This window comes from Microbacterium barkeri (assembly GCF_027921765.1).
Lineage (GTDB): Bacteria > Actinomycetota > Actinomycetes > Actinomycetales > Microbacteriaceae > Microbacterium > Microbacterium barkeri.
Genome location: NZ_BSEJ01000003.1, coordinates 168,553 through 224,032 on the forward strand (window position 1 = coordinate 168,553; position 55,480 = coordinate 224,032).

Genomic DNA, 55,480 nt, shown 5'->3' on the forward strand with positions numbered 1-55,480 from the left:
TGGCTCCCAGACGCAGCAGCGCGTAGAACGCGACCACGTGCTGCGGGCAGTTCGGCAGGACGATCGCGACGCGGTCTCCGCGTCGCACGCCGAGACGGCGCAGGCCCTCGGCCGCGCGCTCGATCTGCTCGCCGAGCTCGCGGTAGCTCGTCTCGGCGCCGAAGAACTCGAGCGCGGTCCGGCGTCCGAAGGCGGCGACGCTCGCGTCCATCATGTCGACGAGGGTCTGGGTGACCTCGCCGATCTCGTGCGGCACCTCCGGCGGATACGCGGACAGCCAGGGCCGGGAGTCGTACGGAGACGTCATGACCCCACGCTAGCCGCGGCCCCTCTGCGCCACCCGGGTCTTGACAGGCGGCAGGGTCTTGACAGGCGGCCGGGTCTTGACACACGGCCGAGTCGCGTCAGTCGCGGGACGTCACCCAGCGCGCGAGCTGCGCGAAGAGCGCGCGGTGGCCATCCGATGCCCACGACCGCTCGTCGTGGCCGAGCGCGTCGACGGCGACCCGCGACGCGCCGTGCGCGCGCACCCACGCGGTCGGCTGGCTCTCGCCCTCCGTCTCGTGCCGCGCCACGACCATCCGCTCGCCGAAGGCCTGCAGACGTGTGTAGCGCTCGTCCTCGACGTCGAAGTCGTCGATCCGCGTGCCGTCGGGCAGCGCGTCGCCCGCGATGCGCACGCGGTCGAGGGGCGGATGCCACGAGATGCCCGGCACCCACATCCCGCCGATCGCGCCCGGCCAGTCGGGGTAGTCGCGCAGCGAGGAGAGCGCCGCGTGCACGGCGATGACGCCGATCCCGCGCTCGAGCGCGGCATGCAGGCCGTCGACGGAGGCCCCGGGGAGCGGCTCGGTCGTCTCGGATCGCCACGGGTCGCCCGCGTTCACGACGAGCAGGTCGACGCCCTCGAGCCGGGTCATCGCGCCGTCGACGTCCTCGTCGATCTCGACGTCGAAGCCCGCCTCGCGCAGGACATCCGCGATGAGCGGGCTGGTCTTCGTGTACGGATGCCAGGGGTCGGCGTAGCGGCCCGTTCCGGTGGCGATGAGCGCGCGCATGGGTCTCCTTCGTGTCCAGCCCGATGCTATCGGCCCGCCCACGTTGGAGCAGAGAGCTCACCGTGTCTCACTCGCCGCGGGAATGGCGGCGGGATTCCCGCGGCGAGTGAGACATGCAGAGGGGGCAGAAGACCCGGGGGTCAGAGGGTCAGAACACGATGGTGTGGTTGCCGTGGCGGATGACCCGGTCCTGGGCGTGCCAGAGCACGGCGCGCGAGAGGACCGCGCGCTCGACGTCGGCTCCGCGGCGGCGGAGGTCGTCGGCCGAATCGGCGTGCGTGACCCGCACGACGTCCTGCTCGATGATCGGACCCTCGTCGAGGTCCTCCGTGACGTAGTGGCTCGTCGCGCCGATGAGCTTGACGCCGCGCTCCTTCGCCTTGCGGTACGGGTTCGCCCCGATGAAGGCCGGCAGGAACGAGTGGTGGATGTTGATCACCGGCACGCCGACCTGCTCGAGGAAGTCGCTCGACAGGATCTGCATGTACCGGGCGAGCACGACGAAGTCGACGTTGCCCTTCAGCAGCCGGACGATCTCGGCCTCGGACTGCGACTTGTCCGGCCCCGCCTGCGACGGCACGTGGAAGAACGGCACGCCGAACGAGCGGACGTCCTCGGCGGTCGTCGTGTGGTTCGCGATGACCATCGGGATGCTCACCGGCAGCTCGCCGCGACGATGGCGCCAGAGCAGGTCGAGCAGGCAGTGGTCGTCCTTCGAGGCGAGGATGGCCATCCGCTTCGGGATCGACAGATCGTTGAGCGTCCAGTTCATGCCGAGCGGTGCGAGCGTCGCGGTGAGATCGGCCTCGATCTCGTCCTTCGCGACCGGGAAGTTGGGGCGGTGGAACACGACGCGCTGGAAGAACTTCCCGCCCTCGGGGTCGGTCGAGTGCTGATCGAGCGACACGATGTTGCCCTGGTTGCGCGCGATGAGCGCGGCGATCGCGGCCACCACTCCCGACTGGTCGGGGCCGTCGACGATGAGGCAGGCGTGGTCGATCAGTTCTTCCCTCTGGGGCGTCATGCCCTCCATTCTCTCAGCGCCTCTCCGGGCATCCGTGCAGCGGCGGCTCGCCGGATCCGCTACCGTGCCTTAGGTTAGCCAACCCTAAGTAACAGACGAGCATGGAGGATCACGCGAATGGCACGAGTTCTGCCGGAGACGAGCGGGAGCGCCGCGGGGGAGACAGCCGGTGCGACCGCGCTGCTGACGGATCGGACCGCGGACGAGTACGCGCGGCTCGTGCACGGCGTCGTCGACGCCGTCGCGGCGCGGTTCCGGACGACGACCGCCCCGTCCTCGGGCGCCGAGCGGCGGGAGCTCGAGGCGCTCGTCGATGCCGTCGCGCTCGACGACGACGGCATCGGCAGCGCGGCGGCCCTCCGCGAGGCCGACGAGCTCTACGCGCAGCACGCGGTCTGGTTCCACCACCCGGCCTACGCCGCGCACCTCAACTGCCCGGTCGTCCTCCCGGCCGTCGCCGCCGAGGCGATGCTCGCGGCGATCAACACCTCGGTCGACACGTACGACCAGTCGCTCGTCGCGACGCTCATGGAGCGGCGCCTCGTCGCCTGGACGGCGGAGCGGATCGGATTCGCCGACGGCGACGGGATCTTCACCTCCGGCGGCACGCAGTCGAACCTGCAGGCGCTCTTCCTCGCGCGGGAGAAGGCGCTGCGCGGGGTCGACGACCGCGGACGCGCGATGGCGCGGCTGCGCGTGCTCACGACCGCCGCGAGTCACTTCTCCGTCGCCCGGTCCGCGCACCTTCTCGGGCTCTCGGCCGACGCGGTCGTGCCGGTCGGGGTCGACGCGGACGGGCGGATGGATCCCGCGGCGCTCGCGCGGGCGCTCGCGGAGACGACGGGCGCGGGCGGGGTCGTCATGGCCGTCGTCGTCACCGCGGGCACGACCGACCGCGGCATCGTCGACCCCATCCGTCCGGCGGCCGGTCTCTGTGACGCATACGGCGTGTGGCTGCACGTCGACGCGGCATACGGCGGGGGCCTGCTCGTGTCGCCCACACGGCGCGGGCTGCTGGACGGGATCGAGCGTGCGAGCTCGGTCACGGTCGACTTCCACAAGACGTTCTTCCAGCCCGTGTCCTCGAGCGCGCTCATCGTGCGCGAGGCGACCGACCTCCTCGCCGCCGCATGGCACGCCGACTACCTGAACCCCGCCGAGGAGGCGCGGGCCGACGACGCCGACCCGAACCAGGTCGACCGCTCGCTGCAGACCACGCGGCGCTTCGACGCGCTCAAGCTGTGGACGACCCTGCGCGCGCTGGGCCCCGACCGGGTGGGGCGGATGTTCGACGACGTCTGCGCGCTCGCCCGCCGCGTGCGCGAGCGCCTCGACGCCGACCCCGAGCTGCGGCCCGTCGGCACGACCGATCTCAGCACGGTGCTGTTCCGCTACCAGCCGGATGGCGTCGACGACGCGACCGCCGACCGGCTCGTCCCGCTCGTGCGCCGCGTGCTCTTCCAGTCGGGCCGTGCCATGGTCGCCCGGACGGTCATCGACGGCGTCCCGTGTCTCAAGCTGACGCTTCTGAATCCCGACGCCACTCTGGCGGACATCGAGGCCGTGCTCGACCTCGTGCGCGCGACGGCGCACGGGCTCCTCGCCGGCGACGCGCTCGCGACGCGCGCCGATCCGCCGTGCCGCGACGTCCATCCGCGCCTCCCGCGCCTGACCGCCGAGGAGGACGGCCGATGAGCGCGGTCCGCGATCTCGTCGGGATCGGCATCGGCCCGTTCGGACTCGGGCTCGCCGCCCTCGCGCAGCCGCTGCCCGACGTCGATGCCGTCTTCCTCGACCGGGCCGACGGCTTCCGGTGGCATCCGGGCATGATGATCGACGGCGCAACCATCCAGGTGCCGTTCCTCGCGGACCTCGTGACGATGGCCGACCCGACCTCGCCCTACTCGTTCCTCGCGTTCCTGAAGGCGACGGGGCGGCTCTACCCGTTCTACATCCGCGAGTCCTTCTATCCGCTGCGCTCGGAGTACGACGCCTACTGCCGCTGGGTCGCGGCGCAGCTGCCGACGCTGCGCTGGCGCCGCCGTGTCGTCGCCGTGGAGGAGGCCGGAGACCTGCTCCGCGTCCGCGCCGAGGTGCGCGGGCCGGATGGCGGGGTGCGCGGCATCGAGGAGCATCTCGCGCGGCACGTCGTCCTGGCCGTCGGCACGCGGCCCGTGCTGCCGTCGGCTCTCCAGGGGCTGTCCGGCGCGGGCGCAGGCCCGGTCGTCCACTCCGCCGAGTACCTCCCGAACCGCGCAGCGCTCCTCGCGAGCGGCGCGGTGACGGTCGTCGGCAGCGGGCAGTCCGCCGCCGAGGTCTACCGAGACCTGCTCGAGGCGCGCGAGGGGCGGGTGGACTGGGTCACGCGCTCGCCGCGGTTCTTCCCGATGGAGTACACCAAGCTCACGCTCGAGATGACGTCGCCCGAGTACACCGACCACTACCGCTCCCTTCCCGAGGAGCTGCGCGAGCGTCTCGGCCGCGAGCAGCGCGGGCTCTACAAGGGCATCAGCGCGGACCTCGTCGACGAGATCTACGACACCCTCTACCGGCTGTCGAGCGCGGACGGCACGGTGCCGTCCACGCTGCTCACCGACACCGAGGTCGTCGACGCGCGCCATGATGTCGAGACGGGCGAGCACGTGCTCACCCTGCGCCACGCGCAGCTCGATCGGACGCACGAGCACCGCACGAGGGCCGTGGTCGCCGCAACCGGCTACCGCGCCGAGGTCCCCGACTTCCTCGACCCGGTCGCGCATCGCGTGCGCAGGGATCGCCGCGGCCGCCTCGACGTCGCGCGGACGTACGCCGTCGACGACGCCGAGCGCATCCACGTCGTCGGGGGCGAGGAGCACACGCACGGCGTGACGGCGCCCGACCTCGGGTTCGGGCCCTGGCGGGCGTCGGTCGTGCTCGCCGCCATCACGGGCCGTGAGCCGTACCCGATCGAGCGGAGGATCGCCTTCCAGACCTTCGGCGTCCCCGGTGACGGCGCGGCGACGGATGGCGCGGCGCGCGTGCTCGAGGAGGCGGCGCGATGAGCGCGACGGCCGTCTCCGCCCGGCTCGCCGTCGAGATCGAGCCGATCGACCCCGCGCGCGACGCAGCGCGCCTGCAGCGGTGGCTCGCGCATCCGCGCTCGCGCTTCTGGGAGATGGCGGACCTCGACGTCGCGCAGGTCCGCGCGTACCTCGAGACGATCGCGGATGACGCGAGGCGCGGGGGATGGCTCGGGCGCGTCGACGGGGAGGCCGCGTTCTACGTCGAGACCTACGAGCCCGACACGCTGCTCCCGCCGGACGTGTTCCGCGCCGAGCACGGCGACATCGGCATGCATCTCCTCATCGCGCCGCCTGCGGGCGACCCGACGACGGGCTTCACGTCGGCCGTCATGCGCGGGGTGATGCGCTTCTGCCTCGGCACGGCGCAGGAGGGCGGACTCGGCCGGAGCCGGGTCGTCGTCGAGCCCGACGTGCGCAACGAGCCGATCCTCGCGAAGAACGCCGCCGCCGGCTTCCGGGTGCTCGGGGAGGTCGACCTCCTCGCGGAGGGGCGGGTCAAGCGCGCCGCGCTCAGCGTCTGCACGCGCGACGACTTCGCGGCGAGTCCGCTGGGCGCCGGATGGGCGGGGGAGCGCTCGCCGCTGCCGCACCTCACCGCCGACCTGGCGGCGCACGCGCATCGGCACCTCGTCGTGAAGGCGCTCTCGGAGCTCTCCCACGAGCGGCTCATCGCGCCGACGCCGCTCGCGGACGGGCGGTGGGAGGTGGCCGAGGGCGACGTGCGCTACACCTTCCGCGCCCGCCTGCTCCCCCTCGAGCACTGGGCGATCGACCCCGCGAGCGTGCGGCGCGAGCGCGACGGCGCCGAGCTCGAGCTCGACGTGCTCGAGCTGATCCTCGAGCTCCAGCCGCGCCTGGGCATCCCCGATCAGCTCGTGTCGGTGTACCTCGAGGAGCTCTCGTCGACGCTCGCGAGCGCGGCCGGCAAGCGCCGGCGCGCTCTGGACGGCGCGGCGCCGACCGCCGAGGGCCTGCTCGAGGCGAGCTTCCCCGAGACGGAGGCGGCGATGACGGAGGGGCATCCGGGCTTCCTCGCCAACAACGGGCGCATCGGGTTCTCGCACGCGGACTGGAGCGCGTTCGCGCCCGAGAACGGCCGCCGCACGCGCCTCGTGTGGGTCGCGGCTGCCCGCGAGCACACGCACCTGTCGCTCGGGCGCGGTCTCGACGAGGTGACGCACCTCGAGCAGGCGCTCACGGCCGACGAGCGGCGCGCCTTCGCGGAGCGCCTCGCCGACGCGGGGCACGACCCCGCGGGCTTCCACCTCCTCCCGCTCCACCCCTGGCAGGCGGAGCACCGTCTCCCGGTCACCTTCGCCGCGGACGTCGCGCGCGGTCACCTCGTCCTCCTCGGGCGGAGCGCCGACGAGTACCAGGCGCAGCAGTCCATCCGGACGTTCCTCAACCTCACGCGACCCGGCGCTCCCTATGTCAAGGTGGCCCTGGCCATCCAGAACATGGGCTTCCTGCGCGGGCTCTCGCCCGCGTACATGCGCGACACCCCCGCGATCAACGACTGGGTCGCCGACACCGTCGCGTCGGACGCGACCTTCGCGGAGTCCGGCTTCGCCGTGCTGCGCGAGCGTGCGGCGATCGGGTACACGGGCGACGTCTACCACCGCACGCCGACCCCGAGCCCCCACCGGAAGATGCTCGCGGCGCTGTGGCGGGAGAGCCCCGTGCCGCTCATCGGCCCGGGGGAGCGGCTCGTCACGATGGCCGCCCTGCTCCACCGCGATCACGAGGGCTCCGCCTACGCGACGACTCTCATCCGGGCGTCGGGTCGATCGCCCGAGGAGTGGCTGCGGGCCTACCTCCACGCGTACCTGCGGCCGCTCGTGCACGGCGTGCTCGGCCACGATCTCGCGTTCATGCCGCACGGCGAGAACCTCATCCTCGTGCTGCGCGAGCACACCGTCGCGCGCGCGTTCATGAAGGACATCGGCGAGGAGGTCGCCGTGCTCGGTCCGCGCGGCCTGCCGCCGGAGGTCGAGCGCATCCGCGCTGAGGCGCCGGGGAGCGAGAAGGCCCTCGCGATCTTCACCGACGTGTTCGACGGCGTCCTGCGACACCTCGCGGCGATCCTCGATGCGGACGGGCTCCTTCCTGCGCAGGCGTTCTGGCGGCTCGTGGCCGAGTGCCTCGACCGCTACGAGGGCGACCACCCCGACCTCGCGCGCGGGCTCGCGGGCGACGTCGACCTGAGGGCCGGGTCCTTCGCGCACTCGTGCCTCAACCGCCTCCAACTGCGCAACACGCTCCAGATGGTCGACCTCGCCAACCAGGCGGAGTCGCTGCTGTACGCGGGCGAGATGCCGAACCCGGTCGCGCGCGTCTGATCGCCGCGCGAGGGAGGGGAGCGCCCGAGCCCCTCCCTCGCGTGACGGGCCGTTCCCAGGGGCGGGTTCCCTAGACTGGACGTGTCCCTTCGCACGCACGAGGTCCCATCACCATGCCCGCACGTCAGCCGTTCGCCCCGAGCACGCGCCACGTCCAGCTGCTGCGCGCGCTCATCGCGGCGCTGGCGGCCCTCATGGTGACCTTCTCGCCCGATCACTCGGCCGCGGTCGGGCTCTCGGTCTTCAGCGGGTGGGCGATCGCGACCGCCGTCGTGCTGGGGCTCGGCACCTGGATGGTCACGCCCGCGGGGCAGCGCGTCCTGCCTGCCCTGCTGGCCTTCGCGCACCTCTTCGCCGGCATGGCCGCGGGCATCACGAGCCTGCGCGGCCCCGCTCTCTACTTCGTCGTCATCCCCGTGTGGGCGTTCGTCGCAGGAGCGCTCGAGACCGGCCTCGGCGTCGCCCAGCGCCGCCGAGGGGAGAGGGTCGTCGCGCGCGACACCCTCACGATCGGCGTGCTGACCCTCGTCATCGGCGCGGCGACGCTGCTCGTGCCCTCGGGATACGCGCTCGACTACTTCATCGAGGACGCCGGACGCACCTTCACCCTCACCGGCGAGATCATCGCGGTCGGCCTCTTCGGCGGCTACGCGGCGATCGTCGCGGTGTTCCTCGCGATCGCCGGGTTCTCGCCCGCGTCGCCGTCCGCCGCGTCGGCGGAGACCGCAGCACCCATCAGCGGGGGCGACCCCCGCACCTCGGAGGACCGTCCGTGACCGACAAGCCCACCCGACGCGCGCTCATGCGCCCTGTCCAGCTGCTCGCGATCGCCTTCGGGTCGGCCGTGTTCGCGCTGCTCGTGGGCGCCATGTCGATGGGGGCGTTCACGCAGCAGCCCATCGAGGTCATCTCCCAGGCGTGGACGGTCGCCTCGATCATCGCGGGCATCGTCTTCATCGTCGTGCTGCTCGTCGTCGCGATGCTGCTCCTCGTGGTCGACCCGGCCGATGTGACGAAGACGATCGACCGCCCCGTGCTCCTCCCCGACGAGGACGAGCCGGAGGCGAAGTAGCCCCCCGCCCCGCGCCACCGCCTCGCCGCGCCCCGCGCCCTGCCGCGCCCCGCGCCACCGCCGAGCGCAGGAGAATCGCGCGGCAGCAGGACGTCGTCGCCGAATCCATCCTGCTGTGGGTGGATTCTCCTGCTCTGGCGCGCGGTCCGCGTGCTCAGAACCGGGACGAGCTGCCGGAGCCTGAGAAGCTCCCGCCGCTCGAGCCGTACCCGGTCGTGCTGCCTCCGCTCGAGAACGAGGACGACGACGCGGCGCTGCGGTCGCTCTCGACCTGCGTGACGCCGGCCGAGTAGCCGGCGCTGAAGGCCACGGGGCTCCAGTACTGCCCCGGCGTCGACACCGTGTCGAGGATCGAGCCCGTGCGGGCGCGGTTCGTCTGGCGCTCGCGCTCGAGCTCGGCCTCCATCGCCTCGCGCTCGGAGTCGGCCTGCGCGAACGCCGCGATGAGGGCGCGCGAGTGATCGGCGAGCAGGTCCGAGAGCCGCGCGCGCAGCGCCTCCAGCGCCGCGAGCGCATCGCCCGGTTCGAGGGAGCCTGCGCGCAGTCCGGCGCCGAGCCGCTCGAGCTCGGCCTCGGCCTCCGCCCGGAAGGCCGTGAGCGCGTGGGCGGTCGCGAGCTCAGCCGCCGCGGGGTCCTCCACGAGCGCCGTGATCCCCGCGAGGTCCTCGCGCACCGGATCGACCTGCGCAGCCCACGCGCGCTCCCACGTGTGCGACTTCGTGAGGAGCGCCGCGGCGTGCACGATCGCGTCGTCGACGAAGTCCATCTCGGCCGTGTCGTCGGCGAACCGGCGCGCGGCCTCCACGGCGTCGGCGCGCGAGCGCTCCTTCTTCGTGAGCGCCTCGATGCGGCGCTGCTCCTCGAGGGCACGGTGGTAGCGGGCCCAGAAGTCGTGGAAGCGCTGGTCGAGCCGCTGCGCGTACGGCGAGTCCGACGGCAGCGTGCGCGCCGCGAGCTCGGTCGTGTCGAGGTCCATCGTCACGCGGGTGAGATGCTCGCCGCCGCGCGTGAGCGCCGCCGCGACCTTCTCACGGCGGCTCGCGCGGACGCCGAGGGCGATGAGCCACGCGCCCACAGCCGCGCCCCCGCCCACCCAGCCTGTGACGATGACGGCGGGCGAGGCGTACCAGGGGCGCTCGATGATCCCTGCGGCGGCCTCGACGCCGTCGATCACCCCGCCCGTCCAGTCGCCCGCGCGGAACGCGTCCTTCGTCGCGTCCTGGATGGCCGCCTGGTCGTCGAGCGACACGGCGCGGTCCTCGCCGAAGTACGTCCCGACCTGTCGGCCCTCGGGGTCCAGAGCGAGGAGGAACAGCCCGTCGGCCCACTTCTGGCCGTCGTCGGTGATCCACTCGGGATGGGTCTCGCGCGCGTACGCGAGGACGCGCTCGTTCATCTCATCGGAGGCCTCGCCCTCGTAGGTGTAGATCGCGACGGTGGTGGGCGCGTAGAAGTCGATCTCGTCGAGCGCGTCCTCGAGCTGCGGCAGGTAGAGGCGGCCGGCGGTGTCCTCGACGACGAGGTCGCCGTCATCGACCGAGACGGCCTGCGCGGCGGTCGCGCCGCCGAGCGCGGTCAGGGCGAGGATGGCGGTCGCGACCGCCGCGCGCATCCATCGGGACATGGGACCTCCCCGGTCGTCGTCGTGACCACCCTAGGCGCGCGCCCCGGCCGCGCGGATCCGCCGCACGACGGAGGTCAGCACCCCTGCGCGAGATCCTCCGGGGCCGTCACCGCGACGTCCTCGCCCCATCCCGCGAACGAGAAGCGGCCGTCGCCGGAGCCGTCTCCCGCGAGGAACTCGAGAGGGAGCGGCGCGCCCACGGCCGCGACGGTCAGGTGCCCGGTCGGGCTCTCGCTGCCGCCCATCACGAGCTCGGCCGTCTCGGCGTCGGCCGCGGGCGGCATGACGGCGACCTCCTCGGCGCTGCGCAGGAGCTGCTCGACGAGCAGCGACGGATCCAGCAGCGGCTGCCAGTCGTCGAGCGCGCTCGCGGAGGCGAGGCACACGAAGCCGTCCCGCGCCGCCGCGAGCCCGCTCCGCTGCGCGAACGCGTCGTTGCCGCGGACGTACGCGGCGCCCTCGGCGACGACGACGTCGAGCGCGAGGTCGCCGGCCGCGAGACTCGCCTCGTACGACTCGGGGTCGCCCGCGAACGTCACCGACACCGTGCGCCCGGGCGAGGGCGGCGTCTCGGGATCGTCGTGCACGACGAGCTCGGTGTACGACCCCTCGTAGCGCACGTCGCCCGCGGCGCGCACCGCCTCCGCGATCTCCGCGATCGCCTGCTCTCCGGGGATGAGCCAGAGTCCGTTCCCCGGGTGCGCGGGGTCGTAGGCGCCGAGGTCCACGCCCTCGAGCGGCTCCGCCTCGACCCCCGCGGCGCCCGAGCATCCGGCGAGCGCGAGCGCAGTCGCCGTGAGCACGAGGGCGGCGGAGGGCCGTCTCATCGCTTCGCCTGCGCCACGCACACGCTCTGCGCGCCCTCACGGGCGAGGGCCGCCGCGTCGAGCGCGACGGGCTGGTCGGCGAAGGCCGCTGCGCGCACGACGAAGCACGTGTCGCTCTCGAACGCGCCCGTCGACTGCGGCAGCCAGACCTCGGTGCTCTCGATCACGAACTGGCTGAGGTCGGTCGCCGTGCCGTCGCCGTGCACGGCGTAGACCGAGTACGCCGCGTCGGGGCCCTCCCAGTCGAGGTGGGCGTTGCCATCCTGCACGGTGAGCGCGATGTCCGAGACGACGACGTCGCTCGAGAGCATCGCGCTGACGACCATCCACGCGGCCATCCCGAGCATCGCGAGGATCGTGAGGATGGCCGAGACGAGGAAAGCGGGGTGCCGCCACCACCGCTTGGGGCGCTGCTGGCGCGCGGTCAGCTCGGGGAGCGGCCATCCGCCGCGTCCGAGAGGCGGCTTCGGGCCGTCGGCGCGCAGGCGGGTCTGCCCGGCGTCGGTTCCGATCGCGGGCGGCGGGGCTGCGGATGGCGCGTTCATGGGATCCCGTCGATTCTCGCGCACGACCGGATGGGCGGAGGTGGGGAGTACTGCCCCCAACGACACCGGGCAGCCCGACCTAGCATGGGAAGCCGCCGCGTCCGCGCGCGGCGAGGCGACGGAGAGGAGCGACGCATGCGCCGCAGCCTCGCCGTCCTCGCCCTCGCCGCGGCCTCTGCCGCGAGCCTCGTCGCGCCGGCCGCCGCCTACAGCGGGCCGAACGCGATCGCCATCCCGTATCTCGATGAGAAGGCGGTGAACACGCCGGAGGGCTGGACCGTGACGGACTGCGCGCCCGTGCTGGCCGCGTCCGACCTCGTCGTCGCGTGCGCGGCGGACGGGTTCCTCCTGCGCGCGGAGGAGTACGACCCCGACTACGGCAGCGACATCGTGCCGGTGCCCATGACGAACGGGCGCACGACGACGACCATGGAGTACGTCGTGTCTCTCGAGGCGCCCGAGGCTCCGTCGGTCCCGTCGGCCGCCTACCCGCATCCGGTCGCGGCCGGCGGCACCCTGCTCCTCCCCGTGAGCGACCTCGGGGCGACGTGCCTCGTCTGCGGGGGAGGCGGTCGCCTGGAGGTCTTCTCCGTCTCGCCGTCCGATGTCGCCGAGGTCACGGCCACGGAGACGCACCTCGTGATCCGCCCGAAGGCCTCGTTCGACGGCCCGCTCGAGGTCACGGTGCGGATGGCCGACCAGTACGGCACCTGGTCGGAGCCCGCGACCATCACGGTGCCGGTGTACCGCGCCGAGCGGCCGCCCGTGGCGCAGTCCGTGCATGCGCCGCTCACGCCCGGGGAGGTCTCCGAGTTCGATCTCGCGGGGCTCGTGGCGACCGACCCCGGTGCACGTCTGTCTCTCGTCTCGTGCGGCGACGCCGTGCACGGGACGGTGGTGTGCGGCGCCGACGGCATCGCGCGCTATCTGCCCCGCGACGGCGCGCGCGCCGATCAGTTCAGCTTCCACATCGCGCAGGGCGGCGCGCAGGCGACCGGCTCCGTGACGCTCTCGCTCCCCGACGGCGACCTGCCCACGGAGGGCCTCGTGTCCGCCCAGCCGGTCGAGCCCGCCGAGCGGGTGCCGCGCGCCGAGCTCGAGGCCGCGCAGCAGGCGCAGCGCGACAAGGAGGTCGAGGCCGCGGAGGCGCGCGGCGAGGAGCCGCCGGCAGAGGACGAGGACGTCGAGCTCGTCGGCCTGCGCGTGCCCCTGCGTCTCGCGCCGGCGACGCCCGTGGAATCGGAGCGCTCGGCGGGCGTCTTCCGACCGCTCGGCGCGCTGCTCGACCGGGTGGGCGCCCGATGACCCCGAAGACCCCGAACGACCGAGAGGACGCGAGCCGATGAGCGTGCGCCTGACCCTGCAGACGACGCCCGCGCAGGCCGATTCCTGGCTGCTCGACGTCGACGAGGCGACGACGGTCGGCGAGGTCGCCGAGTCGCTCGGCGTGAGCCCGCAGCTGCTCGCGGGCGGCGCAGACCCGGCGACGCCGCTCGCCGGGGCCGGTCTGCTCTCCGGCGCGGTCATCCCCGACCGGGCTGCGCCCGAGCCCGACCCGCGCACCGTGCGCCTGGAGATCGTCGGCGGCCCGTTCGCGGGCCAGATCGTCCCCGTCGAGCGCGGGCAGGCGCTCACCGTCGGCTCGGGCGAGGGCGACGACGTGCGCGTCGCCGACCCGGCGATCGCACCCGCCCATCTGACGATCCAGATCGCCCTCGGCGGGCCATCCGACCCCCTTCTCGCGACGATCACCCCGGCCGCCGGGGCGAACACGCTCGTCAACGATGTCGCGATCACCGCGCCCGAGCGCATCGTGCCGGCCGACCTCGTCCAGATCGGCAGCCTCGTGCTCCGCATCGGCATGGCGCCGCACGCCGACGCCGACCTCACCGACACGATCGGGGGCCGGGGATTCAACCGCCCGTCGCGCGTCCCCGCGCGCGCGGTGCAGCCGTCCATCCAGCTCCCGGGCGACAAGCCGGACGACCCCGATCAGTCGCCTCTGCCGTGGCTGTCGGCCGTCATCCCCGTCGTGCTCGGCGTGACCATGGCCATCCTCTTCCAGCGGCCCGTCATGCTGCTCATGGCCGCGGCGAGCCCGATCATGGTGATCGGCTCGTTCCTCACGCAGCGCAAGCTCGCCCAGAAGAAGGGACTGAAGACCGAGCAGCAGTGGATCGACGAGGTCCGCGTCGCGGGCGAGCGCATCCGCGATCTCGTCAAGCGCCAGCGCCTGGCCGCCTGGTACCGGCTGCCCGATCCCGTGGTCGTGCGCGACATCGTCCTGCGCCCGCTCTCGCGTCTGTGGGAGCGGCGCAAGGCCGACGACGACGCCATGGCGCTGCGCGTGGGCGTGACCGAGATCGACCTCGACGTGCGCTTCGAGGGCGGCGGCCGCGACCGCGGCGCCGAGCAGCGCGTCGGCGTCGGGCCCGCGCCCGTGGCCGTCGACTGCCGCGCGGGCGTCGTGGGCGTGGCGGGGCCGGCCGACGCCGTGCGGTCGCTCGCGCGCTCGATGGTGCTGTCGTTCGCGGCGCTGCGCAGCCCCCGCGACGCCGAGGTCATCGTGCTGTGCGACGACGGCGCGGAGGCCGAGTGGGGGTGGACGAGCTGGCTCCCGCACGCGCACACCGCCGAGCACGTGCCCGCCCTCATCGGCAACGACGACGACACGCGCCGCGAGCGGCTGCGGGAGATCGCCGTCGCCCTCGACGTGCGCATGCGGATGGCCGGCCAGCGCGGCTACGAGGCGCCCACCGACGTGCTCGTCGTCGTCGACGGGGCGCGCCGCTTCCGCATGCTGCCCGGCATGGTGCCGCTGCTCGAGCACGGAGCGCAGCACGGCATCCACGTCCTCGCGCTCGACAGCGACCGATCGCGCCTGCCCGAGGAGGCGACGAGCGTCGTGGTCGTCGACCCGTCGGATCCGTCGATGGCGTCGCTCGAGCGGCCGGGCGGCTACTTCCCGTCGGTGCTGCTCGACGGCGTCTCGGTGCCGCAGTGCGAGCGGATGGCCAGAGCGCTGTGCTCGCTCGAGCACGTCTCGGGGGTGGGCGACGAGGCGATGCTGCCGACGAGCGTGCGGATGGTCGACCTCCTCGGGATCGACCTCGAGGATCCGTCGCCGCTCGTGCGCCGCTGGAACGCGCAGCCGCGCAACACCTACGTCGTGGTCGGCGCGAACGCCGACGGGGAGTTCGCCCTCGACATCTCGCGCGACGGCCCGCACGCCCTCGTGGCGGGAACGACCGGATCGGGCAAGTCGGAGTTCCTGCAGGCGCTCGTCGTGGGCCTCGCGATGGCCAACCGGCCGGACGCGCTCAACTTCGTGCTCATCGACTACAAGGGCGGGTCGGCGTTCGCCGACTGCGAGCGCCTGCCGCACACCGTCGGCATGGTCACGAACCTCGACGCGCGCGAGACCGAGCGCGCGCTCGCGTCGCTCGACGCCGAGCTCAAGCGGCGCGAGCAGGTGCTCCGCGAGATGGGCGCGAAGGACGTGGACGCCGCGTGGGCGAAGGATGCCGAGACGGCAGCCCGGCGCGGCCTCGCGCGCCTCATGCTCGTGATCGACGAGTTCGCCGAGCTCCGCACCGAGCTGCCGGAGTTCATCGACGGCCTCGTGCGGATCGCCCGCGTCGGCCGCTCGCTCGGCGTCAACCTCGTGCTGGCGACCCAGCGGCCATCCGGCGTCGTCACGCCCGAGATGCAGTCGAACATCAACCTCCGCGTCGCCCTGCGCGTGACCGATCGCAACGACTCGTCCGACGTGCTCGGCTCGGGCGAGGCCGCGCTCATCAGCCCGTCGACCCCCGGGCGCGGCTTCGTGCGCCTGGGGCCGTCGGCGGCGCCGATGGGCTTCCAGACGGCGCGCGTCGCGGGCATCCGCCCCGGCGCCGTGCGCGCGACGAAGGTGCTGCCGCCCAAGGCGCCGATCACGTGGGATGCGCTCGGCTTCCCCGTGAAGTACCCGCCCGCTGCCGCGCACGCCGAGAACCACGACCACGACGACACGGATCTGCGCGCGCTCGTGAACCTCATCACGGCCGCGTCGGACCAGCTCGGCATCGCGAAGAATCCGAGCCCGTGGCTCGTCCCGCTGCCGGTGACGCTTCCGGTCGAGCGGTTCGAGGGGGAGGCGCTGCGGGAGACCGAGATCGTCCTCGGCCTGGAGGACGTGCCGAAGGCGCAGGCGCAGCGCACGCTCACGTGGGACATCGCGACCGGCTCGCACCTGCTCTTCGCGGGCGGGGCCCTGTCGGGTCGCACGACGGCGCTGCGCACGGTGCTCGCGCAGGTGGTCGAGCGGGTCGACCCGGGCGACGTGCACCTCTACATCGCCGACTTCGGCAACGGCGCCCTCCTGCCGCTCGCGGACGCCCCGCACTGCGGCGCGGTCGTCACCCAGCTCGACAGCGACCGGCTGCCGCGCCTCATGCAGCGCCTCCTCGAGGACCTCCAGCGCCGCCAGACGGTGCTCTCCAGCGCGGGCGTCGGGCACATCTCCGAGCAGCGGCGGAACGCGCCGGAGGCCGCGCTGCCCTTCGCGATCGTCGCGGTCGACGGCTGGGAGCGCCTGCTCTCGTCGATGGGTCCCGACCAGCTCCTCGCCTTCCGCGAGCAGTTCATCCGACTCCTGCGAGAGGGCCCCGCCGTGGGTGTGCGCGTCGTGATGACGGGCGACCGCGGCGTCTTCGGCGACAAGGTCACGAACTTCGTCGACACGCAGTACGTGCTGCCGGTGCGCGACATCGCGGACTATCGCGCGGCGGGCATCCACGCGAAGGATGTCCCGACCGATCTCCCGCAGGGACGCGTGCTCTTCGGCGCCGAGGCAGCGGAGGCGCAGCTGGCCGTGCTCGGGCGCGACACGAGCGGCGAGGCCCAGACGACCGCGCTGCGGCGCATCGTCGAGCGCGTGCGCGACGCGTTCGACGAGCGCGGGGGAGCGACCGGCCCCGAGCCGTTCCGCGTCGACCCGCTGCCGAAGTACATCGCGCTGTCGGCCGTGCGCGACCTCCCCGTGGCGGAGGGCGACGACCCCGATGGCATCGTCGTCGCCGTCGGCGGCGACCGACTCGCGCGCTGCACGCTCACGTGGCCGGGCGACGGCGGCTTCGTCGTCTCGGGCACGCGGCGCTCGGGGCGCTCGTCGACGCTCGCCGTCGTCCTGCGCCAGCTCGCCGAGCGCGGCGACCACGCGGTCGTCGTCGCGCCCCGGCCCTCGCCGCTCAGCGAGCTCGCGCGCGACATGGGTGTGCCGGTCATCGAGAACACGGCACTCACCCCGCTCGAGCTCGACGAGGTGCTCGCGCCCTTCCCCGGGGTCGTGACGTTCGTGGTCGACGACGTCGAGCAGCTCAAGAACGCCCCGCTCGACCACGCCCTCACGGGCGTGCGGCACCGTGCCGTCTTCATCGTGGCCGTCGACGCCGAGTCGACGTCGACCCTCTTCGGCGGTCCGTTCGTCGACGCCAAGCGCTCGCGGCGCGCGATCGTGCTCCGCCCGGAGGCCGCGCTGTACGGCACCCAGGCCGCGGGCGCGGCCATCCCGAAGTTCATGCTCGGGCAGGTGCCGATCGGCGGCGGGGTGCTCTCCACACCCCGCGGCTGGCTGCCCGTCCGCGTTCCCGACATCCGCCAGTGAGGAGCTGACATGGCATCGGCACGCTGCGCGTACTGCGCTGCGACACTCGAACCCAGCAGCATGTACTGCCTCGCCTGCGGGCAGCTCGTCCTCACCACGCGGGCCGACCGCGCCGCCGACGACGGGTGGGAGCCGACGGAGCGCTCGGCGGCGCCGGCACCCGTGCCGCCCGCGGAGCCGGCCGCGGATTCGAGGGCCGGCACCGCGCCATCCGCCCCCTCCTGGACGCCGCCCGACATCGCACCCCCCGCGACCCGTGCCGCGGCCCGGGCGCGCGAGGCCTGGGGCGAGCGGGTCCGACTCGTCTTCTCGACAGGGGAGGACGTCATCGTCTCGGGCAGCGCGGTCATCGGGCGGCGACCCGAGCAGACCGCGGCGACCCTCGGGGCACAGGCCGTGGAGGTCGCCGACACGACCCGGTCGATGTCGCGCGTGCACCTGTACCTCGAGCTCGAGCGGGGCACCCTGCGGGCCGGCGACGCCGGTTCCGGAAACGGCTCATCGCTGCGCCGCGGCGACCGGACCATCCCGCTCCCCGTGGGCGAGGAGCGGGTCGAGGTGCGCCCGGGCGACGCCCTCCGCGTCGGCGACGTCGAGATCGCGCTGTCGCCGGCCTGAGCCGGAGGCGGTGCGGGTGGCGGCGGCTGCCGGTGGTGGGGGCGGCTGTTGGGGTCGGCGCAGGTGGTGGGGGGCGGTTGTTGGGGTCGGCGCCGGTGGTGGCGCGGCGCCGGTGGCGGGGCGGTGCGGCTGTTGGGGTCGCAGTTTGCGGCCGTGTTCGGCCGTTTGAGGCCGGGAAGTGCGACCGGGGTGGTGGCGCAGCTGCCGGGGTCGCACTTTGCGGCTGTATTCGGCCGTTTGGGGCCGGGAAGTGCGACCGGGATCAGGCGCGACGGCCGCCGAGCGCGTGACGCACGCGTCGGACGAGCTCGCGCGGATTCGCCAGCAGCGGTGCGGTGACCTCGACGACCGTCCATCCCGCTGCGCGCAGTGACGCGATGCGCTCCGCGTCGCGGGCCCACGAGGCGCCGTGCAGCATCCCGAGGTACTCGATCGCCACGCGCTCGCGGCGGTAGAGCATGTCGACGCAGGCGAGGAATCGTCCGGAATCGTCGAACACGTCGCCGTTGAGCTCCGGCTCCGGCAGTCCGCCGCAGACGAGCTCGAACCGGACGCGCGATTCCTTGGGCGACCAGGCATCGGGACGGATCCATCCGACCGCCTCGCGCAGCCTGACGATTCCCTGCCACCGGCCGGTCGCGAGCGCGGCCTCGAGCTGCGCGACGGTGGCGAGCGGAGGCCGTCCGGGCGTCGGCCGGCCGACGCCTTCGCGCCAGACTCGGCAGAAGAAGTCGCCGAGGGCGATGAGATCCGGCAGCGGAAGCGTTCCGAGGCCGGCCCAGGTCGTCGCCGGCGAGGTCACGAGCAGGCCGGCGTGCTCGCGGAGCGACGTCATCTTCGCCTGCGCGCGGTGCCGGATGACGCCTCGAGCGCGAGGAAGCGCCGTCGGTCCGATCACACCCACGTGGACGCCGAGGTGCGTCTCGTCCGCGACAGCTCCGCCCGGCGTGAACACGAGGGGCAGCGGAGCGCCCCAGACCGACGCTGCCGTCTCGCGGCAGAAGAAGTGGCCCGGGTGCAGGCGATGCGCGTACGCCCTGGCGAGTCGGAGCCGCTGCTGCCGCTGCCGTTCGTAAGGGTCCTCGACCTCGCACGGAGCCAGGTCGACCGTGCGGATGCCGCGAAACGGGCGCCCGAGATCGGCCGCGCGCAGGCGCTTCTCACCGACGCCCAGCGCGCGTGCGTCGCGCACGGCGAAGGTGTCGCCGAGATCCTGCGGGAGGTTCATCCGGTGCCGGCCCATCTCCTCACCGTCGCACCAGCGCGCAGAGGCGCGTCCGCGCTCTCCACAGCCACCGCGACCTCTGGCTCGCGGTCCACGAACGTTCCGGTCGCAGTTCGCGGCCCCCATCGTCGATTTGGGGCCGCAAACTGCGACCTGGGCGGTGGTGGCGGTCGTCCCGGGGGCGGATCCCGGCGGGGCCCGCCGGATCCCGGGCGGGTGCCGGCGCGTCGACGGCGGCGCTGTGCAGAGGGCGTCGAGGGGCGTCCGGGAGACGCCCTTCGCGTCGGCGCCGGCGACATCCCTGCCGCGTTCCCGTCGGCTGCGCTTGGGCACTCCTCCCCACAGACGGATTTCGGGCCCGCGGCTAGCGTGGAGGCGACCCCGATCATCTGGGGTCAGGGGGCACGACTTCACCGCGCAGCGCGGTCACACCACGGAGGAAGAAATGGCAGAGATCAAGGTCACATCCGAGTCGCTCGCCAGCGTCGCGGGACAGCTCTCGAGCGGATCGCAGTCGATCGAGTCGCAGCTGTCGAACCTCAAGTCCCTCGTCGAGGGCCTCATCGCGGGCGACTGGAACGGCCAGGCGTCGCAGAGCTTCAACGAGCTCTACTCGCAGTGGGACCAGGCGGGCATCCAGCTCAAGGAGTCGCTGCAGGGGATCAGCGACCTCCTCAACCAGGCCGCGCTCTCGTACGAGGACAGCGAGTCGGCGATCGCCGCGACGTTCAACGGCTGATCCGTCGCGGTCGTCGGCGTCCGCGCCGACGACCGCGCCTGCGTAGGGGGCTTCCATGGTGCAGTTCAGGGTGCGGGCCGAGTCGCTCGCCGAGGTCGCGGGCCTTCTCGGCTCGGTGATCGCGACGTTCGACGGCAACATCTCGTCGGTCGACTCGCAGGTCCAGAACGCGCTTCAGAACTGGAAGGGCGACGATGCCGAGTCGTTCCGGCAGAACTGGTCGCGGTTCGTCGCCCTCTCCGAGCAGGTGCGCCTGTCGCTGACCGGGCTGCAGAACGGCCTCATCTCCGCCGGCGTGAGCTACGACACGACCGAGAGCGGGCTCCGCCAGGGGATGGCGCAGACGGTGCCGAGCGTGCAGGGCCTGCGCAAGCACGCCGTGCAGTTCGAGGAGGGCGTCGCCCGAGGCGAGGCCCGCGCCGAGGACATGGCCGAGTTCTTCGGCCGCGACTACGCCGGCGACGACGAGGTCGAGCGCTTCGGGGGAGGCGCTCTCGGTGGCTCGAAGGGCCGCTACACGGGTGGCGGCTCGGGCGACACCGACGGCGACGGCGACGACGACTCGATCGGCACGACGCCGTTCCTGTCGGACGAGTCGGTCGAGGAGCTGCACGGCGACGACAGCGAGCTCGAGGCGGGCTTCGTCGAGACCGAGGACGGCGTCGTGCAGAAGCCCGAGGAGGCCGTCGACGCCGACGCCCGCGACGGTGCCTCGGACGGCGGCGCGCCAGCGGATGGCGGCGCGGGCGCGCGCGAAGGCGCCGCCGGGCTCGACGCCCAGGGGCAGCCGGCTCCCGCCGATCTGCCGCCGGCTGCGGACTCGTCGATCCACGGCGACGCCGTGCCCGCCGAGTTCGAGCGGCCCGCGCCGGAGCAGCGCGCCGAGGCGCCATCGCTCGATGCGCCGTCCTTCGAGGCCTTCGTCGGCGAGCAGCGGGTCGAGGCCCCGTCGCTGCAGGCCGAGTCGCTCCGGGCCGAGATGGGCGCCGTGAGCTTCGAGAGCCCGTCGCTGCAGGCCGAGTCGCTGCAGGCCGACGTCGAGCTCTCGTTCGATGACACGCAGGGGGAGCGATGACCGATCAGCAGGCCGATCCCGCCGAGCTCAAGGCGCTCGAGCAGGCGATGACCGAGCTCGTGGGCTACTGCGACGCGCTCCGGAGCGGGGCGTCCGGGTTCGCGTACATGCTCCCGAACGAGTGGCAGGGGCCCGCCATGCAGGCGTTCCTCGGCGCGTTCAACTCCTGGGCGCTCGGCGCCGAGGCCATGCGCCTGAGTGCGGAGGGCCTGCAGAAGCAGGTGCACGCCGCTCAGGTCGCGTACGAGACCTCGGCCGACGCCATGGAGGACTACTGGTCGACCCTCGCGGCGGCTCTGGGATAGGCACGATGTCGAAAGAAGTGAAGATCACCGCGGCCACGATCGAGGCCGACGCCGCCACATATCGGAACGCCGCGCAGCAGCTCGAGTCGGCCGTCTCGGTCGCGAAGGGGTCGCTGAGCGGCGTCGCGGGCATGGCCGGCGACGACAACGCCGCCGAGGACTTCGCCGGCGGCGGTGACGACGGCTACGACGCGACGGCCACGGCCGTGCTCCAGTCGGTCCAGAGCATCGCGAACGGCTACTGGATCATGGCCGCCGCGCTCGAGAACACCGCGCGGATGTACCGCGCCGCGCAGTCTCCCGGTGCGGGTCAGACTCCGACGATCGAGAAGGCGACGGCGACCGAGGTCAAGGACGAGAAGGGCATCGACGCCCCCTCGGCGCTCGGCCCGGGTCTCCCCGGCGTGCTCGGCGAGTTCCAGGAGATCATCGAGTGGGGCCTCCAGCAGGTCGGCGTCGTGATCCCCACGGGCGACGAGGACAAGCTCGCGCGCGGATCGACCGCGTGGATCACCCTCGCGACGACGGTGCGCACCTGCGGCACGACCGCCGACGGCGCGCTCTCGTGGATCGGCGGCATGAGCCTTCCGCAGCAGGCGATGGTCCAGACGTCGCACGACGGCCTCCGCGCCTCCACGACCGCGATCGCCGGCAACGCCGAGAGCCTCGCGACGCGCATCGACGACTTCGTCGAGCAGCTCAAGATCATGCGCGAGCAGCTGAAGGACTTCCTGCAGCAGATGGCGCTCGAGCTCGCCGTGGATCTCGCGATCACGGGCATCCTCGGCGCCCTCACCTTCGGGCTCGGCGCGATCGCGGGCTCCGCCAAGGCCGCCGCGACCGTCGTGCGCTGGGCCATCAAGATCAAGAACCTCATCGACAAGCTGAAGAACGCTCTCCGCGCGATGCGCGGGGCGCGCGGGGTGACGGCACGCGCCGCGCTCGCCGCGGGCCGTGAGGGCCTCCAGTCGGCGATCTCGAGCTCCGTCTCGACGGCGATCATGAACGCCGCGCACGACGAGAACGACCCGTCCTATCAGCAGCAGGATGTCGGCACCGCCTTCATCTCGGCGTTCGCGGGCGGCGCGGTCGCCTCCCCGGTCTCGCGCGGGCTCGGCGGATCGGGCGGCCCCGGCTTCCGGAGCGGGCTCCGCCAGGTCGGCGGCGAGACGGCGGGCGGTGCACTCGACGGCCTCGCGAGCGGCGCGGTGGATGCCGCGATGAACGGCACCGAGTTCAACCCGCTGAGCGCGGCGGTGGGCGGCATGATCATCGGCGGCGCCATGTCCACCGGCATGCGCGGCGGCACGAGCGCCGTGAACGCGGGCCGGAACGCCCTCGGGCTCAACAACGGGCGCACGGTGACGCCGAACCCGGCCGGCGACACGAGCGGCAACGCCTCGCCGAGCCAGAACGCGGGCACGACGACGAACCTGCCCGACAGCCCGGCCACGGGCGGAAGCGTCGGCGGCGGATCGTCGAACGGCGGCGGCGGGACGGGCCGCACCGACTACGACGGTCCGACCCCCGGCGGCGTGGGCAGCGGCGGATCGACGACCACCGGCGGCGGCGGAGCGGGCACGTCGGACTACGACGGCCCGACCCCGGGCGGCGGAGCGGATGGCGGCGGCGCGGGAGGCGACGGCGGTCACGTCGACGTGCCCACCGATGCGAGCCCCGACGCGCCGGCCGAGCTCCCGGGCGACGGCCCCTCGGCCGAGACCCCGGAGAACGGCTCTGCCCCGGAGAACGGTGCGGGCGACAGCGGCACGGATGGCACGACCCCGGAGAGCGCGACGCCGGATGGCACGACCCCGGATGGCACGACCTCGGAGAGCGCGACCCCGGAGAGCGCGACGCCGGACAGCATCACGCCGGACAGCACCACGCCGGACGGCGCGACGCCGGACGGCGCGACGCCGGATGGTGCGACGCCGGATGGCATCACCCCGGAGAGCACCACCCCGGATGGCGCGACGCCGGAAGGCACCACACAGGACGGCACGACCCCGGATGGCACGACTCCGGAGAGCGCGACGCCGGAGAGCGCGACGCCGGATGGCACGACTCCCGAGGCCACCACACCGGAGGCCACGGCCCCGGATGGCACGACTCCCGAGGCCACCACACCGGAGGCCACGGCCCCGGACGGCACAGCTCCCGAGGCCACCTCGCCGGAGGGCGCGTCGCCGGAGTCGGGCACGCAGACGGATTCTCCGTCGGACGGCTCGGCGGAACACCCTGTGGCCGGCGACTCGGACGCATCGCCCGAGAGCTCGACAGACTCCGCCTCGAACGCAGACGCCTCGCCGCAGGAGAGCTCGACGAGCACCGAGTCGCCCGACTCGGGCACGGACGCCGCCGCGGACAGCGACCAGACGCCCGCTGCCGCGGCCGCCGGCCGTGCCTCGACGCGCGAGACCGAGGCGGCGCCGGCCGATGCGGATGCCGCGCAGAGCGCGGGCGACGACACCGGAACCGAGACCGCGACATCCGCCGATTCCGACGCCGACGCGTCGTCTGACGCCGATGAGTCGAGCCACGCCGACGACTCCGGTGACACCGAGGAGTCCCGCGACGGCGAGAGCGACCAGCAGGACGCGGACCAGCAGGACGCGGAGCAGCAGGAGGCCGAGGAGGCTGCCGCGGCCGGAGCGGCTTCCGCCGCCGCGGCAGCGGGCGTTCTGGCCGCCCCGCGCGCGATGCCGTTCCGTGGGGCGGGAGCCGGAACCGGCAGCGTCGCCGGCGGTCATGGCGCGGGTGCCGGCAACGGCTCTTCGTCGCCCGGCGACTCGTCGTCCAGCGACCCGATGAGCTCGCCGGATCAGTTCGGGAACGGGTGGGATCGCGCGCAGAGCCCCGTCGGGTCGAACCCGATCGATCCGGCCTACGGCGACCCGCGCGGGCCGGGCAACAGCGGGCAGCTCGATCCGCGGTACACCCACCCGGGCGCGGTCCGCCCGGACGTCCAGCACCTCGTCACGGACCCCGCTGCCCCGTACGGGCGCGACGACGCCGGCAACCCGCTCTCACAGGCGGCCTGGGAGTCGCGGTACACCGACGCGAACAACCGGCCGGTGTATCCCGGCAACGACGGCGGCGACCCGGGGTCGTATCGGCACATCACCGACCTCGACGTGTTCCACCAGAACTACGGCGGGCAGCTCGATCGCATGGGCGGTCCCCAGGGCGACTACTTCTCGCTTCCCGGGACGCCGTTCGAGGCGCGCGCCCTTCCGCCGGGCAACCTCCGCGCGGACTACACGATCCGCGATCTCGTGAGCCTCCCCCCGGGCGGGCGGATCGAGGTCTCCCGGATCGCGCCGGCCTTCGGGCAGCCGGGCGGCGGCCTGCAGGTGCGCATCCTCGACGGCAGCGGCCGGCCGATGTCGCAGGAGGCTCTCGAGCGCGGCGGCCACCTCCGCGATCCCGATGCCCCGGACGCGTCCGACGGATCGAGCACGCGGAACGGCGCCGCGACCGGACACGACGCGGACGCCTCGGATGGCCCTGCGGATGCGTCGGACGGCGGTGCGGACGCGGACGAGACGGGTGCGGCCTCCGACGACCAGTCCGCGGCCCAGGAGGGCGAGCGTGACCCGCGGTCGCCCTCGCCCGAGGACAGCCCCGAGCAGATCCGCGACAAGATCGACGAGGCGCTGGGGCAGTCGAACACGGGCTACGACCCGTACGACCTTTCGAACGGGTACGCCGAGAACTGCGGGAACGTCGCGGCGAACATGCACGACTTCCTGAGCGGCCAGCCGATCCGGGATGCCGACACCGGCACGCTCGACATCGACGAGATGGAGGCGCGCACGGGGCTGCCGCAGACCCCGATGACGCCGGAGCAGATCGAGGCCACGCTGCGCGCTCAGGGACCGGGCTCCCACTGCGTCGTCGGCGTCGACCGCGGCGACGACCTCGACGGGCACTGGTTCAACGCGGTGTTCGACGGCGAGCAGGTCTGGGTCGTCGACGGCCAGGACGGCACGCGGTCGCCGTGGCCGCCGGACGAGCCGGACGCGACGAACTGGGACGCGTCGATCGACCCGTCCGACGTCGTCGACGCCGACGCCGACGCCGACGCCGACGGGGACGGCTCGGGCGGGGACCGGACGGGCGGGCGGCGGATGCAGCCCGTGCACACGGGACAGGACGCCGCGGGTCGGCACACCTACACGGTCGACTGGGATCGTCCGAAGACCCCGTTCGCGAAGCAGAGGGGGCTGGAGCCGAACGCCGTCTACGAGGTGAAGGGCCGGGGGACGTTCTACACCGACGCTTCCGGCACGGTGACCCGCGTGGAGACCTCGTACAGCCCGGACGGACTGAATCCGGATCTCCACAATCCGCAGCCGAACACGACCTACGTCGTGACCACGGAGAACGGCAACAGCACCCACACGTTCGAGACGGACCATCGGGGCCGGACGATCGAAGCGCACACCGACAGCCTCGACTTCGACGACGCGCGTCGATCGGAGAGCGTGCAGAGCCGTGTCGGTCGGCAGGGCGGAGCCGACTACGACGGCGGGCACCTGTTCGGCAATCAGTTCGGCGGCGGCGGCGAGAGCGTCAACCTCGTCGCGATGCTGCGCGACGTCAACCAGAACAGCGGAGCGGACAGCTTCTACGCGCTCGAGCAGCACTGGGCCGACCTCCGCCGCGCCCATCCGCAGACGCCGATCGAGGTGCGGATCTCGCCGATCTACGATGGGAACGCCAAGACGCCGGATGTCATCCAAGTCCGCTGGACGGAGAACGGACGGGTGAAGATGAGGGAGTTCTTCAATGACGACATCTGATGACGCGGCGGTCGAACCTCCCTTCCTCGTCGAAGCGCGGCTCCGAGAGGAGATCGCGAGGACCCTGGCGAGCGCCGCACCCGACGACTGGGAGGCCATCCGCTACCGCGCGGCGACCGTCGCCGGCGTCGCGGATGTGACGATCTCCCTCGTGCGGGACGGACACGAGGAGCCCTTCCTCGACGCTCCGTCGGTCGCGCTGCCACGGAGGCGACTCCGCGCGGCGATGTACCGGCCGGGCGAGGGGACCTGGTTCTCGCTCGAGCTCGAGGTGTCCCGGAGCGGGTCGGTCGAAGCCCGATACGACTACGACGGCGAGCCGGCCTTCCACGTCGCCCCGGCGGCGAGTGCATGGGTGCAGGACCAGGAGCGGTTCCCCCGCGATCCGGAGAACCAGCCGGACTGGCTGAAGCGCAAGCTCGAGGAGGCGTCGTCGTGAGCGGCGCATCGCCCTCTCCGGCGCAGCAGCGTCTCATCGACGTCGGTGTGGCGTACTGGCGGCGGATGGTGTCGGAGGAGGCTCCGCTCGGCGTCGAGCTGCTGCCGGACGACGATGCGGTCGTCGTCTCGCACGCCGTGCGCGGGGGAGGGCGGATCTACGTCGCCGCCGATGAATCCGTCCTGTTCGCGGGGTCGGGGGCGCCCCCGCATGAGGCGATCGAGGTCTTCCGGTCGGGGCGGCGCACGCCGCCGGAGCAGTTCCGGCCGCGTGACGGCCGCCGGTGACGATGCGCACGAGCTTCTCGGCGCCTCCGCCCCGCGGCCCGGACGCGCCCCTCGTCGACGAGGCCGAGATCGACATCTGGGGTGCGCGTGCGGTCCGGCACGCGTCCTGGGCGAGAGAGCTCCTCGGCCGGCTCGCGGCGCAGCGCGGGGAGCATCTCGACCGGGAGAGCCTCCGCTACGCGGTGACGGCGGGTCCGGAAGAGCTCGCGGTCGTGTGGGCAGCGGGGCACGCCGTCGTGTACGTCGCGCCCGACGGCTCCGTGTGGCATGCGGACGCGGAGGCCGTGCGCCGAGAGGACTACGAGGACTTCGCACGGGGAGAGCGGACGCCGATCGAGCGGTTCGGCGCGCCGGCCGACGAGGGCGACCTCCCGCGGTCCGCGATCCCGGGTCTGGCCGAGGATCTGGCCGCGCGCGCGGGACTCGACGTGCTCCCTCGTCGAGCAGGGGTGCTGCTCGCGGTGGGCGACATGGAGCTGGAATGGCTCGTCGCGGAGGAGGACGGCGTGCTCGTCGCCTATCGCGTCGAGCGGGGCTCCGCGCGGGAGCTCGCGCGATCGTCCGACGCGTCCGTCGCGGTGCGCGCTGTCGAGTCCTCGCTCGGTCTCCTGCGCGACTGAACGGCCCTCAGCCGTCGACGCGGATCCGCTCGAGCGCTCCGCCGACGACGAGATCGCGGATGCCGACGAAGTCCTGAGCGAGCGTGCAGCGGAGGCCTCCGCCGCGCTGGCCGAACCAGGGCTGGGCGATCTCGACGCGCACGAGCACGTTCGACCGGGTGAGGAACGCATGCCGTTCCGAGCCCTCGGGCAGCACGCCGACCGGCGGGAGAGAGCGTGCTTCGTAGGCCGTTCCGTACGGGAAGAGCATCGTGCCGTCGAGAGCGCCGATCCGGTCCAGCGCGACGCCCGACGGCAGCTCGATGAGGAGCGAGCCGCTCGCCGCGCGGTCCTGCAGATCGGCGAAGTGCGCCGTCGCATCCTGCACGGCGCGCTCGACCTCCGCCTCCGGCAGCGTCGTCTCCTCCGGGATCGGGCGGTCCAGGTACGCGAGCAGAAGCGTGGCGGCGGCGCCGTCGTCCGGCGCCGACCCGAGCACGAAGGCGCGCCCGTAGTCGACGGTCTCCAGCAGCCATCCGTCGGCGTCGGGGGAGAGGCGCAGCGCACCCTCCAGCGCGGGGCCGTCGTCTCCGGGCAGGATCACCGCCCGAGGGTGCACGGATCGGCGCGCGAGTTCCTGCCGCAGCGTGTCGAACATGCCTCGAGCCTAGCCAGCGCGCCCGCCGGGCGCGGGCCTCCGGCATGGGCAGGACGACCCGCTGGCGCGCCCGTCCCGGGTGCCGCGCATGCGCATGGGCTGAACTCCCCATGCCGCGGACGGGGAGCGGATGGCCCGCGCCTCTAGCATGGAGGATCGCGAATGCCGTCGCGCCCGCGCGACGGCGAGGCAGGACCCACGGAGCGGAGCAGGACTGTGTCGACGACCGCGGACACCCTCGCGCAGCGCTGCGAGCGGCTGCGCGAGCCGGTGACCCAGCTGACCGCCGTGAGCATCGGCGCCGCGGTGAGCCCGACGGGCATCGCGGAGGCGCTCGTCGCGGCGCGCGAGGTGCAGGCCATCCTCGAGGACGACAGCTCGGGCATCGAGCCCGGAGCCTTCGCCGACTGGCTCCCGACCGCCCGTTCGACCGTGCGCGGCATGGTCGAGGCGCTCGAGCGCGGCGACGCCGCGGAGTCCTACCGGCTCTTCACCGACCAGTCCACGGGCTTCTACCGTCTCGCGCTCGGGTGCGCGGGATTCCCGGGGTGGTGAGGATGGCCCTGCAGGAGATCGAGCGCGGGCTCCTCCGCGCGCAGCCCGAGCGGTTCGCGCAGGAGCGCTCGCGACAGAAGCTCGTCGGGTACGGCATCGCCGCGGGCGTGCTGCTGCTCGCCGCGATCATCGGCACGGCGAGCCTGCCCGCGTTCTGGGCGCACTTCAGCGGGATGGCGCAGGCCGGGTACGACCCCGTGCGCCCGTTCCGCGGCGCGGGGATGGGGTTCGTGGGGGTCGTGATCGCCCTCGTGTTCCTGTGGCTCTTCGGCCTCCTCTTCGCCCATGCCGCGATCTTCCGCGCACGCAACTGGGTCGAGCGCGCGTCGGGTCACCGCATCCGCACGGGCCGGACCGCCCGGTTCGGGGACGTCGGCGCGTACGACCGCTGGCTCGCGCAGATCCAGTCCGGCGGCCTCGCGTCGTTCCCCGACGCGGCCGGCGGCGCCGGCGCGGGGAAGGCCATCCTGCAGACCGTCGAGGATCGCGAGGGCGGCCGTGTCTTCGTGTGGCTCGAGGCGGCCGACGGGCGCCACGCATCGTTCGAGTTCGAAGGCGCGCCCGCCCGGGCGCTGATGACCCCCGCGGGGTGACATGAGCGGCTGGGCGATCATCGACGCACGGGAGGCGGCGCCGGAGCCGACCCCCGTGAGCGTCGACCGCGCCGCTCAGCTCGGCCTCCGGGCCGCGCCGCTCGGGCGCCGCATCGGCGCGGCGGCGATCGACGCCCTCCCGGCCGCCGTGTTCGCGGCGCCGGTCGCGCTCGCTCCCCGGGCCATCCTCTCCGGCGAGCTCCTCTGGATCCTCATCGCCGCGACGGGTGCGCTCCTCCTCGTCGTCTACGGCCTCGTGCAGCTCGCCTCGCACGGTTCGCGCGGTCAGACGTTCGGCAAGCAGCTGCTGCAGCTGCGCACCGTCCGCGCCGACACGCTCCGTCCGATCGGATTCTGGCGCGCGGTCCTCAAGGCCGGCATCCCCGTCGCCGCGGGCGTCGTGCCCGTGGTGGGAACCGCCGTCGTCCTGCTGTCGCCACTGTGGGATCGCGAGGGGCGCCGCCGCGGCTGGCACGATCATGCGGCGCGCGCGTGGCTCATCGATCTGCGCGCGGTCGACCCGACCGACCCGATCGCGTTCGAGGCCGCGCGCGGCCGGGCCAGGGCGCGCGTCGACGTGGCGCCCGCGCCATCCGCCGCGCCAGCGCCGTCGCCATCCGCTGCCGCGCCGTCGTCATCCGCCGCGTCCGCGCCGTCGCCAACCGCCGAGCCCGCGCCATCCGCGCCGTCCGAGCCCGCGCCATCCGCATCGGCACAGGCGCGCGTGCGCCTCGACACGGGCGAGGAGTACCTCGTCTCGGGGCTCTGCCTCGTCGGCCGGATGCCCGCACCCGAGCCCGACGAGCGCGTCGCCTACGCGCTGCCCGTCCGCGACGACGCCCGCTCGGTGTCCAAGACCCATTTCGCCCTCGACGTGCGGGCCGAAGGGATGGCGGTCCTCGATCGCGGTTCCGGCAACGGCACGCGCGTCATCCGAACCGGCGTCGAGTACCCTGTCGCCGTCGGTGTCCCTGTTCCGATCCGCCCAGGCGACCGCATCCGCTTCGGCGATCGCACGATGGAGGTCCTCCATGTCTGACAACCTCATGAGCGCTCCCGACAGCGCTCCCACCGACACCGTCCCGGGGGCCGAGCGCCCGCTCCGCGTCGAGTTCGCCGGCGAGTGGTTCACGGTGAGCCCGAGAGCGCGCTTCTCGATCGGGCGCGAGGGCGACCTCGAGGTCGACGACAACCAGTACCTCCACCGGCACTTCCTCGAGCTGTCGTTCAACGACGGCCTCTGGTGGCTCGCGAACGTCGGGTCGCGCCTCGCGGCGACCGTCTCGAGCGCGGGCGGAGCGGTGCAGTCGTGGCTCTCGCCCGGCGCCCGCATGCCCGTCGTCTTCGCGCAGAGCGTGATCGTCTTCACCGCCGGCCCCACGACGTACGAGATCGGGCTGCACACGGAAGAGGCGCACTACGCCGTCTCGAGTCAGGTGCAGACGTCGATGAGCGGCGAGACGACCGTGATGCCGGTGAGCTTCACGCCCCTCCAGCGCGTGCTCATCGTCGCGCTCGCCGAGCCCATGCTGCGTCGCGAGGGCGTGAGCGTGAGCGAGCTGCCGTCGTCGAGCGCCGCGGCCGCGCGGCTCGGGTGGACGATGAGCAAGTTCAACCGCAAGCTCGACAACGTCTGCGACAAGCTCGACCGGATGGGCGTGCAGGGCCTGCGCGGAGGGCCCGGCAAGCTCGCGACGAACCGCCGCGCGCGGCTCGTCGAGTACGCGGTGTCGTCGCAGCTCGTGACGCGCGCCGACCTGCCGCTCCTCGACGACGAGGCGCTGCGGAACTCGACCGAGGAGGACTGACCCGCCATCCGGTTGGATGGGGGCATGCCCTCTCCTCGCGTCGTCGTGTGCGGCCCCTCCGCCTGGAACCACCTCATCGTGCTCGACCGGCTCCCCGAGCCCGTTCCGCACATGCAGTTCGCCGAGCGCGCCTGGCACACGGCGGGCGGCACATCGGTCGGCAAGGCGCTGCACCTCGCCGACCTGGGCGTCGACGTGCGCCTGCGGACGCCGGTCGGCGACGACGCCGACGGGGCGCGTCTTCTCGCGGCGCTCGAGGCGGCAGGGGTCACGGTCGACCGGGTCGCGTCGGAGCGCACCGAGCGCCACGTCAACCTCATGACCGACGCCGGCGCGCGCGTGTCGCTGTACGTCTCGACGCCCACCACGCCGTCGTCGGCGGATGTCGACGCGGCCGCGCTCGCCGTGGCGGAGGCCGACATCGCCGTCGTCGACCTGAGCGAGCTCGGGATGCTGCTCGTCGAGCGGTCGCCCGCGACCCCGCTGTGGATCGACCTGCACGACTACGACGGCTCGTCGGCCTTTCACGAGCCGTTCGTCCGCGCGGCCGACGTCGTCTTCATGAACGACGACCGCACCGACGACCCCTGGGCGCTCATGCGGTCGTGCCTCGACCACGGCCCGCGCCTGGCCGTCTGCACGCGCGGAGCGGAGGGCGCGGTGGCCCTGTCGGCGTCGGGCGAGCGGTTCGAGGTCGCGGCCGCACCCGCGACCGTGGTCGACACGAACGGCGCGGGCGACGCCTTCATGGCGGGCTTCCTCGCGGCGACGGCGCGAGGGGCGGCGGTAGACGATGCCCTGCGCGCCGCCGCCGAGCAGGCCCGCATCGCGATCGGATCGCGGCACCTGCACCCCGCGCTCGAGAGCGCCCTCGGCGACTGAGCCCGCCCCTACATCCCCAGCGCTTCCGCCACGAGATCCTGCACGCACGCGGCGCCGGCGAGCTGCCCCGACGCGACGGCGGCCGCGACCGCGTGCAGCGGCATCGGCAGGCCGGGCGGCTGCGCGATGTCGCCGGCGGCGTACACGCCCGCGCGGCTCGTGCGGCCGAACCCGTCGACGACGATCGCTCCGCCGTCGCTCATGGCGAGTCCGAGGTCCGCGGCGAACGGCGCGGCCTGCCGCCACGCGGTCGACGTGAACATCCCCGCGAAGTGCTCGCTCGAGCCATCCGAGAACCGCGCGGCGACCCCGTCGCCCTCCTGCGCGATCTCGGCGATCCGGCCCGAGCGGATGGCGGCGCCGAGCCGCGCGAGCACACCCGCCACCTCCGGGGCGACGGGCTCGTCTCCGGGCAGGACGACCGTCTCGGCGGCGATCGGAGCGAGCATGGCCACGAGACGCGGCGTGTGCTCGCCGGCCCCGATGATGCCGACGCGTCCGCCCGCGAACTCGTGCCCATGGCAGAACGGGCAGTGCGCGACGGCGTCGCCGAACGCATCGGCGAGCCCCGGGATGGCCGGCAGCGCGTCGGCCACGCCCGTCGCGAGGATCACGCGGCCCGCATCGACGCGATCGCCGTTCTCGAGCTCGAGGGCGAACGCTCCGAGGTCGCCCGTGATCGACACGACCTTCCCCTCGACCGACGTGATCGTCGGGTAGGCGGCGATCTCCTCGCGTGCCGCGGCCCGGAACGCGGCGGGCGGGCGTCCGTCGTTCGTGACGATGTTGTGCATCGCGCTCGTGGGGGCGTTGCGGTAGACGCCCGAGTCGATGAGCGCGGCGGAGCGGTGCATCCGGCCCAGTGTGAGGGCGGCCTGGAGGCCGGCCGGGCCTCCTCCGATGATCGCGACGTCGTGCATGTGCGGCTCCTTCCGGATGGTGCGGGTTGCGGGAGGAGGCCAGTGTGTGACTTCATGTCGACATGAAGTCAAGTGCGTGGACGGTCGGCGAGCTGGCGGAGCGATTCGGGCTGGCGACGCACGTGCTGCGCCACTGGGAGGGCCGCGGGCTCCTCGCGCCCGAGCGCGACGGCGCGGGGCGGCGCCGCTACGGCGAGGCCGACGCGTATCGCGTCGCGGTCATCATCGCGAGCAAGGCCGCCGGGATGAGCCTCGATCAGATCCGCGCGCTCGTCGACACGGGCGCGGCCGGGCGGCATGAGATCCTCGAGCGCCACCTCGCCGAGATCGACGAGAGCATGGCCGCGCTCGAGCGGGCGCGCGCGATGGCGCTGCACGCGCTCGAGTGCCGCGCGCACGACATCTCGACGTGCCCGAACTTCCGTGCGAACGTGGCCGATATCGTCGCGGGCACGCGTCGCGGCATGGGGTTCCCCGGCGCGCGAGCGCAGGAGAATCCGCCGAGAGCAGGACGGCAGGGGCCGATCGGTCCTGTCGCGGCGCGATCGTCCTGATCCCGCGCGGGCGCTCCGGCCATCCGCCGACGACGGATGGCCGGACCCGGCTCAGAGGTAGGTGCGCGTGAGCTGCTCGGCCAGGCCCGAGTAGGTCGCGGGCGTGAGCGCGAGCAGGCGCTGCTTCGCCTCGTCGCCGATGTCGAGGCCCTTCACGAACTCGGCCAGCTCGGCCGCGCCGACGCGGCGACCGCGCGTGAGCTCCTTGAGGAGCGCGTAGGGGTCGCTGATCTGCGAGCGGCCCGCGACGACCTCGGCGCGCACGACGGTCTGGATGGCCTCGCCGAGAACCTCCCAGTTGACGTCGAGGTCGGCGAGGAGCACGTCGCGCGAGAGCGAGATCTCGCCGAGACCCCGGCGCAGGTTGTCGAGCGCGAGCAGCGAGTGCCCGAACGCGACGCCGATGTTGCGCTGCGTCGTGGAGTCGGTGAGGTCGCGCTGGAGGCGCGACGTGACGAGCGTCTGCGCGAGCGTCGTGAAGATGCCGCCCGCGATCTCGAGGTTCGCCTCGGCGTTCTCGAAGCGGATCGGGTTGATCTTGTGCGGCATGGTCGACGACCCGGTCGCGCCCGCGACGGGGATCTGCGCGAAGTAGCCGAGCGAGATGTACGTCCAGATGTCGCTCGCGAGGTTGTGCAGGATGCCGCCGGCGTGCTTCGCGCGGTCGTACAGCTCGACCTGCCAGTCGTGCGACTCGATCTGCGTCGTGACCGGGTTGAACGTGAGGCCGAGTGACTCGACGAAGTCGCGCGCGAGGTTCGGCCAGGCCACCTGCGGGTCGGCCGCGAGGTGGGCCGACCACGTGCCGGTCGCACCCGAGAACTTGCCGAGGTACTCGGTGCCCTCGATCTGGCGGATGACCCGCTCGAGGCGCCACACGAAGACGCCCAGCTCCTTGCCCATGGTGGTCGGCGTCGCGGGCTGTCCGTGCGTGCGCGAGAGCATGGGCGCGTCGGCGTGCTCGTGGGCGAGCGCGCGCAGGCGCTCGACGACCGCGCGCAGGGCCGGCAGCCAGACGCCGATGACGGCGCGCTTCACCGTGAGGGCGTACGAGAGGGAGTTGATGTCCTCGCTCGTGCAGCCGAAGTGCGTGAGCTCGGCGATCGCGTCGAGGCCGAGCTCGGACAGGCGGTCGCGCACGAGGTACTCGACGGCCTTGACGTCGTGGCGCGTGACGGCCTCGCGCTCGGCGAGCCAGTCGATCTCGGCCTGGCCGAAGGTGAGGTAGAGGGCCCGCAGCCGGTCCTTGTCCTCGCCCGACAGCGGCGCGGTGCCGAAGAGGGCGTTGTCGGTGAGGGCGATGATCCACTCGACCTCGACTTCGACGCGGGCTCGGTTGAGACCCGCCTCCGACAGATAGTCGCCGAGCGGTGAGACGACGCCCTGGTAGCGGCCGTCGAGCGGGCTCAGGGGCTGGGTGGGGAATGCGGTCACGATGAGCCTCCGGTGACGGGCTGGCGCGCGCTCGCGTGCGGATGGCGGAAGGGAGCGGCGGGACAGCGGCGTGGCTGGCCCTCCCGATCATACTCAGCGCGGCATCGCGGCCCCTCACCGCGTGCACAGGCGGGCGACACGCGCGCGGGCCATCCACGCGCCCGCTCCGTCGTCTTCCCGGGCCGCCGTCCGCACGATCCTGGACGCATGATGACGCAAGACGAGCTGGCCGCGATGATCGAGATCGCCCAGCGCAGGATGGACGAGATCGCCGGCGAGCTGCGCGAGGTGGCGGCGTCGGTCGAGGGCGTGTCGCTGCTCACGACGTGGCGGTCGGAGGCGGCCGACCGGTTCCGCGCGTCCGCCAGGGATCTCCTCACCGCCCTGCACAGCGCGGCGTTCCGGTGCGAGGCCGAGGCGCGGGCGCTGCCGTCCGCCGCGGCGACGGTGCTCTTCCCCGCGGCATGATCGACGTCGGCTCGGGCGGCGCCGTGGCCGTCGATCCCTCGGAGCTGCGCACCCTCGCGGCGCAGCTGGATGGCGACGCCGCGCGGCTGGGCGACCTCGCGCGCGAGATCGGCGGCGTCGCGCACCTGCTCGGCGACGTGCTCGCGGCGGTCGAGGGGCTGCACGCGTGCGCCTCGACCGTCGCGGCGGACGCGGCATCCGCCGGAGACATCGCGCGGGCGATGCGCTTCGCCGCCGACACCTACGAGATGGTCGAGCTGCAGGCGCGCGCGCTCATGGAGCAGCAGGACGCAGACGCGCGAGGCCCGCTCGCCGAGCTCCTGCGGATGCGCCAGGAGCAGCTCGAGCAGCGGAGCCCCGGCGCGGGCGAGGAGGCGGAGCGCCTGCTGAGCGCGTGGCGCGCCGAGCACGGCGGCGAGTTCCTGCGGCAGATCGACCGGGGCCCTGGCTGGCTGCTCGGGATGTTCGGCCTCTCGGCTCCGCTCATGTTCGCGCCCGTGCCGTTCATCATCCAGGGGCTGCGCCGCGCGCGCACGGGGCGGATCCCCGACGGCACCTCCCTGCGCGGGCGTGCCCCCGAGCCGGTGATGCGGCCGGGGGCACGCGGGGAGCCGGGGCGCGCTCCGCTGTCGTTCGGCGATCTCGCGTCTCGCGTGCCCGACGGCGATGACGCGACGATCCGCGTCGAGCGGTACACGCTCGCGGATGGCCGACGCGAGTTCGCGGTGTACGTCGCGGGCACGCAGGGCGAGAGCGGCACGGTGCTCGACTGGGACTCGAACGTGCGGCTCTACAGCGGCGAGCGGTCGCAGGCGTACGCGGCCGTCGAGCGCGCCCTCGAGGAGGCGGGGGCGCAGCCGGGCGACGTGCTGCACGCGGCCGGGTTCTCGCAGGGCGGCATGATCGCGGGCTGGCTGGCGGCCGAGGGACGCTACGACGTGCAGACGCTCGTGACCCTCGGCGCGCCCATGGAGCTCGACACCCGCTCCGACACGGTCGTGGTCACGGTGCGCCACGACGACGACCCGTTCCCGCTGCTCGTGGGCGGCGGGGCGCCGCATGCGCCCGGCTCCGACCGAAGCGTGCTCATCGAGCGCACGCTCGACCCGGCGAGCACGCCGTTCGACGTCGCGATCCCCGCGCATCGGCTCGAAACGTACATCGAGACGATGCGCTCGTTCGACGCCTCGGGGGATCCGAGGGTCGCCGCGCTCGGCGAGCGCCTCGCGCACCTGCAGGAGGCGCCGACCGTCGAGGTGTTCGACTTCCGGCCCGAGAAGTCGCCCGAGCGGTCGGCGCGGGAGGGAGGCGGTGCGTTCTGATCCGCGTCAGCGGGCGCGCTTCTGCTGCGGGCGCAGGATGACGCCGAACAGCCAGTTGATGATGCTGATGAGGATGCCGGCGAGCACGGCTGGCCAGAACCCGTCAAGGCCGAGGCCCCATCCCCACGACGACATCACCCAGGCCGTGACCCAGAGCAGCACGCCGTTGAGCAGGAGGGAGATGAGGCCCAGCGTCAGGATGAACAGAGGGAAGGCGACGATCTTGATCGCCGTGCCCACGATCGTGTTCACGATCGCGAACACCGCCGCGATCGCGAGCAGCGTGAGCACGAGCTGCAGGTCGCCGCCCGGCGCGAACGGCGTCACGGTGACATGCAGGAACGGGATGAGGCTCACGATCCAGATCGCGAACGCGTTGACGACGACGCGGATGACGAAGCGCATGCCCGCAGTCTTCCACCGCCGTCTGCATCCGCGCTGGCCATCCGCGGCGGTCCCTAGAATCGACCCGTGACCACGCCAGAGCCCGTCCTCCCGCGCATCCGTCCCGAGATCGCGGCCCTCCCGCCGTATCGCCAGGGCAAGGCCGCGGGCGTCGGCGGGTTCAAGGTCTCGAGCAACGAGAACCCGTTCGACCCGCTTCCGAGCGTCGTCGAGGCCGTCCGCGGGGCGTCGGCGCTGAACCGCTACCCCGACGCCACGGCCGCCCGCCTGCGCGAGAAGCTGGCCGAGCGCTGCGGCGTCACGGCCGACGGCGTCATCGTCGGGGCGGGCAGCGTGTCGCTGCTCGCCGCGTTCATCCAGGCCGCCGCGGGGGCGGGCGACGAGGTCGTCTACGCGTGGCGATCGTTCGAGGCGTACCCGAGCCTCGTCCTCGTCGCGGGCGCGACGGGCGTGCAGGTGCCGCTGCTGCCCGACGGGCGCCACGATCTCGACGCGATGGCGGCCGCCGTCACCGATCGCACGCGCGTCATCCTGCTCTGCACACCGAACAACCCCACCGGGCCGATCATCACGGCGGCCGAGTTCGCGGCGTTCATCGCGCGGGTCCCCGCCGACGTCCTCGTGCTCCTCGACGAGGCCTACGCCGAGTTCGTGACCGACGCCGCGCGCGTCGACGGGCTCGCCGAGCGCGTCTTCGAGGCGCACCCGAACGTCGTCGTCCTCCGCACCTTCTCGAAGGCCTACGGGCTCGCGGCGCTCCGCGTCGGCTACGCGATCGGGCACCCGCGCGTGCTGGACGCCGCCCGCAGCACGGCCATCCCGCTGTCGGTGACCGCGCACGCCGAGGAGGCGGCGCTCGCGAGCCTCGACGCGGCCGACGAGCTCGAGGCGCGCGTCGCCGAGATCGTCGCCCGGCGCGACGATCTCGCAGCGCGGCTGCGCGAGATCGGATGGCGCGTGCCGGCCGCCGAGGGGAACTTCGTGTGGCTGGATGGAGCGGACCAGGCGATCGCAGACGCGTTCGAGGAGGCCGGCATCATCGTGCGGCCGTTCCCCGAGGGCATCCGGATCTCGGTCGGCGAGCCCGAGGCCGTCCAGCGCATCCTCGAGGTCGCCGCGGCCGTCGCGCCAGGTCGCTGATCCTCCGCACATCCGCCGCGGCGCATACGACTGTGGGGTGCGGACCACGAAATCGGCGATCCGTTGTCCGCCGTGTTCCCCCGCCCGAGCGCCGCAGGGCGATTAGCGTGGAGAAGTGACTTCGTCAGACTTCCTGACCGACCCGGAGACGGTTCGCGTCCTGGCCCCGGACGGGACCTTCGCGCCGTCCCCCGCGTCGGAGCGGTACCTGCCCGTGATCGAAGCGCTCGGCGACGCCGATCTCGAGCAGTTCTACCGCGACATGGCCGTCATCCGCGCATTCGACCAGCAGGCGACGCTCCTGCAGCGGCAGGGGCAGCTCGCCCTGTGGCCGCCGTCGTTCGGGCAGGAGGCCGCACAGGTCGGGTCCGCGCGCGCGACGCGCCCCCATGACCACGTCTTCCCGTCGTATCGCGAGCACGTCGTCGCGCGCATCCGCGGCGTCGACCCGATCGACATCATCAAGCTCATGCGCGGCCTCACGCACGGCGGGTGGAACCCGTGGGAGGAGCGCAACGGCAACACGCACATCTACACGCTCGTGCTCGGCTCGCAGACGCTGCACGCGACCGGCTTCGGGATGGGCCTGAACTTCGACGGCAAGACCGGATCGGGCGACCCCGAGAAGGACGAGGCCGTGATCGTCTACTACGGCGACGGCGCATCGAGCGAGGGCGACGTGCACGAGGCGATGGTGTTCGCCGCCTCGTACAAGAGCCCGACCGTCTTCTTCCTGCAGAACAACCAGTGGGCGATCTCGGTTCCGGTTGCGACCCAGGCCAGCGCGCCGTTCGCCGCGCGCGCGGCCGGCTACGGCATCGGCTCGGTCCGGATCGACGGCAACGACGTGCTCGCGAGCTACGCCGCGACGCGCGTGGCGCTCGACGAGGCGCGCTCGACGCCCGGACCGCGTGCGATCGAGGCGGTCACCTACCGCCGCGGCGCGCACACGACGAGCGACGACCCCACGAAGTACCGCACGGAGGACGAGGAGGCCGCCTGGGCGCAGCGCGACCCGATCGCCCGCATGCGCGCCTACCTCCTCGCGCGCGGGGCATCCGAGGCCTTCTTCGCCGAGGTCGATGCCGAGGGCGCCGACCTCGCTGCCGACGTGCGCAAGCGCACGGTCGAGCTGCCGGCGCCCGTGCCCGCGGACATGTTCGCGCACGTCTACGCCGATCCGCACCCCCTCATGGACGAGCAGAGCCGCTGGCTCGCCGACTACGAGGCCTCGTTCGAGGAGGGACGCGCATGACGCTCGAGACCCTGACCTTCGCGAAGGCCCTCAACGCCGGCCTGCGCCAGGCGATGGCCGACGACCCGCGCGTGCTCATGATGGGCGAGGACATCGGCCGCCTCGGCGGCGTGTTCCGCATCACCGAGGGCCTGCTCGCGGAGTTCGGCGAGCAGCGCGTCCTCGACACCCCGCTCGCCGAGTCGGGCATCGTCGGCACCGCGATCGGCCTCGCGATGAACGGCTTCCGCCCCGTCGTCGAGATCCAGTTCGACGGCTTCGTGTTCCCCGCGTTCGACCAGATCACGACGCAGCTCGCGAAGCTCACGAACCGGCACGAGGGCGCCCTGTCGCTGCCCGTCGTCATCCGCATCCCGTACGGCGGTCACATCGGCGCGATCGAGCACCACCAGGAGAGCCCCGAGGCGTACTTCACGCATACCCCGGGTCTGCGGGTCGTGAGCCCCTCGACGCCGAACGACGCCTACTGGATGATCCAGGACGCCATCCGCTCGAACGACCCCGTGATCTTCATGGAGCCGAAGAGCCGCTACTGGCCCAAGGGTGAGGTCGACCGCAGCGAGCGGCCCGCGCCCCTGCACGCGAGCCGGATCGTGCGGCGCGGCACCGACGTGACGCTGGTCGGCCACGGCGCGATGGTCACGACGCTCCTGCAGGCCGCCGCGCTCGCCGAGGCGGAGGGCACGAGCTGCGAGGTCGTCGACCTGCGCTCGCTCTCGCCCGTCGACTACGGGCCGATCATCGACTCCGTGAGCGCGACCGGCCGCATGGTCTACGCGCAGGAGGCGCCGCAGTTCACGAGCCTCGGCAGCGAGATCGCGGCGACCGTCGCGGAGCGCGCCTTCTACTCGCTCGAGGCGCCCGTGCTGCGCGTCTCCGGGTTCGACGTCCCCTTCCCGCCCGCCAAGCTCGAGGGCGCCTTCCTGCCCGACGCCGACCGCGTGCTCGAAGCCGTGGACCGCGCGCTCGCGTACTGAGAGGATCGACGGATGCAGACCTTCCACCTCCCCGACGTCGGCGAGGGCCTGACCGAGGCCGAGCTCGTCGCGTGGCGCGTCAAGCCCGGTGACGCGCTCCAGGTCAACGACGTCGTCGCCGACATCGAGACGGCGAAGTCGGTCGTCGAGCTGCCCTCGCCCTACGCGGGGGTCGTCGGCGAGCTCCTCGTGTCGGAGGGCGAGACGGTCGACGTCGGAACCGCCATCATCACGATCGCGGAGGCCGACGACGCGGCCGCGGCCCCCGAGGAGCCCCGAGGGGCGGCGGATGGCGCTGCCCCGAAGGAGGGCGGCGGCTCGGTCCTCGTCGGGTACGGATCGGGGGGCGAGGCGTCGACGCGTCGACGCCGCAAGCGCCCCGAGACGCCGCCCGCGAAGCCCGCCGGCGTGCTCGCGAAGCCGCCCGTGCGCAAGCTCGCACGCGACCTCGGCGTCGACCTGTCGGAGGTGCGCGCCACGGGCCCGTCCGGCGAGGTGACGCGCGACGACGTCGTGCGCCACGCCGAGCAGGCCTCGGTGTTCCGCAACATCTCCACGCCCGAGTGGTCGCCGGTCCGCGAGGAGAAGATCCCCGTGGCCGAGCCCGCGGCCCCCGAGGCCCAGCCCTGGACATCCGATCCCTCCCGCGTCGAGTCGATCCCGGTCAAGGGCGTCCGCAAGGCGACCGCGAACGCCATGGTCGGATCCGCGTACTCGGCGCCGCACGTGTCCGTGTGGACCGACGTCGACGCGAGCCGGACGATGGAGTACGTCAAGCGGCTGAAGGCGTCGCCCGACTTCGCCGACGTCAAGGTCTCCCCGCTGCTCATCATGGCGCGCGCCGTCATCTGGGCGGTGCGCCGCACGCCCATGATCAACGCGGCGTGGGTCGAGGAGGAGGACGGCGCGAAGATCCACGTGCGCCACTACGTCAACCTCGGCATCGCCGCCGCGACCCCGCGCGGCCTGCTCGTGCCGAACATCAAGGACGCGCAGAGCATGTCGATGCGCGACCTCGCGAAGGCGCTCGAGCGGCTCACCGTCACGGCGCGCGAGGGCAAGACGACGCCCGAGGACCAGCGCGACGGCACGATCACGATCACGAACATCGGGGTGTTCGGGATGGACGCCGGCACGCCGATCATCAACCCGGGCGAAGCCGGCATCATCGCGATGGGGGCCATCCGCCAGAAGCCGTGGGTCGTCGACGGCGAGGTGCGCCCGCGCTGGGTGACGACCGTGTCGGGGTCGTTCGACCACCGCATCATCGACGGCGACAAGATCAGCCGGTTCATCGCCGACATCGCGTCGGTGCTCGAGGAGCCGGCGCTCCTGCTCGACTGACGGCAGTGCACGTCCAGGTCGCAGTTGGCGTCCGTATTCGTCGGTTTGGCGCCGCGAAGTGCGACCTGGACAGGGGGGTGGGGGACGGCGCCGGCGTCAGTCCGCGCCGGCACCCTGCCACGCGGGGAACGGGTCGGGCAGGCCGGCCCACGCCTCGGGGCCGGCGGCGAACTCGTCGTCCGTGAGGCACGCCGCGTCGAGGGCGGCCACGAGTCCGGCGCGATCGAGGTCGAGGCCGATGAACGCGAGGTCCTGCCCGGCGGCGAGCAGCTCGTCGTCGACGCCCAGGTCGTCGTCGGTCGCGAGGGGCTGGAACGACAGCATCCGCCCGACGTGCTCCCAGTGCGCCGTGACGTGCGGCCGCGTCGCGAGGCGGCAGAAGCCGGCCGAGCGGAGCACCGTCCCGAAGGCGCCCGCGTCGACGGGGCCGTCGAGCAGGGCCGCGAGACGACCGGGGTGGAACGGGCGCAGCGCCTCGTAGCGCAGCGCGCTCACGCGCGCGTCGGTCATGTGCGGTGCATGGTCGTCGTTGAGCACGGCGATCCACCCCGGGCGCTCCTGCACAGCGGCGTACTCGGTGCGGAGCTCGGGCGCGGACGAGGGTGCCGGATGGAGGCGCAGGCGGCAGCGAGGGCTCAGTGCGCTCACGATCGCGAGCGCGAGCGACAGGTCCGGCGTCGAGAGGCGCTCCCAGCCCGCGAGGACGACGGTCGACGCGTACTCGATCTGCGTCACGGCCGCGAGCGCGGCGGCTCGCAGCGTCCTGCCCCCGTCGGGCGCTCGATAGGCCAGGTAGTCGTCGCGCCCGAGGTCGTCGAGCAGGTGAGGCGCATCGACGACGCACGTGACGCCGACGAGTCGTGCGGGCGACGACGGATGCGCGAACTCGCCGATGATCTCGGTCGTCGGCGTGCCCGTGGGGAACTCGATCACCGCGCCCGCACGCGTCTCCACCCACGGCGCGAGGGCGATCGCCTCGTCGACGGGGTCGAGCGAGACGGCGAGACGCGAAGCGGGGATGACCGTGCGCGCCGTGTGCTCGGCCGTCTCGACCGCGTATCGGAGGCGCTCCGGCGGGCACGTGCCGACCACGGCGACGACGTCGATCTGCGGCATGAGGTGGTCCTTCCGTTGGGCAGGCGGGTCTGCACACGCTACCTTAGTGAGAACCATTCTCACTAACGGAGGTCGCCATGAAGGTCCGCGCATCCCTCAAGTCGCTCAAGAATCAGCCGGGGGCGCAGGTCGTGCGCCGCCGGGGCCGCGTCTACGTCATCAACAAGCTCAACCCGCGCTTCAAGGGCCGACAGGGCTGACTCGATTCGAGAACGATTCTCATTTCGTTTAGTCTGGAGTCATGATCGATCGCCGCCTCGCCCTGCCCGCCGTCATCGCCCTGCCCGCGCTCGCCCTCGCCGGCTGCGCGACGGCGTCGAGCGGTGAGACGGGCGACGGCGGCGACGCCTTCCGGATCGTCGCCTCGACGAGCGTCTACGCCTCGCTCGCCGAGCAGCTCGTGGGCGACGCCGCCGAGGTGACGGCGATCATCGACTCGCCCACGCAGGACCCGCACTCGTACGAGGCCACTGCGCGCGATCAGCTCGCGGTCGACGGCGCCGACATCGCCATCCTCAACGGAGGCGGGTACGACCACTTCATGGAGGAGCTCGTCGAGGCCGCGGGGACCGAGCACGTGCTCACCGCCGTCGAGTTCTCGCACGCCTACCCTGGCAACGAGGGGCATGAGGAGGGCGACGGCCACGACCACTCCGCGGAGGCGGAGGAGGAGCACGACCACGCCGAGGAGGAGGAGGGCGCCTCTCACGAGGGCCACGACCACATCGAGGGCTTCAACGAGCACGTCTGGTACGACCCGCACACGATCGCGCACGTCGTCGAGGATCTCGCGGGCGAGCTCGAGGAGCTCCTCCCCGACGCCGCATCCGACATCGCTGCGGCCGAGGAGGCGCTCGTCGCCGACATCGAGGGGCTCGAGGCGTCGCTGGATGAGATCTCCACCGCGCATGCGGGCTCGCACGTCTTCTTCACCGAGCCCATCGGCGGCTACCTCGCCGAGGCGGCCGGTCTCGAGGACGTCACGACCGACGGCTTCGCGGAGGCGGTCGAGGAGGGGCAGGATGTCGCGCCCGCGACACTCCTCGCCGCGACTGAGGCGATCGAGGGCGGCGAGGTCGACGTGGTCGTCGCGAACGCGCAGACCGGCGGTGCGGAGACGTCGCGGATCATCGAGACGGCCGAGGCCGCGGGGGTCCCGGTGGTCGAGTACGCCGAGACGCTCCCGGAGGGGCAGACGTACGTCGAGTGGATGGCCGACAACATCGCCGCCCTGGGCGACGCTCTCGAGGGCTGATGCGCGGCGGGGGAGTTCCCGCTCTCACGGAGAACGATTATCAATCCGGGACTAGGCTGACGGTCATGCCCGAACCCGTCCTCGAGATCTCCGGAGCCGCCCTGCGCCTGCGCGGACGCGAGCTGTGGTCGGGGCTCGACCTCGCCATCCGTCCCGGCGAGTTCGTCGCCGTGCTCGGGCCGAGCGGGTCCGGCAAGACCACGCTGCTGCGCGCGATCCTCGGTCTCCGGCAGCTCAGCGCCGGCTCGATCCGAGTCGAGGGCAAGCCCGTCCGCAAGGGCAACCGCCGCATCGGGTACATCCCGCAGCAGCGGCCGTTCACCCCGGGAACGAGCCTGCGCGCCCGCGACCTCGTCGCGCTCGGCGTCAGCGGCTCACGGTTCGGCCTGCCGATCCCGCGGCGCGGCGATCGCGCGCGTGTGGATGCGCTGCTCGAGGCGGTCGGCGCGACGCGGTACGCGGATGATCCGGTCGGGTCGCTCTCGGGCGGCGAGCAGCAGAGGCTGCGGGTGGGGCAGGCGCTCGCCGACGCGCCGGGTCTGCTCCTGTGCGACGAGCCGCTCTCGAGCCTCGACCTCGCGAACCAGCGTGCCGTGACGGCGATCATCGACCGCGAGCGCGCCGAGCACGGCGCCGCGGTGCTGTTCGTGACGCACGATGTGAACCCGATCCTCGACTCGGTCGACCGCATCCTCTACATCGCGGGCGGTCGCTTCACGTTCGGCGCTCCCGACGAGGTGCTCCGCACCGAGGTGCTGAGCGACCTCTACGGGGCTCCCGTGCAGGTGCTGCGCGCGGGCGGCCGCCTCGTGGTCGTGGGGATCCCGGACGCCGAGCCGCACCATCCGCACGAGCACCACGATCACGCTCACCATGACGCGGAGGCGCACGCATGAGCCCGCGCATCCTGCCCGGCGTCGAGTGGAGCGACGTCTTCTCGTTCGACGACTACGGCGCCCTGCTGCAGCTCGTGTCGAACTCGATCATCGCCGCGGCGGCCCTCGGCATCGTGGGCGGGCTGATCGGCGTCTTCATCATGCAGCGCGACATGGCGTTCGCCGTGCACGGCGTGAGCGAGCTGTCGTTCGCGGGCGCCGCCGCCGCGCTCCTCTTCGGCGGCAGCGTCGTGATGGGGTCGCTGCTCGGCGCCGTGGCGGCCGCGCTCATCATCGGCGCCCTCGGTGCGAAGGCGCGCGACCGCAACTCCGTCGTCGGAGTGCTCATGCCCTTCGGGCTCGGCATCGGCATCCTCTTCCTGTCGCTCTACGAGGGCCGCAGCGCGAATCGCTTCAGCCTGCTCACGGGCCAGATCGTCTCGGTCTCGAGCCCCGACCTCGGCTGGCTCATCCTCATCAGCGCGATCATCTTCGCGGGCCTGCTGCTCATCTGGAATCCGCTGCGCTTCGACTCCCTCGACCCGCAGTCGGCCGAGGCGCGCGGCGTGCCGACCCGGCGCGTGAGCATCCTGTTCATGCTGCTGCTGGGCCTCATCGTCGCGGTCGCCGTGCACATCATCGGCGCCCTGCTCGTCATGGCCCTGCTCGTGACGCCCGCGGCGGCGGCGATGCGGGTGAGCCACGGTCCGCTCGCCGTGCCGCTCCTGTCGGCGCTGTTCGGATTCGTCTCGGCGGTCGGCGGCATCCTCCTCGCGATCGCGGGAACCCTGCCGGTGAGCCCCTACATCACGACGATCTCCTTCGCGATCTGGGGCGTGTGCCGCCTCATCTCGTGGCGTCGCGATCGGGCCCTGCGCACCGGCGATGCCCAGGCGGCGCCCAGCGCCGCCCCGAGCATCGCATAGGCGCCCGGCCTAGAATCTCTCGTATGGCCCAGCGGAACACGTGGCAGCGCGAGCGCGTGCGCGACGCCCTCAGCGACGCCGAGGGATTCGTCAGCGCGCAGGCGCTGCACGCGGCCCTGCGCGACGAGAACACGGGCATCGGGCTCGCGACGGTGTACCGCGCGCTCGCCGGGCTGACGGCCACGGGCGAGGCCGACACGCTGCAGAGCCCGGACGGCGAGGCGCTCTACCGCGCGTGCTCGCAGGGGCATCATCACCACCTGATCTGCCGCCGCTGCGGGAAGGCCGTCGAGATCGAGGCCCCGCCGGTCGAGCGGTGGGCACAGGAGACCGCCGCCAAGCACGGCTTCCGCGAGGCCGAGCACATGATCGACATCTTCGGGATCTGCGCCGAGTGCGCGGCCGAGAAGGACGCCGCCTCGGCGTGACGTCCGTCACGACGCGCGAGCGCCCCGCGCAGCCGCCGACATCCCGGAGCCGTCTCGCGATCGGGCTGGGAGCGGGGCTCGCGGTCGTCGCGGCGCTGTTCCTCATCGACGCGCTCGCGCCCGCGCTCTTCCCACAGCCGCTGCCCACGCGCGCGCAGGACGGCCTCACGCTCTCGCTGAGCGTGCTCATCGAGTCGCTCCCGTTCGTCGTGCTCGGCGTGCTCCTGTCGATCGTCGTGCAGGTGTGGGTGCCTGCGCACGTGATCGAGCGCGCGCTCCCGCGGCAGGGCTGGGCGCGGCGGGCGGTGCTGTCGCTCCTCGGCATGCTCATCCCGGTATGCGAATGCGGGAATGTGCCGTTCGCGCGGGGGCTCGTCATGCGCGGGCTCACCCCGGCCGACGCCCTGACCTTCCTCGTGGCGGCGCCGATCGTCAACCCGATCGTGATCCTGACGACGCATCAGGCGTTCGGGTGGGACGGCGGCATCCTCGTGGCGAGGCTCGTCGGCGGCTTCCTCATCGCGAACCTCATCGGATGGCTGTACAGCCGCCATCCCGACCCGGAGCGCATCCTCACCGATCGCTTCCGCGACACGTGCGAGGTGGTCGCGGGCGAGCAGGGCGACCGCGCGCGGCGCAGCCTCGCCCAGTTCGTCGTCGAGCTGCGCGCGGTCATGCCGGCGCTCGTCATCGGGTCGGCGATCGCGGGAGCCGTGCAGGTGCTCATCCCCCGCAGCGTGCTCATCGCGATCGGCTCGAACCCCGTGCTGTCGATCGTGGCGATGATCCTCCTCGCGATGACCGTCGCGATCTGCTCGAACGTCGACTCGTTCTTCGCGCTCTCGTTCGCCTCGACGTTCTCGTCGGGCTCGCTCGTCGCCTTCCTGCTCGTCGGGCCGATCGTCGACGTGAAGATGCTCGCGCTCATGCGCACGACCTTCACGGCGCGCGTCCTCGCGGGCATCGTGGCGGTCGTGCTGCTGTCAGCCTTCGTCATCGGGATCGGGGTGAACCTCGTTGCGTGACGATCGGATGGCCGCCGTGCGGAAGGCGGGCGCACGCTGGCTCGGCGTGGGCCTCGCGGCCGTGCTCGCCGTCGTGACGATCGGGCTCGCCGTCACCGGTCGGCTGCAGCTCTACATCAACCCCGCGCAGACCTGGTTCGCGGTCGGGATGGCCGTGCTCGCGCTCGCGGGCACGGTGTGGTCGTTCGCGCTCCCGCTCGGCGCCGAGGCCGACCACGGCCACGACCACGGCCCCAGTGGCGCCCACGATCACGGTGGCGCCCACGCCCACGCCCACGCCCACCACGCCCGCGTTCACGGCCCGGCCGACGGGCACCACCCCGATCAGCATGTCTCGATCGCCGCGGGAAACCGACCGCCATACCCGCCGGGAGTGAGACATGCAGAGGGGCGGCACGGCGCAGGGGTACGTGGGGTCGCAGGGGTGCGGCGAGTCACCGGGACGCGGCGCGTCGCAGGGGCGGCGGCGGTCGTGGTCGGCGGTGTGGCGGCATCGGCCGTCGCGGTCGCGGCGCTCGTCCTCCCGCCCGCGTCGCTGTCGGTCGAGCTCGCGATGGACCGCGACACGGGCACGCCGCCGCTCTTCGCCGGAGCCGACACCGTCACCCTGGCCGCGAGCGGCGACACGAGCGGGTTCGGCATCGGGGAGTGGTCGACCGTCTTCGCGACGGCGACGAACCCCGACGCCTATGCGGGCAAGGAGGTGACCCTCACGGGCTTCGTCACGCCCGACGAGGAGAGCCCCGACGGCGTCCGCCTCGGGCGCCTCGTCATCACGCACTGCGTGATCGACGCGCAGCCCGCCTCCGTTCCGGTGTCGGTGCCCGAGGGCACGGCCGGCCTCGCCGTCGGCGAGTGGATCGAGGTCACCGGCACGATCGCCGCCGACGCGTCGGGCGCGCTCTCCATCGAGCCCGAGACCATCACGACCGTGGACGCACCGGAAGATCCGTATGAGTACTGACGGCGGGCGTCCTCTCAGCCGCCGGGAGCTGCGCGAGCGGACCGAAGCCGCGCGAGCCCCCGAGCCGCCCCAGCCCGAACCATCCGAGCCCGAGCCGCCTCAGCCCGCACCATCCCGCCGCGCGGAGCCCGCGCCATCCGCGCGGCCTCGCCGCTTCGTCGGGGCGATGCTCGCGGTGCTCGGCGTGCTCGCGGTGCTGGCCGGCGGCGGCGCGGCCGTGAGTCTCACGCAGGGGCCGCGCGTGAGCACGGTCGAGGTCGACGCCGAGGCGGCCACGCAGGCCTCGGGGAGCCGCGTCGTCCTCACCGCGAACCAGGCCCTCGCCGACATCGACGCGTCCCAGGTGACCGTCTCTCCTGAGACCCCGTTCACGGTCGACGCGGCCGGGCGCATGGTGGGCGTGCGGTTCACCGTGCCTCTCGACGACGACACCGAGTACACGGTCACGATCGACGGCGCGGAGAGCGTCGGCGGCGGGCCGGCGTCGACGCTCGAGACGACCTTCACCACGCCGCCCGCGGAGATCTTCCTCCTGCAGCGCGACGCCGACGGCGACGACACGATCTTCCGCAGCGACATCTCGGGCGACGCGGCGGTGCCCGTCTACACGGCGGCGTCGATCGACGACTTCCGGGTCACGGGCGAGCACCTCGTCGTCTCGGTGCGCGAGGACGACGCCTCGGCGCTCTACGTCGCCGACCGCGACGGTTCGCACGCGGAGAGGATGCCGCTGCCGGGCGAGGGCACGATCACCGGCCTCCAGGTCTCCAGCCGCGGCGAGCTCGTCGGATACACCTACACCGACCTGCAGCTGAGCGAGACCGAGGGGCGGGCGAGCGTGCTCTTCACGGCAGACCTCCGCGAGCCCGACGCGGAGCCCGAGCCGATGGTCGTCGGCGACGAGGAGCCGAGCATCGCGAGCTGGCGCTTCGTGCCCGACTCCTCCGCGCTGCTGTTCGTGAACTTCGCGGGCGACCTCATCGTCTACGACCCGGCCGCCGAGGATCCGTCGCCGACCGCTCTCGGCACGGCGTTCGCGATCGACGCCGTCACGCGCGGCACGTACACCGCGTTCATCGAGCGCCTGGATGTCGCCGGCGGCGTGCAGCTCGACCTCACCACGGGCGACGAGACCGACCTCGTCGAGCCGTCAGACGACCTCGGGCAGCCGGGTCGTGTGCTGCCCGTGCCCGGCGGAGGGACCGTCCGGGAGTTCGTCCGGCTCGGAGCGGATGGCACGCCCGAGGCCCAGCTGGTCGCGTACGTCGACGACGAGGGCGCGTCGCGGACGCTGCTCGAGGCGACGGGCGCGGATGGCCTGCTCCAGACGTGCGTGTCGCCGAGCGGCCGGTACGCGGCGGCTCTCGTCGCTCCCGATCTCACGACCAACCGCTACGACTACGACGCCCTGCAGCCGCTGCCGACGACGCTCGAGACCCACATCATCGAGATCGAGACCGGCGAGGAGGTCTCGAACCTGTCGGGCTTCGGCATCAGCTGGTGCGACGTCGGCCCGTGGGACTCGGTGACCGGATGACCGACGGTCTCCACGCGGCGACGCGGGACGAGCTGCACGGTCTTCCCGTCGAGGTCGCGCCCCGGCTCCTCGACGGGCTTCTCACGACGACGATCGACGGCGACGAGGTCGTCGTGCGGCTGACGGAGGTCGAGGCGTATCACGGACTCGGCACGGGCGACGTCCATGACGCCGGCTCGCACGCCCGCATGGGGCGCACCGCCCGCAATGCGACGATGTGGGGCGAGCCCGGCCATCTCTACGTCTACCTCAGTCACGGCATCCACTCGTGCGTCAACGTCGTCTGCGGCCCCGAGGGAGAGGCCGGCGGAGTCCTCCTGCGCGCCGGGGAGATTGTGCAGGGTGCGGATGTCGCGCGCCGGCGGCGCGAGGAGCGCGGCATCGCGCGCACGGATCGGGATCTCGCCCGCGGCCCCGGTCGCCTGGGCGACGCCGTCGGGCTGCGGTACCCCGTGCACGACGGGATCGATGCCGTGACCGGCGAGCTGCAGGCCGGCGCGACCGCCCGCCTGCAGCTGCGGGACCATCCGATCGGGTTCGTCTCGGGGCCGCGCGTGGGCGTCGCGGGGCTCGCGGGCACGAGCGCGTTCCCGTGGCGCTTCTGGATCCCGGGAGACCCGACCGTGTCGGCGTTCCGCCCGGGCCGCGGAGCCGTCGAGCCGCGCTGAGGCGCGCGCGCCGCCCGTGGACGGCGCACGCGCCTCAGCGGCTCAGTACACGTAGGGCCATCCGCCCGAGTAGCCGAGCAGGTTGATGCCGAGGCGCGAGGCGCCCGCGTCGTCGTAGTAGTGGTAGAAGAGCACGTCGGCGTCCGCGTCGGCCAGCACGGCCTGGTGCCCGGGACCGTGGATCGATCCGTGGCTCGCGAGGATCTCCGTTCCGCCGCCCGCGGTCATGGCGACGCCGTTGCGGTCGAGATAGGGCCCTGTGACCGACGTCGCGCGGCCGACCATGACACGGTACGTGCTCGCGGCGCCCTGGCAGCAGCGGTCGAACGACACGAAGAGGTAGTAGTACCCGTCGCGGTAGTGGATGGTCGGCGCCTCGATCGCGCCGCCGCCGCGCCCCGCGATGCTCGCGAACGTGCTGTCGAGCCGGAGGCCGGACACGTTGCTGAGGCGGATCATCTTGATGCCCGACCAGAAGGATCCGAACGACAGCCACCACCGCCCCGTGTGGTCGATCACGAGGTTCGGGTCGATCGCGTTCCAGTCGTTCGACGTCGTCGACGAGATGATCGCGCCCTGGTTGGTCCAGGTGCCCGGAGCGCCGCTCGTGCTCGTCGCGAGGAAGATCGCGGAGTTGTTGGAGCCGAAGGTCGACGCCGAGTAGTAGAGGTAGTACTTGCCGTTGGCATAGGTGATGTCGGGCGCCCACACCGTGTTCGTCCCGTTCGTGTAGCCGTGCACCCACGGCATGCCGCCGGGGAAGGCGACGCCCGCGTCGGCCCAGGCGGTGCGGTCGCCCGAGGTCTTCAGGGGGATGTTGTCGCCGGTCTGCGCGAGCAGGTAGGTGCCGTCGGGCTTCTTCACGACCTCGGGGTCGTGCGTGTAGGTCGAGCCGGTGACGTATCCGGGATTCGGATACGTCGCCGCGGCGGTCGGCTCGGCGCCGCCGGGGGCGACCAGCGGCGCGAGAGCGACCGCGAGGGCGAGCGCGAGGGCGATGCCGGCGCGTCCTCTGCGGTGCGGGCGGGGGAATGCGGCCATGAGACCTCCTCGTCGAGGTGATGGATGCGCTCGGCTTCGAGCGCGTCGCCAGTATTCCAACGTTGGAAATATGGCGTCAAGAGGGAGGCGGGGCCCGGTCGCCCGGGCCCCGGACCTCACAGGCGCGCGGCGACCCACTTCCAGCTGGCCGCGGCCGATTCCTCGGGAGCCATGGTCGCGCGGTCGACCTCGACGATCACCCAGCCGTCCCAGCTCTCCGGAAGCGCCGCGAGGGCGCCGTCGATGTCCAGATCGCCGAGGCCCGGCTCGCGGAAGATGCCGCGGTCGACCGCCGTGCGGTACGGCGTCGGCTCCCCTCGCGTGGCAGCGGCGATCGAGAGATCGAGGTCCTTGACGTGCAGATCGATCACGCGTTCGGCATGGCGCCTGATGAGAGCGGCCGCGTCGATGCCCGCCCACGCGAGGTGTCCGATATCGAACGAGGCGCCGAGGAGCGCGGAGGGGATGTCGGCGAGAGCCTGCTCGATCTCGGCTTCGGTCTCGATCCAGGTGCCGATGTGGTTGTGGAGCCCCGCACGGACGCCCTCGGCGGCGAGCACCTCGGCCGCGCGGCCGATGACGTCGATGACGCGGCTCAGGCGGCCCGGATGGAATCCCGCGCCGACCGCTGCGGCGTCGCGAGTTCGGATCGCGCCCGGCGCCCACGTCACCTCCGGAGCGAGGAAGATCGTGTCCAGGCCGAAGAAGAGCGATTCCTCGGCTCGTCGCCGCACGCCGTCGAACCATCGCACGCCCTCGGCGGACGCGGGATCGAACAGCACGCCGTGATCCTCCGGGAGGGCGACACTGGCGTATCCCGGGGCGAGGGCGAGGTCTGCGTCCTCGACCATCCGCTGGTAGTCGAAGAGCGTCTGCGTGTCGAGCACCTCCATCATCGTCGCGGCGAATCCCGACGCCCGGATGGCGCGGAGCACGCGAGGGTAATCGGCGCGGAAGGCCGGGTCAGCGAAGAGCCAGAGGCTCTCGCTGTCGGGGTCGGAAGGATCGGCTTTGACGTTGATCCACGGGATCGGGTTGAGCGCGACGCGGTCGGCGCGCAGCAGAGGACGATCGGTCATGGTGTTCCCTTTCGAAGGTGGTCGGGCGCGAGGCGCTGCGCGATGGCGCGGGCGGCGCGCACGGCCGTGATCGCGCCGGTGAGGGTCGCATTCGCGACGACGGCCGTGGGCACGACGCCCGTGCCGGCGAGGTAGAGTCCCTCGATCCCCCACACGCGGCCATCGGGGTCGCACACGCTCGTCCCGTCGTCCTCCGCGCCGCTGCGCACGGTGCCGGTGAGATGCAGCGAGGAGCCGGGGGCGAGGTGCGCGAGCTCGGTGGCGGGGTCGATCGCGCCGAACGCCTCGGCGGTCTCCTGAGCGACGACGAGCGCCCGATCGATGAGGGCGCGGTCGGCGTCGGAGTAGGCGAACTCGATGCGCATGCGCGGCATGCCGGCGAGATCGTGCTCGGTGTCGGAGAAGATGACCCGGTTCTCCGGTCGGGACTCGACGGGGGTGTACAGCGAGACGCCGACGGAGTGCGCGATCGCGTGCCCGTCGTCATCGACGTAGGTCACGTTCATGACCTGGCCATGGAACGGCTGGCGCGGGCCGTTATGGGGGATCCAGAGGGAGTCGGTGCAGAACTCCCCCGGCTGGGCGGTCGGGAGGTCGTCGAGGGTGAGGCGGAAGCGCCCGAGGTCGAGGAGCGCGCGCGACGCGATGAACGCGTGCTCGTTGAGATACCGCCCGAGGGATTCCGGGCGGATGCCCGATGCGTAGAGCAGCTGAGGCGTGCGGAGAGCGTCAGCGCAGACGAGCACCGTGTCCGCACGCCCCTCGGTCTCGGCTCCGTCGCGGATGTCGCGCACGCGCGCGCCGGAGACACGACCCTCCTCCACGATGAGAGACGTGACGAGTGCTCCGGTTGCGAGCGCGAACGCGTCGTCGGATCCGTCCGCGATGGGAGGGAAGATCGTCGAGGGGCTCGTCCGCAGCAGAGTCCCGTCGGCGCCGCGGCGCACCGCCATCGGCATCGCCTGCGGGCGCCGGTCGTCCGGGGCAGCCGCTCCGAACCGCGCGTCGAGGACCTCGAGCACCCGGATTCCCAGGGCGGTCGGGCCGATCGACGGTGCGCGGACGCCGAAGACCCGCTGCGCAGCGGCGAGGTCCTCATCCCACTCTTCGTCATCCGCGAAGACCTCCGATCCCGCCGGCCAGGGTGTCGCCGCGGTCCAGTGCACACCCATCCCTCCCGCGTTCCAGGCGATCGCCGTCGCGGGCATGGCCTCGGCCTCCTCACCGAAGGCGAGCGTGTGGAACATCCCCGGCGCGACAGCGTCGATGGCGTCAGGCACCTCCCGCACGACCTCGGCGCCCGTGTACATGCCCTGGATCCCGGAACGGACCCGGGTGTTGTACTGCCCCCAGATGGCAGGGTCCGCGATGTCGTGCAGGTGGACGCCCGGCGTCGTGCCGATGGGCGCGCCGGCATCGACCATCGCGATGCGGGCCGAAGGGGCCTGCTCGCGGAGAAGGCGCGCCGCCGTGGCGCCCATGAGCCCTCCTCCGACGATGAGAACGTCTGCGCGTGGGAGGTGGATCACGGGGTCTCCTTGTCGAGGCGGTCGGCTGAGGCAGGGCTGAGCCGGATGACCGGCCCGAAGAGGGCGACGTCCATGCGGTCGAGGACGAAGCGCAGTGCCCCGATCAGCGGCGCGTCCGCGCCCACGGAGGTCGCGCGGAGCGCCATGCCGGGGGCACCGGCTCGTTCGAGCGCTCTGCGCACGAGGGGCAGGAGGATGTCGGCAGCGTCCTCGGCGCCGCCACCGAGAACGAACAGCGACGGGGCGACGGTCCAGGAGAGGATGACCAGGACGGCTGCGACGTGCTCGGCGTACTCCTCGACGAGCGCCAGCGCGTCGGCGTCGCCCTCTCGAGCGCGCGCGACGAGGGCGAGCGCGGCGCGTCGTTCCGAGGGGTCGGGCGATGTCAGCGCCCCGACGGGCGTGTCGTGGATGGCGTCGGACGGGAGTGGTCCTGCCTCGATGAGCTCACCCGCGCCGCCCTGGAAGCCGCGATGCACCGTGCCCCTGATGAGCGTGCCGATGCCCGTTCGGGCGCCGAGGATCGCCCAGATGACGTCATCGTGGTCGCGGGCGACGCCGTGCCAGCGCTCCGCCAGCGCCGCGAGGTTGGCGTCGTTGTCCGCGAACCAGGGAACGTCGATCCGGGCCGCGAGCTCGTGCGGAAGGGAGACGCCGGCCCAGCGATCGGTGTGAACGAGGCGCCGGACCACGCCGTCGTCGTCGATGGCGCCGCCCGAGGCGATCGCCCCGGCGCGGAGTCGGGCGGGCGACGCGCCGGCGCGCTCGACGGCTTCCCTGACGAGCTGCGCGACGTCGTCGAGCGTCGCGGCGGGGTCGCCGTAGTCGCGCAGTTCGCGGCGCGCGCGGCCGAGGATCCGGCCCCGCGCATCGGCGACGACGGCCGACGCCTCGCGTGTCGTCACCCTCGCCGCTGCGAGCAGCGCATGGTCGGCGCGGAGCTCGAATCGCCGAGCGGGGCGGCCGGCGGATCCCGTCGTCGGCACGCGCTCGAGCTCGTCGACCCAGCCGGCAGAGACGAGCTCGCGGAGGATCAGCTCGACGGTTCGGCGGGAGAGGCCGGCGGACTCTGCGACTGCGCTCATGCTGAGCGGTTCGGTGGCGACGGCGAGGGTGCGCAGGGTCACCGACGTGTTGACGCGGCGCAGCGCGCGGGGATCGATGCCGGCGATCGCGGCGTGACGCGCGGTCATTTGAGGCCCGCCGCGGCGATGCCCTGCACGAAGTGCCGCTGCAGGAGGAGGAAGAGGACCAGCACGGGGAGCATGATCACGAACGCGCCCGCGAGCACGAGCCCGTAGTCGAGGACATGCGCGGAGGCCCGGCTCGTGGCGGCGAGGGCGACGGGGAGGGTGTAGGTCTCGGATGACTGGGCGACCACGAGCGGCCAGATGAAGTTGTTCCACGCCGTGAGGAACGACATGATCGT

At 72.9% G+C, this 55,480-nt stretch carries 53 protein-coding genes (2 of these 53 running past the window's edge); 36 read left to right on the forward strand and 17 right to left on the reverse strand.

Annotated elements, in window-relative coordinates; all coding sequences use genetic code 11:
• From PKE79_RS05160 to purU, 3 genes are all read right to left on the reverse strand, one after another.
• On the reverse strand, positions 1–307 hold the start of the coding sequence (locus PKE79_RS05160; protein ID WP_271172598.1) for a long-chain-fatty-acid--CoA ligase. The gene continues 1,394 nt to the left of window position 1, outside the view; only the first 307 of its 1,701 coding nucleotides appear in the window; it begins with the start codon at positions 305–307; its stop codon lies off the left edge, out of view.
• Between the two features lie 97 nt (positions 308–404).
• On the reverse strand, positions 405–1,058 hold the full coding sequence (locus PKE79_RS05165) for a ThuA domain-containing protein (protein ID WP_271172599.1): 654 nt from the start codon (positions 1,056–1,058) through the stop codon (positions 405–407).
• A 148-nt stretch (positions 1,059–1,206) separates the two neighbouring features.
• Positions 1,207–2,082 (reverse strand): formyltetrahydrofolate deformylase, encoded by an 876-nt coding sequence (purU, locus tag PKE79_RS05170; protein ID WP_271172600.1) that lies wholly within the window; start codon positions 2,080–2,082, stop codon positions 1,207–1,209.
• 117 nt (positions 2,083–2,199) lie between these two features.
• On the opposite strand from purU, the gene PKE79_RS05175 reads away from it, so the two are divergent.
• From PKE79_RS05175 to PKE79_RS05195, 5 genes are all read left to right on the forward strand, one after another.
• Positions 2,200–3,777 (forward strand): pyridoxal phosphate-dependent decarboxylase family protein, encoded by a 1,578-nt coding sequence (locus PKE79_RS05175; protein ID WP_271172601.1) that lies wholly within the window; start codon positions 2,200–2,202, stop codon positions 3,775–3,777.
• Positions 3,774–5,123 (forward strand): lysine N(6)-hydroxylase/L-ornithine N(5)-oxygenase family protein, encoded by a 1,350-nt coding sequence (locus tag PKE79_RS05180; RefSeq protein ID WP_271172602.1) that lies wholly within the window; start codon positions 3,774–3,776, stop codon positions 5,121–5,123. The genes PKE79_RS05175 and PKE79_RS05180 overlap by 4 nt, the downstream gene beginning before the upstream one ends.
• On the forward strand, positions 5,120–7,483 hold the full coding sequence (locus PKE79_RS05185) for a GNAT family N-acetyltransferase (RefSeq protein ID WP_271172603.1): 2,364 nt from the start codon (positions 5,120–5,122) through the stop codon (positions 7,481–7,483). The genes PKE79_RS05180 and PKE79_RS05185 overlap by 4 nt, the downstream gene beginning before the upstream one ends.
• A gap of 113 nt (positions 7,484–7,596) precedes the next feature.
• Complete coding sequence (locus PKE79_RS05190) at positions 7,597–8,259, forward strand: acyl-CoA synthetase (protein ID WP_271172604.1); 663 nt, start codon at positions 7,597–7,599, stop codon at positions 8,257–8,259.
• Complete coding sequence (locus tag PKE79_RS05195) at positions 8,256–8,555, forward strand: amino acid transporter (RefSeq protein WP_271172605.1); 300 nt, start codon at positions 8,256–8,258, stop codon at positions 8,553–8,555. Before PKE79_RS05190 ends, PKE79_RS05195 begins: the two co-directional genes overlap by 4 nt.
• A gap of 154 nt (positions 8,556–8,709) precedes the next feature.
• Here PKE79_RS05195 and PKE79_RS05200 read toward each other — a convergent pair whose 3' ends face one another.
• From PKE79_RS05200 to PKE79_RS05210, 3 genes are all read right to left on the reverse strand, one after another.
• Complete coding sequence (locus PKE79_RS05200; protein ID WP_271172606.1) at positions 8,710–10,179, reverse strand: DUF5129 domain-containing protein; 1,470 nt, start codon at positions 10,177–10,179, stop codon at positions 8,710–8,712.
• Between the two features lie 74 nt (positions 10,180–10,253).
• A complete protein-coding gene (locus PKE79_RS05205; RefSeq protein WP_271172607.1) occupies positions 10,254–11,006 on the reverse strand; it encodes a hypothetical protein in 753 nt (250 codons plus the stop codon).
• A complete protein-coding gene (locus tag PKE79_RS05210) occupies positions 11,003–11,551 on the reverse strand; it encodes a hypothetical protein (protein ID WP_271172608.1) in 549 nt (182 codons plus the stop codon). The genes PKE79_RS05205 and PKE79_RS05210 overlap by 4 nt, the downstream gene beginning before the upstream one ends.
• Before the next feature lie 135 nt (positions 11,552–11,686).
• Between PKE79_RS05210 and PKE79_RS05215 the strand changes: the two genes are divergently transcribed.
• From PKE79_RS05215 to PKE79_RS05225, 3 genes are read left to right on the forward strand one after another with little or no spacing between them, the layout of a single operon-like run.
• A complete protein-coding gene (locus tag PKE79_RS05215; protein WP_271172609.1) occupies positions 11,687–12,856 on the forward strand; it encodes an Ig-like domain-containing protein in 1,170 nt (389 codons plus the stop codon).
• 37 nt (positions 12,857–12,893) lie between these two features.
• Positions 12,894–17,198: a type VII secretion EssC family protein gene (locus PKE79_RS05220; RefSeq protein WP_271172610.1), complete on the forward strand. Its 4,305-nt coding sequence runs from the start codon at positions 12,894–12,896 to the stop codon at positions 17,196–17,198.
• Between the two features lie 9 nt (positions 17,199–17,207).
• Positions 17,208–17,816 carry an FHA domain-containing protein gene (locus PKE79_RS05225; protein WP_271172611.1) on the forward strand — a complete coding sequence of 203 codons (609 nt, stop codon included), beginning with the start codon at positions 17,208–17,210 and terminating at the stop codon, positions 17,814–17,816.
• Positions 17,817–18,078: 262 nt separating this feature from the next.
• Here PKE79_RS05225 and PKE79_RS05230 read toward each other — a convergent pair whose 3' ends face one another.
• Positions 18,079–19,059, reverse strand: a complete 981-nt coding sequence (locus PKE79_RS05230; RefSeq protein WP_271172612.1) for a putative endonuclease domain-containing protein — start codon at positions 19,057–19,059, stop codon at positions 18,079–18,081.
• Between the two features lie 427 nt (positions 19,060–19,486).
• On the opposite strand from PKE79_RS05230, the gene PKE79_RS05235 reads away from it, so the two are divergent.
• From PKE79_RS05235 to PKE79_RS05265, 7 genes are read left to right on the forward strand one after another with little or no spacing between them, the layout of a single operon-like run.
• Positions 19,487–19,780: a WXG100 family type VII secretion target gene (locus PKE79_RS05235; protein WP_271172613.1), complete on the forward strand. Its 294-nt coding sequence runs from the start codon at positions 19,487–19,489 to the stop codon at positions 19,778–19,780.
• 55 nt (positions 19,781–19,835) lie between these two features.
• Positions 19,836–20,855, forward strand: a complete 1,020-nt coding sequence (locus PKE79_RS05240) for a WXG100 family type VII secretion target (RefSeq protein ID WP_271172614.1) — start codon at positions 19,836–19,838, stop codon at positions 20,853–20,855.
• Positions 20,852–21,160, forward strand: coding sequence for a hypothetical protein (locus PKE79_RS05245; protein WP_271172615.1), 309 nt, complete (start codon positions 20,852–20,854; stop codon positions 21,158–21,160). Before PKE79_RS05240 ends, PKE79_RS05245 begins: the two co-directional genes overlap by 4 nt.
• A 5-nt stretch (positions 21,161–21,165) precedes the next feature.
• Complete coding sequence (locus PKE79_RS05250; protein ID WP_271172616.1) at positions 21,166–25,968, forward strand: DNA/RNA non-specific endonuclease; 4,803 nt, start codon at positions 21,166–21,168, stop codon at positions 25,966–25,968.
• Complete coding sequence (locus tag PKE79_RS05255) at positions 25,955–26,407, forward strand: hypothetical protein (RefSeq protein ID WP_271172617.1); 453 nt, start codon at positions 25,955–25,957, stop codon at positions 26,405–26,407. The genes PKE79_RS05250 and PKE79_RS05255 overlap by 14 nt, the downstream gene beginning before the upstream one ends.
• Positions 26,404–26,694, forward strand: a complete 291-nt coding sequence (locus PKE79_RS05260) for a hypothetical protein (RefSeq protein ID WP_271172618.1) — start codon at positions 26,404–26,406, stop codon at positions 26,692–26,694. The genes PKE79_RS05255 and PKE79_RS05260 overlap by 4 nt, the downstream gene beginning before the upstream one ends.
• A complete protein-coding gene (locus tag PKE79_RS05265) occupies positions 26,691–27,314 on the forward strand; it encodes a hypothetical protein (protein ID WP_271172619.1) in 624 nt (207 codons plus the stop codon). The genes PKE79_RS05260 and PKE79_RS05265 overlap by 4 nt, the downstream gene beginning before the upstream one ends.
• 7 nt (positions 27,315–27,321) lie before the next feature.
• Here PKE79_RS05265 and PKE79_RS05270 read toward each other — a convergent pair whose 3' ends face one another.
• Complete coding sequence (locus PKE79_RS05270) at positions 27,322–27,951, reverse strand: TNT domain-containing protein (protein WP_271172620.1); 630 nt, start codon at positions 27,949–27,951, stop codon at positions 27,322–27,324.
• Between the two features lie 216 nt (positions 27,952–28,167).
• Between PKE79_RS05270 and PKE79_RS05275 the strand changes: the two genes are divergently transcribed.
• Genes PKE79_RS05275 through PKE79_RS05295 form a run of 5 tightly spaced genes read left to right on the forward strand, consistent with a single transcriptional unit; the run spans position 28,168 to position 31,789 of the window.
• The gene (locus PKE79_RS05275; RefSeq protein WP_271172621.1) at positions 28,168–28,506 is read left to right on the forward strand and encodes a hypothetical protein; all 339 of its coding nucleotides are present in this window, start codon (positions 28,168–28,170) and stop codon (positions 28,504–28,506) included.
• A gap of 2 nt (positions 28,507–28,508) precedes the next feature.
• Positions 28,509–29,099 (forward strand): hypothetical protein, encoded by a 591-nt coding sequence (locus PKE79_RS05280; protein ID WP_271172622.1) that lies wholly within the window; start codon positions 28,509–28,511, stop codon positions 29,097–29,099.
• A 1-nt stretch (position 29,100) separates the two neighbouring features.
• Positions 29,101–30,138: an RDD family protein gene (locus tag PKE79_RS05285; protein ID WP_271172623.1), complete on the forward strand. Its 1,038-nt coding sequence runs from the start codon at positions 29,101–29,103 to the stop codon at positions 30,136–30,138.
• 7 nt (positions 30,139–30,145) lie between these two features.
• Positions 30,146–30,907 (forward strand): FHA domain-containing protein, encoded by a 762-nt coding sequence (locus PKE79_RS05290; RefSeq protein ID WP_271172683.1) that lies wholly within the window; start codon positions 30,146–30,148, stop codon positions 30,905–30,907.
• A gap of 24 nt (positions 30,908–30,931) precedes the next feature.
• Positions 30,932–31,789 carry a carbohydrate kinase family protein gene (locus PKE79_RS05295; protein WP_271172624.1) on the forward strand — a complete coding sequence of 286 codons (858 nt, stop codon included), beginning with the start codon at positions 30,932–30,934 and terminating at the stop codon, positions 31,787–31,789.
• A gap of 8 nt (positions 31,790–31,797) precedes the next feature.
• Here the strand turns inward: PKE79_RS05295 and PKE79_RS05300 are convergent, their stop codons facing one another.
• Positions 31,798–32,709 carry an NAD(P)/FAD-dependent oxidoreductase gene (locus PKE79_RS05300; protein WP_271172625.1) on the reverse strand — a complete coding sequence of 304 codons (912 nt, stop codon included), beginning with the start codon at positions 32,707–32,709 and terminating at the stop codon, positions 31,798–31,800.
• Between the two features lie 62 nt (positions 32,710–32,771).
• Here PKE79_RS05300 and PKE79_RS05305 point away from each other — a divergent pair, with 62 nt between their 5' ends.
• Complete coding sequence (locus tag PKE79_RS05305; RefSeq protein WP_271172626.1) at positions 32,772–33,263, forward strand: MerR family transcriptional regulator; 492 nt, start codon at positions 32,772–32,774, stop codon at positions 33,261–33,263.
• A 51-nt stretch (positions 33,264–33,314) separates the two neighbouring features.
• On the opposite strand, the gene purB is transcribed toward PKE79_RS05305, so the two are convergent.
• A complete protein-coding gene (gene purB / locus PKE79_RS05310; protein ID WP_271172627.1) occupies positions 33,315–34,697 on the reverse strand; it encodes an adenylosuccinate lyase in 1,383 nt (460 codons plus the stop codon).
• A 207-nt stretch (positions 34,698–34,904) separates the two neighbouring features.
• On the opposite strand from purB, the gene PKE79_RS05315 reads away from it, so the two are divergent.
• A complete protein-coding gene (locus tag PKE79_RS05315) occupies positions 34,905–35,165 on the forward strand; it encodes a hypothetical protein (protein ID WP_271172628.1) in 261 nt (86 codons plus the stop codon).
• The gene (locus PKE79_RS05320) at positions 35,162–36,487 is read left to right on the forward strand and encodes an alpha/beta hydrolase family protein (RefSeq protein WP_271172629.1); all 1,326 of its coding nucleotides are present in this window, start codon (positions 35,162–35,164) and stop codon (positions 36,485–36,487) included. The genes PKE79_RS05315 and PKE79_RS05320 overlap by 4 nt, the downstream gene beginning before the upstream one ends.
• Before the next feature lie 6 nt (positions 36,488–36,493).
• Here the strand turns inward: PKE79_RS05320 and PKE79_RS05325 are convergent, their stop codons facing one another.
• Complete coding sequence (locus tag PKE79_RS05325; protein WP_271172630.1) at positions 36,494–36,892, reverse strand: phage holin family protein; 399 nt, start codon at positions 36,890–36,892, stop codon at positions 36,494–36,496.
• Between the two features lie 66 nt (positions 36,893–36,958).
• On the opposite strand from PKE79_RS05325, the gene PKE79_RS05330 reads away from it, so the two are divergent.
• The 4 genes from PKE79_RS05330 to PKE79_RS05345 all read left to right on the forward strand — a co-directional run bounded on the left by PKE79_RS05330 (position 36,959) and on the right by PKE79_RS05345 (position 41,608).
• The gene (locus PKE79_RS05330; protein WP_271172631.1) at positions 36,959–38,032 is read left to right on the forward strand and encodes a histidinol-phosphate transaminase; all 1,074 of its coding nucleotides are present in this window, start codon (positions 36,959–36,961) and stop codon (positions 38,030–38,032) included.
• A 115-nt stretch (positions 38,033–38,147) separates the two neighbouring features.
• Complete coding sequence (locus tag PKE79_RS05335) at positions 38,148–39,287, forward strand: thiamine pyrophosphate-dependent enzyme (protein ID WP_271172632.1); 1,140 nt, start codon at positions 38,148–38,150, stop codon at positions 39,285–39,287.
• Complete coding sequence (locus PKE79_RS05340; protein ID WP_271172633.1) at positions 39,284–40,264, forward strand: alpha-ketoacid dehydrogenase subunit beta; 981 nt, start codon at positions 39,284–39,286, stop codon at positions 40,262–40,264. The genes PKE79_RS05335 and PKE79_RS05340 overlap by 4 nt, the downstream gene beginning before the upstream one ends.
• Positions 40,265–40,276: 12 nt before the next feature.
• Positions 40,277–41,608 carry a dihydrolipoamide acetyltransferase family protein gene (locus tag PKE79_RS05345; RefSeq protein ID WP_271172634.1) on the forward strand — a complete coding sequence of 444 codons (1,332 nt, stop codon included), beginning with the start codon at positions 40,277–40,279 and terminating at the stop codon, positions 41,606–41,608.
• A gap of 96 nt (positions 41,609–41,704) precedes the next feature.
• On the opposite strand, the gene PKE79_RS05350 is transcribed toward PKE79_RS05345, so the two are convergent.
• On the reverse strand, positions 41,705–42,724 hold the full coding sequence (locus PKE79_RS05350) for a GTP-binding protein (RefSeq protein ID WP_271172635.1): 1,020 nt from the start codon (positions 42,722–42,724) through the stop codon (positions 41,705–41,707).
• A gap of 77 nt (positions 42,725–42,801) precedes the next feature.
• Between PKE79_RS05350 and ykgO the strand changes: the two genes are divergently transcribed.
• The 9 genes from ykgO to PKE79_RS05395 all read left to right on the forward strand — a co-directional run bounded on the left by ykgO (position 42,802) and on the right by PKE79_RS05395 (position 50,402).
• A complete protein-coding gene (gene ykgO / locus PKE79_RS05355; RefSeq protein ID WP_067949122.1) occupies positions 42,802–42,924 on the forward strand; it encodes a type B 50S ribosomal protein L36 in 123 nt (40 codons plus the stop codon).
• A gap of 41 nt (positions 42,925–42,965) precedes the next feature.
• Positions 42,966–43,979 (forward strand): metal ABC transporter solute-binding protein, Zn/Mn family, encoded by a 1,014-nt coding sequence (locus PKE79_RS05360; protein ID WP_271172636.1) that lies wholly within the window; start codon positions 42,966–42,968, stop codon positions 43,977–43,979.
• 65 nt (positions 43,980–44,044) lie between these two features.
• Positions 44,045–44,875: a metal ABC transporter ATP-binding protein gene (locus PKE79_RS05365; protein WP_271172637.1), complete on the forward strand. Its 831-nt coding sequence runs from the start codon at positions 44,045–44,047 to the stop codon at positions 44,873–44,875.
• The gene (locus tag PKE79_RS05370) at positions 44,872–45,780 is read left to right on the forward strand and encodes a metal ABC transporter permease (protein WP_271172638.1); all 909 of its coding nucleotides are present in this window, start codon (positions 44,872–44,874) and stop codon (positions 45,778–45,780) included. Before PKE79_RS05365 ends, PKE79_RS05370 begins: the two co-directional genes overlap by 4 nt.
• A gap of 23 nt (positions 45,781–45,803) precedes the next feature.
• Entirely contained in the window at positions 45,804–46,208 is a 405-nt protein-coding gene (locus PKE79_RS05375) for a Fur family transcriptional regulator (protein WP_271172639.1), read from the forward strand.
• A complete protein-coding gene (locus tag PKE79_RS05380; protein WP_271172640.1) occupies positions 46,205–47,233 on the forward strand; it encodes a permease in 1,029 nt (342 codons plus the stop codon). Before PKE79_RS05375 ends, PKE79_RS05380 begins: the two co-directional genes overlap by 4 nt.
• 7 nt (positions 47,234–47,240) lie before the next feature.
• Entirely contained in the window at positions 47,241–48,197 is a 957-nt protein-coding gene (locus tag PKE79_RS05385; protein WP_271172641.1) for a TIGR03943 family putative permease subunit, read from the forward strand.
• Positions 48,187–49,734 (forward strand): FecR family protein, encoded by a 1,548-nt coding sequence (locus tag PKE79_RS05390; RefSeq protein WP_271172642.1) that lies wholly within the window; start codon positions 48,187–48,189, stop codon positions 49,732–49,734. Before PKE79_RS05385 ends, PKE79_RS05390 begins: the two co-directional genes overlap by 11 nt.
• Positions 49,731–50,402, forward strand: coding sequence for a DNA-3-methyladenine glycosylase (locus tag PKE79_RS05395; protein WP_271172643.1), 672 nt, complete (start codon positions 49,731–49,733; stop codon positions 50,400–50,402). The genes PKE79_RS05390 and PKE79_RS05395 overlap by 4 nt, the downstream gene beginning before the upstream one ends.
• 42 nt (positions 50,403–50,444) lie before the next feature.
• On the opposite strand, the gene PKE79_RS05400 is transcribed toward PKE79_RS05395, so the two are convergent.
• The 5 genes from PKE79_RS05400 to PKE79_RS05420 form a co-directional block, all read right to left on the reverse strand.
• Positions 50,445–51,443, reverse strand: a complete 999-nt coding sequence (locus PKE79_RS05400) for an arabinan endo-1,5-alpha-L-arabinosidase (protein WP_271172644.1) — start codon at positions 51,441–51,443, stop codon at positions 50,445–50,447.
• Between the two features lie 116 nt (positions 51,444–51,559).
• On the reverse strand, positions 51,560–52,522 hold the full coding sequence (locus tag PKE79_RS05405) for a sugar phosphate isomerase/epimerase family protein (RefSeq protein ID WP_271172645.1): 963 nt from the start codon (positions 52,520–52,522) through the stop codon (positions 51,560–51,562).
• Positions 52,519–54,051 carry a GMC oxidoreductase gene (locus tag PKE79_RS05410; protein ID WP_271172646.1) on the reverse strand — a complete coding sequence of 511 codons (1,533 nt, stop codon included), beginning with the start codon at positions 54,049–54,051 and terminating at the stop codon, positions 52,519–52,521. The genes PKE79_RS05405 and PKE79_RS05410 overlap by 4 nt, the downstream gene beginning before the upstream one ends.
• The gene (locus PKE79_RS05415) at positions 54,048–55,244 is read right to left on the reverse strand and encodes an ROK family protein (RefSeq protein WP_271172647.1); all 1,197 of its coding nucleotides are present in this window, start codon (positions 55,242–55,244) and stop codon (positions 54,048–54,050) included. Before PKE79_RS05415 ends, PKE79_RS05410 begins: the two co-directional genes overlap by 4 nt.
• Positions 55,241–55,480, reverse strand: partial view of a carbohydrate ABC transporter permease gene (locus PKE79_RS05420; protein ID WP_271172648.1) — the end only. It continues 600 nt past the right edge of the window; 240 of the gene's 840 nt are visible here — the last part of the coding sequence; the start codon falls outside the window, past its right edge; it ends in the stop codon at positions 55,241–55,243. The genes PKE79_RS05415 and PKE79_RS05420 overlap by 4 nt, the downstream gene beginning before the upstream one ends.

Excerpts from the sequence above, each read along its gene's own strand:
- PKE79_RS05365 (WP_271172637.1), top strand. The coding sequence starts at position 44,045 with ATGCCCGAACCCGTCCTCGAGATCTCCGGAGCCGCCCTGCGCCTGCGC.
- PKE79_RS05205 (WP_271172607.1), bottom strand. The coding sequence starts at position 11,006 with ATGAGACGGCCCTCCGCCGCCCTCGTGCTCACGGCGACTGCGCTCGCG.
- PKE79_RS05345 (WP_271172634.1), top strand. The coding sequence starts at position 40,277 with ATGCAGACCTTCCACCTCCCCGACGTCGGCGAGGGCCTGACCGAGGCC.
- PKE79_RS05225 (WP_271172611.1), top strand. The coding sequence starts at position 17,208 with ATGGCATCGGCACGCTGCGCGTACTGCGCTGCGACACTCGAACCCAGC.
- PKE79_RS05390 (WP_271172642.1), top strand. The coding sequence starts at position 48,187 with ATGAGTACTGACGGCGGGCGTCCTCTCAGCCGCCGGGAGCTGCGCGAG.
- PKE79_RS05220 (WP_271172610.1), top strand. The coding sequence starts at position 12,894 with ATGAGCGTGCGCCTGACCCTGCAGACGACGCCCGCGCAGGCCGATTCC.
- PKE79_RS05230 (WP_271172612.1), bottom strand. The coding sequence starts at position 19,059 with ATGGGCCGGCACCGGATGAACCTCCCGCAGGATCTCGGCGACACCTTC.
- PKE79_RS05400 (WP_271172644.1), bottom strand. The coding sequence starts at position 51,443 with ATGGCCGCATTCCCCCGCCCGCACCGCAGAGGACGCGCCGGCATCGCC.
- PKE79_RS05320 (WP_271172629.1), top strand. The coding sequence starts at position 35,162 with ATGATCGACGTCGGCTCGGGCGGCGCCGTGGCCGTCGATCCCTCGGAG.
- ykgO (WP_067949122.1), top strand. The coding sequence starts at position 42,802 with ATGAAGGTCCGCGCATCCCTCAAGTCGCTCAAGAATCAGCCGGGGGCG.
- PKE79_RS05315 (WP_271172628.1), top strand. The coding sequence starts at position 34,905 with ATGATGACGCAAGACGAGCTGGCCGCGATGATCGAGATCGCCCAGCGC.
- PKE79_RS05300 (WP_271172625.1), bottom strand. The coding sequence starts at position 32,709 with ATGCACGACGTCGCGATCATCGGAGGAGGCCCGGCCGGCCTCCAGGCC.
- PKE79_RS05415 (WP_271172647.1), bottom strand. The coding sequence starts at position 55,244 with ATGACCGCGCGTCACGCCGCGATCGCCGGCATCGATCCCCGCGCGCTG.
- PKE79_RS05280 (WP_271172622.1), top strand. The coding sequence starts at position 28,509 with ATGGCCCTGCAGGAGATCGAGCGCGGGCTCCTCCGCGCGCAGCCCGAG.
- PKE79_RS05210 (WP_271172608.1), bottom strand. The coding sequence starts at position 11,551 with ATGAACGCGCCATCCGCAGCCCCGCCGCCCGCGATCGGAACCGACGCC.
- PKE79_RS05360 (WP_271172636.1), top strand. The coding sequence starts at position 42,966 with ATGATCGATCGCCGCCTCGCCCTGCCCGCCGTCATCGCCCTGCCCGCG.
- PKE79_RS05375 (WP_271172639.1), top strand. The coding sequence starts at position 45,804 with ATGGCCCAGCGGAACACGTGGCAGCGCGAGCGCGTGCGCGACGCCCTC.
- PKE79_RS05190 (WP_271172604.1), top strand. The coding sequence starts at position 7,597 with ATGCCCGCACGTCAGCCGTTCGCCCCGAGCACGCGCCACGTCCAGCTG.
- PKE79_RS05370 (WP_271172638.1), top strand. The coding sequence starts at position 44,872 with ATGAGCCCGCGCATCCTGCCCGGCGTCGAGTGGAGCGACGTCTTCTCG.
- PKE79_RS05290 (WP_271172683.1), top strand. The coding sequence starts at position 30,146 with ATGAGCGCTCCCGACAGCGCTCCCACCGACACCGTCCCGGGGGCCGAG.
- purU (WP_271172600.1), bottom strand. The coding sequence starts at position 2,082 with ATGACGCCCCAGAGGGAAGAACTGATCGACCACGCCTGCCTCATCGTC.
- PKE79_RS05385 (WP_271172641.1), top strand. The coding sequence starts at position 47,241 with ATGGCCGCCGTGCGGAAGGCGGGCGCACGCTGGCTCGGCGTGGGCCTC.
- PKE79_RS05165 (WP_271172599.1), bottom strand. The coding sequence starts at position 1,058 with ATGCGCGCGCTCATCGCCACCGGAACGGGCCGCTACGCCGACCCCTGG.
- PKE79_RS05405 (WP_271172645.1), bottom strand. The coding sequence starts at position 52,522 with ATGACCGATCGTCCTCTGCTGCGCGCCGACCGCGTCGCGCTCAACCCG.
- PKE79_RS05270 (WP_271172620.1), bottom strand. The coding sequence starts at position 27,951 with ATGTTCGACACGCTGCGGCAGGAACTCGCGCGCCGATCCGTGCACCCT.
- PKE79_RS05395 (WP_271172643.1), top strand. The coding sequence starts at position 49,731 with ATGACCGACGGTCTCCACGCGGCGACGCGGGACGAGCTGCACGGTCTT.
- PKE79_RS05350 (WP_271172635.1), bottom strand. The coding sequence starts at position 42,724 with ATGCCGCAGATCGACGTCGTCGCCGTGGTCGGCACGTGCCCGCCGGAG.
- PKE79_RS05175 (WP_271172601.1), top strand. The coding sequence starts at position 2,200 with ATGGCACGAGTTCTGCCGGAGACGAGCGGGAGCGCCGCGGGGGAGACA.
- PKE79_RS05235 (WP_271172613.1), top strand. The coding sequence starts at position 19,487 with ATGGCAGAGATCAAGGTCACATCCGAGTCGCTCGCCAGCGTCGCGGGA.
- PKE79_RS05340 (WP_271172633.1), top strand. The coding sequence starts at position 39,284 with ATGACGCTCGAGACCCTGACCTTCGCGAAGGCCCTCAACGCCGGCCTG.
- PKE79_RS05200 (WP_271172606.1), bottom strand. The coding sequence starts at position 10,179 with ATGTCCCGATGGATGCGCGCGGCGGTCGCGACCGCCATCCTCGCCCTG.
- PKE79_RS05255 (WP_271172617.1), top strand. The coding sequence starts at position 25,955 with ATGACGACATCTGATGACGCGGCGGTCGAACCTCCCTTCCTCGTCGAA.
- PKE79_RS05325 (WP_271172630.1), bottom strand. The coding sequence starts at position 36,892 with ATGCGCTTCGTCATCCGCGTCGTCGTCAACGCGTTCGCGATCTGGATC.
- PKE79_RS05245 (WP_271172615.1), top strand. The coding sequence starts at position 20,852 with ATGACCGATCAGCAGGCCGATCCCGCCGAGCTCAAGGCGCTCGAGCAG.
- PKE79_RS05240 (WP_271172614.1), top strand. The coding sequence starts at position 19,836 with ATGGTGCAGTTCAGGGTGCGGGCCGAGTCGCTCGCCGAGGTCGCGGGC.
- PKE79_RS05250 (WP_271172616.1), top strand. The coding sequence starts at position 21,166 with ATGTCGAAAGAAGTGAAGATCACCGCGGCCACGATCGAGGCCGACGCC.
- PKE79_RS05285 (WP_271172623.1), top strand. The coding sequence starts at position 29,101 with ATGAGCGGCTGGGCGATCATCGACGCACGGGAGGCGGCGCCGGAGCCG.
- PKE79_RS05185 (WP_271172603.1), top strand. The coding sequence starts at position 5,120 with ATGAGCGCGACGGCCGTCTCCGCCCGGCTCGCCGTCGAGATCGAGCCG.
- PKE79_RS05305 (WP_271172626.1), top strand. The coding sequence starts at position 32,772 with ATGAAGTCAAGTGCGTGGACGGTCGGCGAGCTGGCGGAGCGATTCGGG.
- PKE79_RS05295 (WP_271172624.1), top strand. The coding sequence starts at position 30,932 with ATGCCCTCTCCTCGCGTCGTCGTGTGCGGCCCCTCCGCCTGGAACCAC.
- PKE79_RS05180 (WP_271172602.1), top strand. The coding sequence starts at position 3,774 with ATGAGCGCGGTCCGCGATCTCGTCGGGATCGGCATCGGCCCGTTCGGA.
- PKE79_RS05215 (WP_271172609.1), top strand. The coding sequence starts at position 11,687 with ATGCGCCGCAGCCTCGCCGTCCTCGCCCTCGCCGCGGCCTCTGCCGCG.